Genomic DNA, 57,671 nt, shown 5'->3' on the forward strand with positions numbered 1-57,671 from the left:
GGGTGCTGAGGCGGCGGGCGGGTTGTTCTTGACGGCGGCGGCCGCGGCGGCCTGGGCCTTGGCCAGCGCGGCGGCGGATGCGGCGGCATCCAGCCCGGTCTGGTACTCGCGCTCCACGTCGGCGGTGGTGTCCTTCAGCAGGGCCAGCTGTTCGTAGAGCTCCGACGACTTCTTCAGCTCCACGTCGAGTGCGGCCTGGGCGCCCAGTGCGGCGTCGCTGGCCGAGTCGTACTTCTCCTTGGACTCGGTGCTCAGGCGCTTGCGTTCCGCGGTGGCGGCGGCGGCCTGGGCGATGAGCGATTCGGCGGTGTTCTTGTCCTGCACGGCCTGCCGGTAGATGGTCTCGGACTGTTCGCTGAGCTTGCTGGCCGTGCCGAGCTGGCTGAGTAGGTCGTCGGCGGTGTTGCCGTTGAGGAACAGGTTGAGGGAGAGGTCCTGGGCTCCGGTCTTGGCCAGGTGTGCGGCGATCAGGCCGGCGCGCATCTTGGAGGTGTCCGCGGCCTTCTGGGCCACCGCGGACTGCTTGTCCAGGCTCTCCTCCCTGGCCGTGGCCGCATCGAGGTCGTCCTGAGTGACCCGATAGGCCTCCGCGGCCATCTGGGAGTCCTGCGACGCGGCCGCTGACGACTCCTGCAGGCCGTTGAGCAGGCCGGTGAGGTTCTCGATCTCCTTCGCCTTGGTGGCCTCGCTCTGCTTGGCCTTGGCGACCTCGTCCCAGCTGGGGTAGTCCTCATCGGCGAAGGCCGGCACGGCCACGCCGGCCGCGGCGGTGACCGAGCCGATCAGTGCGGCCGACAGCAGTGCGGCCGAGGTGCGCCGCGAGCGGTGGGTGGATGTGTGATCAGCCAAGTGGCGCTCCCCTGTCGGACATGAACGGAACGGCGTTGATGCGGTTGCCGCCGCTGAACACCTCGAAGTGCAGGTGGCAGCCGGTGGAGGCTCCGGTGGTGCCGGAGCTGGCGATGTTCTGGCCCACCGAGACCTGCTGGCCGACTGAGACGAAGATGCCGCCGTCGCGGATGTGGGCGTAGCCCGTTTCGACGCCGTTGCCGTGGCTGATCTTTACGAAGTTGCCGTAGGTGCCGAGGCGGCCCGCGTAGACGACGGTGCCGGATGCGGCGGCGTAGATCGGGGCGCTGCAGCCGGTGCCGATGTCGGTGCCGTAGTGGAAACCGCCGCTGCAGCCGCCGCTGCCGCAGAGCTGGGCGCGGGCGCCGTAGCCGTCGGTGATGCGTCCGCCGGCGGGAACGCCCCAGCCCTGGCTGCCGACCTGGCCGCCGCTGAGGCCTGCTCCGGCTGAACCGGTCGAGCCGCCGGACGAGCTGGGCGGCCTGGCGGCCGCGGCGCGTGCGGCATCCGCCGCGACCTGGGCGAGGCGCGCCTTTTCGGCTTCCGCGGCGATCCGGGCCCGTTCGGCGACGCCGGCCTCATAGCCGGCGGTCGTCGTGGCCTGGGCGTCCTGCATGAACTGAAGCTGCTGCTCGAGGATCACGCTCTGCGCTTCGGAGGCGGCGAGGGCTCCCGCCGCCGCATCCGCCGCATCCTGGGCCGCGGCCATGGCGGCTTCGGCCGCGATGCGCAGTGTCTCGCGTTCGGCCCTGGCGACGGTGGCCTGGTCGCCGAGTGACTGGGCGGTGTTGTTGGCGGTCTGGGCTTGTTCGTACACGTCGGTGCTGCGTTCGACGAGCTTGCTCATGCTGCCGAGCTTGGAGAGCAGTTCGTCGGCGCCTTCGCCGCTCTGCTGTCCGTCGATGAAGAGGTTGACGCTGAGGTCGGTGCCGCCGGTGCGGTACAGCTGGGCGGCGAGCTGGCCGGCCTGGGTGGTGGCAGTGTCGGCCTCGGTCTTGCTGGTGTCGGCCTGGGCCTGTAGGTCGCTGGCGCGACGGCTGGCGTCGTCGAACTTGGACTGGGCGACCTCGAGTTCGGCTCCGCGGGCCTCGGCTTCCGCCTGGGTGCGTTCCACCTCGGTCTGCAGGCCGGCGATGAGATTCTGAATCTCGGTGACCTGGGCGGAGGCAGCGTTGGTGTTGGACTTGGCGGCAAGCACGTCGTCCCAGCTTGGATAGTCCACGGCCATGGCCGGGCTGGCCGGGCTGGCCAGGGTCACCGCGAGGGTCAGGGCGGCGGCGAAGCCGGTCACGCCCAACGTCGCCTGACGGGCGTCGATGCGCCTGACTCGGGTGGGCTGCTGCCGGTTCGGCCGCAGCCGGTTCAGGCTGGCGCGAACTCCGCGGCTGATCACGGTTGCCGTGCGCTTCATAACTCCCCGATCGGGCTTGTGCTTGTCACATTCGTCACTGTGGTAACTCTCGTCACAATAACAAACCCCGCTGGGTGGCCGGGGGTCGAATAAAACCTAACCCTCGAGCACCCCGATTCCCCGCCCATTCGCGGGCGCGGTGAAAACGCGACACGCCGAGGGGCGGATCGGGCCCGATTCCGGTTCTGGCCCGGAATCCCGCGGCGAACGGACCCTCGGGTCAGCCCCGCGGGCACCGGCCGTTGTGGCCGATTTGAACTATCGCTCTGCCAACACTTATGATTATGCGTCGGAAGTCATCAGCTTCCGGGAGTTCGGCCCCATCGTTTAGCGGCCTAGGACGGCGCCCTTTCACGGCGTTAACACGGGTTCGAATCCCGTTGGGGCTACGCATACTGTAGGTTGTACTCGGCACAAAAAGTTAGACAGCATCACAGCAGCATCGCAAGAAAAGCATCATAGTTTGGCCCTGTAGCGCAGTTGGTTAGCGCGCCGCCCTGTCACGGCGGAGGTCGCCGGTTCAAGTCCGGTCAGGGTCGCCAAGGCGACAAGCCCTTTCGAAAGAAGGGGCTTTTCGTCCTTTCGAAGGCGTCTCTCGAGCCGCGTTCGAGGCCCTGTAGCTCAGTTGGTAGAGCGTTCGACTGAAAATCGAAAGGTCACCGGATCGACGCCGGTCGGGGCCACTTGGCCATCTGCGGGCTTCTACCGCGGGTGGCCATTTTTTTATGCCCGAAAACAGGCGAACTTCGGGTCGAGTGTCGTCGCGGCCGAGCCGGGCTCCCGCCAGAACGCGCGAACTGTGAGTTAAGCACCTAAAATCCGTCGGGTTAGGTGCTTTTCTCACGGTTCGCGGATGTATGCCACGATGTGGGCATGAAACGCTCCGCCTCCGCGCATCTCGAACTCGTTGCACACGGGCCCGCCGAGCTGGTCCTGTCCGTCGCCGTCGCCGCGGACGCGAACGCCACGGAGCAACTCACCATCCTGCAGAACAACACCGCGCTGGCCTACCGGGACGTCCTCGACGCGCACGGCACCCGGCTCCAGCTCGTCGCGGTACAGGCCGGGCGGATCGACATCGACTACACGGTCGAGGTATCGGGCCAATCCGAGCCCGCGGAGGTGTCCGACATCGACATCGTGCGCTACCTCCGGCCCAGCCGCTATGTCGAATCCGACCACCTCTGGCCAACCGCGCAGGCCGAGTTCCGTGGGCTCACCGGCACCGCACTGCTCGACGCGATCACCTCCTGGGTGGGCACGCACCTGAGTTACGTGCCCGGCGCCAGCCTGCCCACGGATGGTGCGGTGCGCACCCTGCTGGCCCGGCAGGGCGTCTGCCGCGACTACGCTCACCTCGTCATAGCCTTCCTGCGCGCGCACGACGTGCCGGCCCGCCTGGTGTCGGCCTACGCTCCCGGCCTGTCCCCGATGGACTTCCACGCCGTGGCCGAGGCATATCTCGACGGCGCCTGGCAGGTCGTCGACGCCACCGGGCTCGCTCCGCGCCAGTCCCTTCTGCGCATCGCCACGGGCCGGGACGCCGCAGACACCGCCTTCCTCTCCTCGGCGGGCGCCGCAATTGGGCTGAATGCACTCACCGTCACCGCCGTCGCCGACGTGCTGCCGCGGGACGACGTCACCGGGCTGGCCCGGCTGGCCTAGACGCCACCCCTGGAGTGGTTACAGCGGGGCCGGAAGGCACGCGCTATGTTCCCTGCAGCGCACACCAGAACTGAGCAAAACTCACCCGTGCCTGTCGCCCCGGGTCAGGCCGATGACAGCACGAGCCCCGCGCCATCCGGCTCCCAACTTGCAAGGGATACTCGTGACGACAGACGCCGGCGCCGTGAGGGCGATATGGATAGCACCGTCCGCCGACGTCGACCCCCGCGCGGTGCTCGGCGACGGCAGTACGGTGGCGGACCGCGCACAGGTACGCGAATTCGCCCGTCTCGGCCCCGGCTGCGCCATCGGGCGCGCCGTGTACCTGGGGCCGGGAGTGATCCTCGGACGCCAGTGCACCGTGCAGGACTTCGCCCTGCTCTACGAACCGACCCTGCTGGAGGAACGGGTGCACGTCGGGCCTGGGGCCGTGTTCACCAACGACAGATATCCCCGGGCCGTGTCGCCGGCTGGGCGCCGCAAGACCACAGCCGACTGGGACCTCGTCGGCGTCACCGTGCGCACCGGGGCGTCCGTCGGCGCCAACGCCGTCTGCGTCGCACCGCTCACCATCGGGCGCTGGGCCGTCGTGGCCGACGGCTCCGTGGTGACCGCCGACGTCCCCGAGTACGCCCTGATGGACGGGATTCCGGCCAGGAGGGTGCACTGGGTGGGGCAGAGCGGCGCCCGTCTGAACCACGTGGGCCCCGGCCTCTTCAGATGCCCGGTGACCGGCGCACACTACGGCGAACACAACGGCACCCTCCACCCTCTCGGATTTGCCCCCCGATAAGGTCACAGCGACTCCTTCCCGGCCCGGCTATGGTCGCGTCGTGAGCACCTGAGTTTGCGTCAGGTCTCGTCACGGGTCCGTTCCGGGGGTGTACAACTGCCGGCGTCGGGCTCTGTCCGAGCTGTACCTGTACACCCGAATTGCAGGGATGGAACGTGAACAGAACCATTAATCGTCGACCCCTCCGCGCGGCCTGCTGCCCCGCAGCCTCCCGACGCCGCCTCTCTGGGCGATGCTCATGATGCCCACGCCGGGAACGGCCGGGCACGCACTCATCGAGCCGACTGCCGACGTGGACGCGACCGCGGAGGTCGGCGCCGATACCCGCGTGTGGCACCTCGCCCAGGTGCGCGAGCACGCAACCATCGGCAGCGGCTGCATCCTGGGGCGGGGCTCGTACATCGGGCCTGGCGTGATCCTCGGGAGCAACTGCAAGGTCCAGAACTACGCCCTGATCTACGAACCGGCGGTCCTGGAAGACGGCGTCTTCGTCGGTCCCGCCGTGGTGTTCACCAACGACGTGTTTCCGCGGGCCGTCAACCCCGATACGAGCATCAAAGACGCCGACGACTGGCACTCAGTCGGTGTGCACGTCGGCACGGGCGCGTCCATCGGCGCCAGGGCCGTCTGCATCGCACCGGTCAGCATCGGCCGTTGGGCGCTTGTCGCGGCCGGCGCCGTGGTGACGAAGAATGTCCCGGACTACGCCGTCGTCGCCGGCGTCCCGGCCCGACGCATCGGCTGGGTCGGCCGGGCGGGGATCCCGCTGCGCGCTGAGGACGACGGCCGGCTGACCTGCCCGGCCACCGGCGAACACTTCCACGAGCGCGACGGAGTCCTCATGGCCGAAGGAGATCCGCGATGAACAAGCGTCAGCTCGGCCTCACCGCGCTCGGCCTCACCGTGGCCGTGGCGACGGCCGGCCTCATCGTCGCCCAGCTGCTGCCGGCTACCGACCAAAGCCGCGTGGTGGCGGAGTCCACACCATCGGCCTCGGCGCTGCCGACACCCGACGCCGGCGGCACCCCGATGCCGTCCGAGCCCACCCCGGCCGACGACACGGCATCACCGGCTCCGGAAGGACCGCAGGCCGACCCCATCCCCGACACCGACACCGAGGTGGGCCCCCGCACGTCAACTGAAGTGCTCCCGCCCGGTCAGGTCAACGTCACCCTGCCGCCGTCGAAGCCCCGGTCCGCCCTCGTGTCACTGCCGCTCCCTCCGGCCGCGAATTCCCTCGGCGAGGTTGTGGACGGGTTCCCCACCGATGTCCTGCCGGGAATCCCGGACTCACTCGTCGACAACAGTTCGGTGGCGACGCAGGGCGACCGCCTGCAGGCCAGCCTCGAGGCGAAGACCACACTCGGCACCGACGATGTCCTGGCGTTCTACCGGCAGCACTTCGCCCCCCTGGGACTCCTCGAAAGCCCGACAACCAGCACCAAACGCGCGTCGACGCTCAGCTTTGCCCGCGACGACGATTCGGTCACCCTCTCGGTCACCGCCGTCGCCGGCGGATCCAGCTACGTGCTCTTCGGCGTCTTCACGGCGCAGGGTTGACGGCGGGCCGGCCTGTGTACATTTCCTTATCCAACCGGGGAGCAGCCGACCGGGGAACAACACCAGGCACAGCCTTGTCCCCCGGGCGCCCCGCCGCGACACGGGTGTCTTCGGTCGTCATCGCCCTCGGCATCGTCAGCCTGGTCACCGACGTCTCCTCGGAGTCGGTGTCGGCGATCCTTCCGCTCTACATCACGGGAGTGCTGGGCCTGTCGACGGTCGCCTACGGGTTTCTCGACGGGATCTACCAGGGCGTCAGCGCCATCGTGCGGATCGCCGGCGGCTGGGCAGCGGACCGTGGGGACCAGCCCAAGTGGATCGCGTTCTTCGGGTACGGACTGTCAGCCCTGGCCCGCACCGGGCTTCTCTTCGCAACCGGATTCACCTCCCTCGTGGCCGTCATCGCGGTCGATCGTCTCGGCAAGGGCGTTCGGACCGCCCCGCGCGACGCGCTGATCACAGCGTCGTCGCTCCCGGAGAACCTCGGCCGGTCCTTCGGCGTGCACCGCATGCTCGACACCGTCGGCGCCGCGGTCGGGCCACTGCTGGCCTTCGCGATCCTGTTCGCCATCCCCGACGGCTACGACACCGTCTTCGTCGTGTCACTCGCCTTCGCGATCGTGGGCGTGTTCGTGCTCGGCCTCATCGTGCCGAACACCCGTCCGTCGGCGGCGCTGGCCGCACCCGGCACCTCCCGGGCGTCGTTCAGGTGGGCGCAGCTGAGGGATCCCCGGCTGCGCCGCCTGCTCCTGACCGCGGGCCTGCTGGGCATCGTGACCATCGGTGACGGGTTCATCTACCTGGTCCTGCAGAGCCGGGATGCCTTCGCGGCGGCCTGGTTCCCCCTTCTCTATGTGGGCACCAACGTCGCCTTCCTCCTCCTGGCCATCCCCCTGGGCAGGTTCGCCGACAGGTTCGGCCGTGCCCGGGTCTTCGTCTGCGGCCACCTCGCGCTCCTCACGGCCTACGTCTGCGCCGCGGTCCCCGTTGCCGGGCTTCCGACGACGATTCTCTGCCTGATCGCGCTCGGTGTGTTCTATGCGTCCACCGACGGCATCCTCGCGGCGCTCGCGTCCCAGTCGACGCCTGAGGCCAGCCGCGCCACAGCCATCGCGTCCGCCCAGACCGTCGTGGCCGTCACCCGGCTGATCGCGTCCACCGGATTCGGCCTGCTCTGGTTCGCGGTGGGCCGCGGCAACGCGATGATGATCATCGCCGGCGCACTCGCCCTGCTGATCCCGCTAGCCGCTCTCGTCCTGCGCGGCGCTTTCGCCCGGGTGCAGACGACATGACCGCCCGCAGACGCTCGATCGCCGCCGTGCTGGTGAGCGCGGTGCTCCTCGGCGGAGCCGGCGGCTACGGCATCGTTGCCTGGGCCGCTTCCCAGGAACGACGGACCGGCGCGAGCACGGTGCAGGCCGTCAGCACCGACATTGTGGCGACAGGCGACAGGATCGTGTTCCGCAACACGGCATCCGGCGACGGGTACGGCTTGGTCGCCTCCGTCCCGCTCGCCGATCCCGCCGGCGAGCGCTCCGTGACGACGGTGGCGTGCGACAGGGTGTACGCAACCACGGCCGCGCAGATGTGCCTCCACATCGACCGCGGGATCGTCACGACCTTCGCGGCCACCCTGCGCGGTGCGGACGCCGCCGAGCTGCGCTCGTGGCCGCTGCCCGGCATCCCCAGCCGCACCCGGATATCCGCGAACTCCCACCTCGTCGCCATGACAGCTTTCGTGACCGGGGAATCGTATGGGACGGTCGCGTTCTCGACCCAGACGACCATCTCCACAGCCGACGGCACCGACTTCGGCAATCTCGAAGACTTCGCGCTCATGGTGGACGGTGACCGCATCACAGCGGCCGACCGCAACATCTGGGGCGTGACCTTCGCCAGCGACGACTCCACGTTCTACGCCACGGCGGCCTCGGCCGGACGCACCTGGCTGGTGCAGGGTGACCTGGCCGCCCGCACCCTGACGGCCATCCGGGAGTCCGCCGAGTGCCCGTCGCTCTCCCCCGACGGCCGTCATGTCGCCTATAAGAAGGTCGTGGCCGGCACGCAGCCGCCGATCTGGTCGATCGCGGTGCTCGATCTCGGCACGGGGGTGGAGACTCTTCTACCCGCCCCCGGCAACGTCGACGACCAGGTGGAATGGCTGGACGATTCGACGCTGCTCTACGGGCTGGCCCGCACCGATGTCGTCGGCGACAGCGATGTCTGGTCCATCTCCATCGACGGGGTCAGCGAACCTCGCCTCTTCATCCCCCATGCCTGGTCTCCCTCGGTGGTGCGCACATGACTCTCAACGAAGCCAGAATCGTCCTGGGCGGGTCGGCCTGCGACCTCCTGCGATTCGACGACTCCATCGATCGCATCGCGGGGCACCTCGCCGCGCGCGACGTTCCGCCCCTGGCCGTCACGTCGATCAATCTTGACCACGTGCACCACTTCGGGGCGGGCTCCGAGTGGACAGGTACCCTTGCGGCGGAAGGCCCGCTGCCCGGCGCCGGTCAGGGTGACCTCGCCTGGCTCAACCTCATCGACGGCGCCCCCCTCGCCGCGCAGGCCAGGCGCCTCACCGGCCGGGACTGGCCGCGTCTGGCGGGCAGCGATCTGATCGGCCCGATCCTTCAGATGTGCGAAAGCCGCGGCACCCGCATCGGCTTCCTGGGCGGCGCGGCCAGCACCCATGGACGTGTCCTCAGCGAGCTCGCCGTCAGTCACCCCGGCCTGCGCATCTCCGGGTGCTGGGCACCCACCAGGGACGAGCTGCGGGATCCGGTGCGATCGGATGCGATCGCCCGCGAGATCCGCGACGCTGACACCGAGCTGCTGATCGTCGGACTCGGCAAACCCCGGCAGGAACTCTGGATCGCCGAGCACGGTGTGGCCACGGGTTCCCGGGTGCTGCTGGCCTTCGGCGCCGTCGTCGATTTCCTCGCCGGACGGGTGAGCAGGGCTCCGCAGTGGATGTCCCGGCACGGCCTGGAGTGGGCGTGGCGGCTGGGCCTCGAACCCCGGCGCCTGTTCACCCGGTATCTGGTGCAGGGGCCGCCTGCCTATCTGGCGGTCCGGCGGACGAGAAGCACGACCGACGACCCGGCAGCGATACCGTCCCCGGTCATCGTCGGTGCCCACGCGAGCGGGCAGCCGCCAGAGTCGCGGTTCGCCGGCCCTGACGAACACGCTGACGTCGCCGTCATCGTGGTCGCCGACGCCGCCGTCAGTCTCACTCCGCTGCTCGAGGCACTCCGCTCCGAATGCCAGGACCTCAGGCTGCGGTGCATCGTGGCGGCCGCCGACCACGATCGAATCCCCCCGCTCGACCTGCTCCTCGAGCGCGACGTGATCCTGGTCCCGGGGGCGCCGAACCGCGGCCACGCCGGTTCGATCAACGCCGCGCGAGCACACATCGGGAACGCCGACGCTGTGCTGGTGCTCGACGGCACCGGAGTGGTGGAACGTGGCGCGTTGCGGGCCATGGTCGACCGGATGAACCGGGTCGGCGCCGGTGCCGTCATGCCTCGGCTGCTCTCGGCCGACGGCAGCACCCGGCGGCATCTGCGGAAGGAGCCCACCGTGGGCCGGGCACTTCTCAGCACTGACACCGACGCCATCGACATCAACCCTGAGAGCTATGAACACGCTCACCAGGTGCGCTGGGGCTACGACACCTGCCTCCTCGTGCGCCGGGACGTTGCCGACCGGGTCGGCGACCGGGACGAGCGTTTCAGCACCCCCGCCGAAGAGCCGGACTACTTCCGCCGAGTGCGGGAGAGCGGGGCAGCCATCTGGTACGAGCCCGCCGCGAGGATCCGGTACGAGCCCCGCCCGGAGGAATGCACCCCGGCGCTCACGGCGCTTCTCACGGCGAGCCGGGTGCGCTTCACCCGCCGTTACCACTCGCTCGGCTACGCGCTCGCGTTCCAGGCGGCCCTGGCCGTGACCGCCGCGCGCCACTTGACCGACCCTGCCCAGCGCCGGATCATTCGCACTCTGCTGGCGGGAAGCGCCTGGAGCTCGTCCCCGCCCGAGACCCGCGTGCCGGCCGAGGACTCGCCGTCCAGGCCCGCACCGGGGGCCAGGTCGAGCACACCGGCCGGGACCATCATCATCCCCGCCCACAACGAGCACGCCACGATCGGCCGCACGCTCTCCCTGATCGCGCCGATGGCGTTCCTGAACCAGGCTGAGATCATCGTCGTCTGCAACGGCTGTTCCGACAACACGGCGTCGATCGCCCGGGGGTTTCCCGGCGTCAAGGTCTACGAAATCGAGACGGCGTCCAAGACCGCAGCCCTCAACGTCGGCGACGCCGCGGCCGGTTGCTGGCCGCGGCTCTACCTCGATGCCGATGTCGGGATCGAGCCGGTCACCGTCCGCGCGATCTTCGACTCGCTGTCACCGGGGCGTGTCCTCGCCGCCCGGCCGGCGTCCGCGTACGACACCACCGGGGCATCCGCGCTGGTCAAGAGCTACTACCGGGCTCGCGGGAGGATCCCGACCAATCGCGCCGCACTCTGGGGCGCCGGCGCGTACGCCGTGAGTGCGGCCGGGCATGACAGGTTCGCCAGGTTCCCCTCGGTCACGGCCGACGATTCCTACGTGGACAGTCTCTTCGATCCCGCCGAAAAGGTGGTCGTCCCGACCAGCGCGCCCGTGCGGGTGTACACCCCCAGGACCGTCTCCGGCCTCATCGCCGTGCTCGCCCGGCAATATCGGGGCGTTGCGGAGCTGGGCGCCGTATCGACGACTCTCTGCAGCGTCAGGGCTCTCATCGGCTCTGTGCGGGGTCCGGCGAGCGCGACCGATGCCCTCTGCTACGGCGCACTCACCGCTGTCGGTCGGCTGAAGACCCACCGGGCATTCAGCCGCGGCACCGTGGGGTGGGAACGCGACATGTCAAGCCGGGTGGCGCCCGACGACCTGGCGGCGTGACACCCCACGATGCCTGTGCTAATCACCCCATTTCGGGGGACCGCCGCTTTCTCGACACCGGGATACTGTCTGCTCCACCGGTACTCGAGATTGGCTCGGATGTGCCGTGGACCTGGCGTCACCGTCGTTGGGGTCCCACAGAACTCAGGGGGGTGAACGAGTGCGATCGCCCTCCGATGGTCCCGGCAGCTTTATTCGAGGACACCAACCCGCAGACGTCGCCGTCGTCATCGTCACCTATAACAGCGCTGCAGACATCGGGTCCCTGCTGGCCAGCCTGCGGGTTTCCGCCACAGCCGTCGGGATGCGTGTCATCGTCGTCGACAATGACTCCACCGATGACACCCTCGGCGTGCTTTCCGCCCACGGTGACGTCACCGTGGTCTCCGCCGGCGGCAACCGCGGCTACGCGGGTGGCATCAACGTCGCCCTGCGTCATCTCGGACCGGCTCGCAGCATCCTGGTGCTCAATCCCGACCTCGTCGTGTGGCCGGGCAGCGTCGAGGGCATGCTCGCCAGCCAGGCATCGACCGGAGCCGGCATCGTGGTCCCCCGCCTGGTCGATTCCCGAGGCAACCCGCAGGCGTCGCTTCGCCGCGAACCGAGCGTGCTTCGATCCTTCGGTGAGGCCCTGTTCGGCGATCACGCCACCTGGAGGCCCGCCTGGCTCGCCGAGACCGTGTACGACCCAGACAGCTACAGCTCCGCCCACCCCATCGAATGGGCCACCGGCGCCGCACTGCTGATCCACCGCGGCCTGGCCGACAGGCTCGGCGACTGGGATGAACGATACTTCCTCTACTCCGAGGAAACCGACTATTTTCGCCGTGCACGCGAGGCCGGCGCGACGGCCCGGTTCACTCCCGTCGCCACCGTCGAGCACCGTCAGGGCGGATCCGGCATGTCACCCGGGCAGGCCGCGCTCCTGTCGGTGAACCGGGTTCGTTACGCCCAACGGCACGGGAGCCGGGCGGCGGCGGCCTGGGTGCACCTCGCGGTCACCCTCCACGCGGCGCTGCGGGCTCGCCGGAAAGCCGACCGCCACACCCTGGGGATCCTGCTGGATCGCCGGCGGTGGGCGTCACTGCCGCACGCCACGGTATCGGGCGTTGTGACCGCTGGGCCGAGCGAATGACCGCCCCGGCCCTCATCAGGGTTCTCATCCGGCGCTGGTACATCGTCCTAGCCGTCCTCGCCGTCGTCGGCGTCGGTTTCGCCACGCTGAGCCGGACCGGGGGCGCCTACGTCGCCGAGTCGACCGTGGTCTTCGTGATCCCCGGCAGCGCAGCGGTCGGGATCTTCGACGATCGCAAGCGAGACACCCTGGTGGAATTCGTCGGCGCCGTCGAACTCGAGGTCAACAAGGGCGAACCCCCGGATCGGCTCCCCAAGTCTGCCCCGCTCGTCGGCGCCGGAGTATCCCAGGGTTACCAGGTCGTGATGCCCAATACCGGCGGGCAGTGGCAGTTCAGCTTCCCCGATCCGGTGTTGTCGGTACGGGTCACCGGACCGAGCCCCGAATGGGTGCGAGCGACCCTCGACACGCTGCTGGACCGGATCGACACCGTCACGGAGAACAGGCAGGGCGCCGTGAGCGCGCAGGTCGCCATCAGCACGGATTGGGTGCCGGCCGAGGCGACGATCAACTACGTCGGACCGACCCGCCAGACCCAGGCGCGGGCCCTGCTGGTGCTGGGCCTGGTCGGCACCGGCCTCGCCGCGGCCGCCGCGGTACTCGTCGACCGGCTCGCCGGTCGGCTCTCCCAACGTCGTCGGCAGGCCGGGCCGCCCGGCCCGGTGCTGCCGTCGATTTCTTCCCACGGTGTGGACGCCAACAGACGGAGCGTGTGACATGACATTGACGAATTTTCTGCGGGGCCTCGGGCGACGCTGGTACGTGGTTCTGATCGGGCTGATAATCACCGGTTTTGCGTGCGCGTTCGTCTCCTCCACGGTGCTCCCCACTTACCAACGCGCGGCGAGCCTGCTCCTCATGCCGGCATCCTCGAGCGTTCCCGACGGAGGAAACCCGTACCTCTACCTGGGCGGCCTCGGCCAGGCCAGCGAGGTACTCGTGAACACGATGGCGTCACAGACCGTCCGCGAGCCGCTCCTGGACGGCCATGCGACGGCCGACGTCTCTGTGGCGCAAAACGTCACCAGCGGCGGCCCGCTGCTGACCGTCACCGTGACCGGCGCGAGCGACGTAGAGGTCGCCGAGGTCCTCGACCGCGCACTCTCGGCAGTGGAGTCCACCCTGAGCACACTGCAGACCAAAGCCGGCGTGCCCGGTGAGGACCGGATCACCGCGTTGTCGCTCACCACCGACGACACCAGCACGGTGATCCAGCAGAGCCGGCTGCAGGCTGTCGCCGTGACCGCCGCTGCCGGAGTCGCCCTCACCCTCCTTCTGACCGGTTTCATCGACGGTCTGCTCCTGTCCCGCGCCAGGAGGCGCCGGCTGCGGGCGAGCGAACGGGAGTCCGACCCGGATGCGGGCGATGAACTGGACGCGCCCGTCGAGCCCCCCGAAGTCAGGTCCTCCGCCGGACTGAAGCGGCGCCCGGCGTTCGCGGGCCACCGGGACGCCGGCGCAGGCGTTACCGCCGACGATCTGCGGGATCTCGACGGTTTCGACGCGAGAGTGACCTCCCCGAAGCTGGAGGCACGCGCCACCGAGCACGTCGAATGAGCAAGCCGGCGCCCGCGGCACCCCGCATCGTCCCCGTCGACCACATCGGTCCGCGCCGCGGTATCGACGGGCTGACGGTTCTCACGGTGTACCTGGTGCTGCTGTGCGCCGTCCCGTCCGGGCTGACGATCACGGCCATGGGGTCGGCCGGCCGGCCGGCGACGGTCTGGGCCCTCGCCGCTTCGCTCTGGTGGTGCTGGCATCAGGTGCAACGCCAGGCCCCGTTGGCGCCCGGGCGACGAATCGTGCCCCTGGCCCTCTTCGCCCTCCTCACCGTGGCGGGGTTCAGCTACGCCGTCGCGATGCTCCGTGGCCTGCCCACCGACGAGGTCAGTCCAGCCGACACCGGGATTCTCCGGCTGGTGGCGTGGGCCGGGATCCTGCTCGTCGCCCACGACGGCCTGTCGAATGCCGGCGAACTGCGGGTCCTGCTGCGTCGGGTCGCCTGGGTTGGCGGCGCGTTGGCGACGTTGGGCATTTTCCAGTTCCTGACCGGCGAACTGCTCCTGGATCTCTGGCGAATGGTGCCGTTCACCACCTGGGACGCGCCCAACGCCGCGGGCCTGGACCAACGAGCCGGCTTCATCCGGGCTTCCGGAACCGCAATCCATCCGCTCGAGTACGGGGTGATGTTAAGCGTGGCCTTCCCCCTCGCCGTCGTGCTCGCAACCGAAAACCGCTCGGCGCACCGCCTGCTCCCGTGGCTGCCGTTCGCCGCCATCGCCGTCGCATCCCTGACCTCCCTCTCCCGATCCACCCTGATCGGCCTCGCCATCGGCCTGATCGTGATGCTCCCGACCCTCACCAGACGCGCCCGGGTCCTGATGCTCAGTCTCGGCGGCGTCATGGCCGTCGCTCTGGCCGTTGTGGTTCCCGGAATGCTCGGAACCATCCGTGGCCTGTTCACGGGCCTCGCGACTGACCCGAGCGCGTCGTCACGAACGAGCAGCTACGACGCCGCCATCGAATTCGTGAGCCGGTTCCCCCTGGTCGGCAAGGGATTCGGCACCTTCATCGCCCGGTACCACATCTTCGACAACCAGTACCTTCTCCTGGCGATCGAACTCGGGATCCTGGGCTTCATCGCATTCCTGCTCCTGATCGCGGCCGGCATCGTCAGCGCGGCGAAGGCACGGAAAACGGCGGTCGAGAGGGAGGACCGGCAGTTCGCCCAGGCCCTGATCGCGGCGCTTGTCGCCGCCAGCCTCATGATGTCCTTTTTCGACGGCCTGTCCTTTGCGATGTCCGGCGGGATGCTCTTCCTTCTCCTCGGTCTGGCCGGCGGGGCGCGGCACCTGCTCGCCCCGCCCGGCCCCGTGCCGGCTCAGTCGATGGCGATCCGGTAGACGTGGTAGCTGTACTCCTCGTCGAATGAGTCCGTGAACCGGCCCGACCCATCGACGTCCAGGGTCCGGTCCTCCTCGAGAACCTCGACGTCCCGTCCCGCGACGCTCTCCGGCAGTTGGAACGTTCGGCTCCCCGGCGTCGATGAGCCGTCGACCATGGCGAAGATGTACGCGAAGTCGCCGGATGATTTCAGCATGGTGTCGAGACCGGCACCGAAGGAGTAGTCGTAGGACTGCGTGTTGATCACCCGGGCGAGCGAGTGAACCGTCGCGTTGACCTCCTTCACCGCCGCAACCTGCTCGGCACCGCAGAAGCCCTCGTTCTGGGAGTCACGAAAGACGTTCGAGCTGCGGCACGGCCCGCTGAAACTCTGGTTGAAGTACGCGATTCCCCGGGCTTCGTTGATGATGGAGTTCATCACCGCGCCCTTGAGCTGACCGGCGGCGATGTACGCGGACGGCGCCCCGTCGCCGGGCCCGCCGTTCAGGTTCTCCACCCACTGCCAGAGCGGCTGGAGCGTCCCGTCGGCCGCGTCGCGCAGCCGGAGCGAGTCCATCACCTTGCCGTAGCTGGACGATGTGCGGCAGTTGGCCTGGTCAATCGGCACCAGGTACACGTCCCGGTACGGGGTCCAGTCGCAATACGGCACCGTGTACCAGTACATATCCACCGAAACCGCATCGGTGTAGCCGTTGACGTACTGTTCGGCCGCCGCCTTGTCCATGTCGGTCTCGACGACCATTTTTGTGAAGTTGGCGTAGCGAAACCAGCCGTTGCCTGCGGCGTCGTCCGAGAAACCCTGCAGGCGGGCCTGACCCTCCGGCACCGTGAACCGCCCGTCGACCTCGTCGTCAAGCAGGTAGCCGACCCAGTTGGGGCTGTCGGGGATGAAGGTGTCGTTCAACGCGGTGCCCACCCAGAAGACGTCGTTCTCCTCGAAGAGGCTGTACGGGGTTTCCGGCCACATCTCGCTGTAGGTGTTGATCCCCAGTGACTTGTCATAGGCGACCTCCGCGTCGGACGCGACGTTGCCCCACCACGACAGCATCGGAAAGAAGTCCGGGTCATCCCAGCCGGCGGCATCCGCCTTGCTGAACTGTTTCCAATAGGCCGGTCCGCCCTCCCAGGGGATCATCGGCAGGTTGAGTGCGCCGGCGGGCTCGGCGGTCACCACCTGGTCGGCGCGGAAGAGCACGTCGACGTAGTAGTTGGTCTGGTCATGGGTCTGGGTGGGAAAGCCCCCGGAGCCGTATTCGAACAGGCCCCCGTCGACCGGGACTCTCAGGTGTGCGCTGACCGTCTCTTCGGTGAAGGCGCCGGGATCCGAAGCATAGTGCCCCTCCGGCGCCAGATACGAGGCCACGTAGGTGGTGCCGGGGCTGATGGTGACGGGGTCGGCGAAGGATGCCGTCTGCCAGCCGGAGGCGCTTTCCGCCTCGAACGTCACGGAGGCCAGGCGCTCCCCCTCGACGGTCCAGAGGGAACCGCTGTGAGTGCCCGTGTTGAGGGTGCTCTTGAAGAACCGGATGCCGGTGACCGATCCTCCGACCGCGCTGGTGAAACGCACACCCAGTTCGACCGACCTGGCATCCTCGCTGTCCGCCGTCGCCGGTTCCTGGCTGCCGAAGATCGTCGACTCGGGTTCGGACACAGGCCCGGCAGCACCGGCAGCACCGGCACCGGTGCCTTCCGCATCTCCCTCGCCGGCGGCGGTCACCGTGACCAGGAAGAGCGCGATGGCGACGCCGATGAGACCGATGACCGCAACCACGACCAGGCCCCGCTGCCGCCGGCTGGTGCGCCGGGGGGTGGATTCAACCGTCATGGGGTCTCCTTGGTCGGGCTGACGGTTTCCTCCAGGTTGGCGAGGGCGCGCGCACGGCTGAGCCACCACCTCGACATCGGCAGCACGTAGAACAGCAATCCGACGGCCGCGGCGGCCAGCAGGGCCGGCACCGCTGCGGGGATGAGGGTGGGCAGCAGCCAGAGCATCCCGATCAGCGGGATGGCGGCGACGGTCGGTACGGCCCAGGCGGCGATGAAACGCAGCGGCGGCACGTGGGCGCCCTTCAGGCAGAGCAGATACGCCGGCAGCACCACGGCGCCCGCCACGGTGACGTGCGCCCAGCCGGCACCGGCCATTCCGGCCTGCGCGATGCCGATGATCATGGCGGGGACCAGGGTCACGACCCAGATCACCTGGACGATCAGGACCCGCCGGGTCATCCCGCAGGCGATCAGGTAGGTGGCCATGAGGTCGAACATCACCCGGAAAGCCCCGAAGGCGGCGAGCGGTACCACCGCGGCGGCGGCGGCACTCCACCGTTCCCCGTACAGGGTGACGACGAGTTGGGGGGCCAGGAAGATCAGCCCGATTGCCATCACTGCGCTGACCGCCCAGATCGGTCCGCTGAGCGCTGTCATCGCACGTCCCCGGCGGGCGGGATCCGCTATCCGCGAGAACGCCGGCAGAGCGATCACCCGCACCGACTGTCCTGCGACGGACATCGGCCAGGACGCCACGCTGAACGCGAGAACGTACAGGCCCAGCTCGGCGACACCGGTCATCCGCGCGACAACGAGGTTGTCGATGGTGATGATCGACCACGAGACCACATTGGCCAGCGCCAGCGGCAGGCCGAAGGAGACCGTCTCGCGTGCGATGGTGCGGTCCCAGCCGAAGACCGGCCACCGGCGTACCGCCAGGTACTGCATGAGCACCGTGGCCACCTGCCCGGCGATACGCCCGAACGCCAGCGACGCCGCGCCCGCACCCAGGAGGGCGAGCACCACCATGACTCCGGTGGAGATGACAAGCGCCGATCCGTCAACCGCGAACACGGTGCCTTGGCGGAAGTTGCGCTGCAGGAGGGCGGCGGGTACCACTGAGAGGCCGACCAGGAGCAGGGGAACTGACATGAGCTGCACAACGTTCGTCGCCTCTGGGCTCCCGAACGCGGCAGCAATGGCCGGAGAACCCAGGAACATCGCGGCAGCGAGCAGGGCACTCAGGACCGCTCCCATGGTGGCGACCGTGGGAACGTGACGTTCGAAGTCGGCCCGGCGCACCAAGTCGGCACCCAGACCGAATTCCGCCAGGGCGCTCAGGATCGACCACACCGTCAGCGCCACGGCGAACACGCCGAACGCCTCGGGGGCGATCACGCGGGCCATGATGATGCCGACCACGAGGTTGCTCACCCTGAGCACCATGTTGCTGGCGGTGCTCCACACCAGACCTCGCCGGATCACCCCCGGCTGCGTCGACGCCGTCGGGCTGTCAACGACCATACTGCTCGCTCCTCACCGCGAGCGGAGGCTCCCGCTGGGCATCTTCCGGCACCGGGTCGCCGAGAGGACCGGTGTAGATCTCGGCCAGGATGAGCGCTGCGACGTTTTGCGCGGTTGCGTCCCAGCCGGCTCTGGCGCCGGCCGCGGCACGTTTCGCACGTTCGCGCTGACCCGGCGCGCTGACCGTCGCGGCGAGCGCCTCGGCGATCCCGCTGGGAGTCGGGAGCGCCCACACGGCTTCGGAATGCGCCAGGTCCGCGCGAGCTGTCGCGGCATCGTTGATGATCGGGATGGTTCCTGCGGCCAGCATTTCCTCGGCAACCAGCGAAATGTTGGTGAAGGACATCGCGATTCCCGCCACGGTCTGGTTGTACAACCGGTTGAGCTCCGCCGGCGTCAGGCGCCCGTGCCGGATGACGGGGATGGTCCAGTGCGACCCGGCACCACCGTAGAGGTGGATGGGCTGGTCAGGATGGGTGCGGTGGAATTCTTCCAGGGCGAGCCGGCCCAGGACGAACCCGCGGCGGTCGTTTCCGGGTTTCTCGTAAAAGACGACTCCGGCCCGGTCACCGGCGTTGGTCAGCGAATACACCGAGGTATCGCAGCCGAATTCGACAACGTCGGGTTCGACGCCGACCTCGGAGCGCAACAGCTCCGCGACCATGTGGCCCAGGGCGAGCGGCCGGAAACCGAAGCGGTAGCTGTCTTCGGCCAGCGCGTACAGGGAACCGCGCGGGTAGAAGTACGGCTCATAGTCCTGGATGAAGTACAACCGGCGCATCGCTGCGCCGCCGCTGTGGCTGGCCAGCGCGTGCGCGGTCTGCCAGCCGCTGGCTACACATGCATCAACGCCGCGGATCCCGGCCGACGCGTTCTGCACCGTCGCGCGAAGCTCCGGCCAGTGCTCACGGATGGTGCGCTCCTGCCGGCGGATGTCCCCGCCGTGCCTGTCATAGAGGAAGAGCACGCACTCGTGGCCCTGGCGTTCCACCTCGATGATCATCCGGATGAGAGTGGTGTGCCCGCCGCTGCCCGCCGCCGGCGGTGTGCACACCCAGCCCACTCTGGCGGGCCGGTCCGTCGGGGGTGTTGCGTCGGGCACCGGCAGCTGCAGGCGCCGCGAATCCATGACGTCGCCGGGCAGGAGCGGGAACTCGAGTTGCCCGACATCCATCGCCCTGTAGAGGCGGTTGACGCCGCGCTGGCCCAGCTCACGAATGCCCTGCCGCCGGGCTCTCGCCACGAGGGCAGCCAGGTCTTCGACCCGATGTGTGCGCCGCCCGGTCATGACACACCCGTCAGTGCCCAGATACGCCAGCGCACCCTGTCTGCGAACACGCGCACGGTCTCGAGCGCCTTCTGGGTGCCGTTCGGTGCGGTTCCCTGCCACGCGCGGTGAAGCCGTCTGTCGAGCCGACGCAGCCGCCAGCCGCCCCGATGCCCCGGCCGTACGTCGAGGGCCGCGGCGCGAAGCTCGGTTGCCGTGACCAGGCTGCCCCCGGCGTCCAGCTCACGCATGCTCAGCAGAACCGCTTCGCGGGCAAGGGCGGTGCGTGCCCGGCGAACCAGCCGCGCCCCGTTGCCGGCGGTTGACGCGTAGTCGGCGCCGACGAGATAGTCGAAGGCCAGGGCGCGGTGCCGGATGTCCGCGGCCATCGACGGAAGCGCGACGGCGTGCATATTGGCTTCGTGCTGGCGGTAGTACGCCTGCACCCGCCCGTTGACGCGTCCGACATCCCAGCGAGCCGCGGTGCGCAACCAGTATTCGAGGTCGCCCGATTTGGGGAGGTCCCGGTTGTATCCGCCGATCTGGCGTACGACGGCCGTGCGCATCACGACCTCCGGCGACAGGATGAAGCACCGGCCGCGCAGACAGGCCAGGGCCAGCCATTCGTCGCCCGTCCAGCGCGTCCACGTGTGGGGCGCGAGGCCCGCCCGCCGGGTCGTCGGCGGTTCACCGCTGAACTCCACCGGACGCCCGTAGACCATGCCGACCCGGGGATGCGCCGTCATGAGCGCTGTCGCGCGGCCGAGCGCACCCTCGGCGACGAGGTCGTCCGCTGACAGCAGGGTCACGTAGTCCGTTTCCACGGCATCGAGTCCGTCGTTGTAGGTTCTGATGTGCCCCTGGTTCACGGCGTGGGCGATCACGGTGATCCGCGCGTCGGCTCCGGCCAGTCGCCGGGCGACCGCGAGGGAATCGTCGGTGGAGGCGTCGTCGACGATGATCACGCGCGCACGCACGTCGGCTTGGCCGAGCACGCTCCACACGGCGTGCTCGAGGTAGTGGCCGTAGTTGAAGCACGGGATGACCGCGGTCACCTCCGCCACGGTCCGGGGCGGCCCCGCCGCTGAGATCCTCATCGCACGGCCTCCGCCAGGGCTGAGGCGACGGTCTCCTGCTGGTCGGGGCTCAGGTGCGGGAACATCGGCAGCGACAGGATCTGGGCGGCCGCCTGTTCGGCGACCGGGAACGACCCCGCCGGGATGCCCAGCGAGGCGTACGCCTCGGTGAGGTGCAGGGGCGTCGGATAGTGGATCGCCGCGCCGACCCCGGCTGCCGACAGCCGGGCGAGTACCCGTTCCCGTTCGGCGACCCGCACAACGTACAGGTGCCAGATGTCGGTGTTGCCGGGCGCCGTGACGGGTATCCGCACGCCGGGGATCGCGCCCAGCAGGTCGGCGTACACGTCCGCGGCGTCCGCGCGCCGGGTGTTCCACCCGGCCAGCTTCCGGAGCTTGGCCCGCAGCACGATCGCCTGGATGGCATCCAACCTGGAGTTGAAGCCGACCCGCTCGTGCACGTACCGGTGCTCGCTGCCGTGAGCCGCGAGCACTCGAACCGTTCGGGCGATGCCGGCATCGTCGGTGGTCACGGCGCCCGCGTCACCGGCCGCGCCCAGGTTCTTGCCCGGATAGAAACTCGTCGACGCCACGGTGCCGAGCGAACCGGCCATTCCCTCCGCGCAGGAAGCACCCTGCGCTTGGGCGCTGTCTTCGACGAGCGGGATGCCCGTCGACGCCGTGATGTCACGCAGCGCCTTCATCGGTGCGACCTGACCGAACAGGTGAACGGGGATGATCGCCTGGGTGCGACCGGTGATGGCGGCCGACACCGCGTCAGGGTCGATCAGGAGGTGCACGGGATCGACGTCCACGAAGACGGGAACGGCGCCCAGCCTGGACACCGCCTCGGCCGTGGCGATGAAGGTGTTGACCGGCAGGATCACTTCGCCACCCGGTTCCACGCCCACCGCCCGGAGCGCCAGCTCGAGGGCGTCTGTGCCGTTGCCGACGCCCACGCAGTATCGCGACCCGAGGTGCTGCGCGTACTCCTCCTCGAACGCCGCGACGGCCGGGCCGCCGATGAACGTTGCGTCGGCCAGGGTTCGACCCAGCTCGAGGGTGACCTCATCGAGGATTTCGGCCTGCTGCGCCTTCAGGTCGACGAAAGGGACGTTCATGCCCGCACCAGCCTTGCCCCGGCCGGAACGCCCGCCCAGGTTTGTCCGGCGGGGACGTCCTCCAGCACGACGGCTCCCATCCCGACGGTGGCGCGGGCCCCGACGGTCACCTGCTGCCGGACTGACGCGTTCATGCCCAGGTAGGCGCCCTCCCCCACGGTGACCGCGCCGCCGAGGGAGACCCCCGCGGCGATTGTCACGAAGTCGTGCAGAGTGTCGTCGTGGGTGAGAGTGACGTTGGGCATCACGACGCAGTGCCGGCCGATCCGCACCGCCGTGGTCAGCACGACCCCGGCCAGCAGGATGCTGCCGGCCCGCACGGTGCTGCCCGGCGGGATGCGCACCGACCCGTCGACGAAGGTCGCGAAACGCTCGTCTCCGACTCCGCGGGCGGCAAGCCGGTCGGCGATGGCCTGGCGACCGGTGCCGGCGCCGACGCAGAGCAGCAGGGGAATCGACCCGTGCACGGCGTCCATCACCGTGCCGCACACGTCGATCCCGTCGATCCGGCTGCCCTGCAGCTCGGGGTTGTCGTCGAGGATCCCGACCACCCGGATCCTGCCGTCGGCCGCGGCCACGACTTCGCGGGCGAGGCCACTCGCCCCGAGGAGGAGAACGTCGTTCATGCTGCGCCCTCCGTCTGCAGTTCGGCCGCGGACAACAGTGCCGCGATCACCCGGTCCTGGTCGGACTCGGCCAGGTCGTGGTACAGCGGCAGGATCAAGGTGTGATCGGTGAGGTGGTCCGTGACGGGCAGCGGCGGGTTCGCGTCCTTCCGGTAGGCCGGTTGCCTGTGCGCGGCCATGATGCCGCGGCGGGCGGAGATGTCGGCCCGGGCCAACGCTTTCATGGCGCCGTCCCGGTCCGTGCCGAACTCCGGGCCGACCTCGACCCAGTAGGACTGGAAGTTACTGGTTCCCCACTCCGGATCGGTGACCGGCCGCAAGCCGGGAACCTCGGACAGCGCTCGGGTGTACCGCAGTGCGAGGGCCCTGCGCCGCTCGATGATCGAGGCCAGGCGACCGAGTTGGACGATTCCGATCGCGGCCTGAAGATCGGTCATCCGGTAGTTGAACCCGATCTCGCCGTAGACCTCGGGTGGCGCGAGAACACTGGCCTGCCGGTCGTTCGCCGAGACGCTCATCGAATGCTCCCGCAGGCGGCGGGCTCGCGCGGCCCAGTCCGCACGGGACGTCGTCAGCATCCCGCCTTCACCGGTGGTCAGCAGCTTTCGTGGATGGAATGACCAGGCCGCGATGTCGGCTCCGGCTCCGACGGGTCGCCCCCGGTAGGTGGAGCCGGCGCCGCACGCGGCGTCCTCGATGACCGGGATGTGCAGGGGGTCGCACAACGACCTGATCGAGTCGAGGTCGACGGGAACCCCACCCTGGTCCACCACGATCACCGCCCGCGTCCGTGAGGTTATCGCTGCGGCGACAGTGGCGGCGGTCAGGTTGCCGGTCGTCCGGTCGACGTCGGCGAACACCGGCCTGGCCCCGACATAGGTGGGGGCGTTCGCCGTGGCAATGAAGGAGAACGAGGGCACGATGACCTCATCACCCCTCTCCACGCCGACGACGACGAGTGCCAGGTGCAACGCCGTCGTGCAGTTGGACGTTGCGACGGCGTGGCCGGCCTGCATGGCTTCGGCGAACACGGCCTCGAAGCGTGCCACCCTGGGCCCCTGAGCGACCCACCCGGACTCGATGACCTCGGTCAGGGCCTGCACCTCGGCGGCACCGAGCCACGGCTTCATCACGTTGATCCTGGTCATGAGGTCACCAACGATCTGCCGGCGGCGATTTCGGCGCGCAGTGGCGCCCACCAGGCGACCAGCTCGCGCAGGCCCTGGGTCAACCCGGTCTCCGCCGTGAAACCGAGATCGGCCCTGGCGGCAGCCACGTCGGCCAGCCGCCGCGCGACCCCGTTGACGGCCCGGTCCGGTCCGTGCGTCACGGGAAGATCCGATCCCATCGCCTGCAGCAGGGCCTCGGCCAGCCCCAGCAGGCTCGTCTCCGTGCCGCTGGCGATGTTGTACACGCCCTCCCGCACGGTGCTGACCGCCGCGAGAAGGTTTGCCCTGGCGATGTCGCCGGTGAACACGAAGTCCATGGTCTGCAGGCCGTCACCGAAAATCAGCGGTGGTTCGCCGTCGGCGATGCGCTCCATCCACCGTACGAGCACTTCGGTGTACAGGCCGTGCACGTCCATCCGGGGACCGTAGACGTTGAAGTACCGCAGCGCCACGTAGTCGAGGCCGGACATGGCCCGGAAGCTGCGCAGCATGCCCTCGTTGAACGACTTGGCGGCGCCGTAGAAGGTGTCGTTGTTGTGGTGGTGATGACGCTCAGACGTCGGGAACTGTTCGGCGAGGCCGTAGACGGAGGCGCTGGACGCGGCGATCACCTTGTCGACGCCCCGGTCGGCGGCTGCTTCGAGCACGTTGAAGGTGCCGTCGACCAGAACCTCGAGGGCCAGGCGCGGTTCTTCGGCGCACTGGGTGATCCGGATGGCGGCCTGGTGGAAGACCAGGTCCTTGCCGGCGACCACGTCGTGGACCAGGTCACGGTCGCGCAGATCGCCCTCGACCAGTGTCACCCGGCCGGTCGCCAGAGCACCGGCGAGGTTGTCACGGCGGCCCCTGACCAGGTTGTCCAGCACATCGACGTGCGCCACCCCGGCGTCCAGGAGCTGGTCGACGATCGCCGATCCGATGGTGCCCGCACCTCCGGTGACGAGGACGGTGGCCCCGCTCAGCTCGGTCATGACACCTCTCCGATCAGACGCATGTCATCGACCGCGATGGCGCGGATGTCCGCAACCGGCGCGAGCTCGGCAGCGGCCAGGCTCCTGGTCGCCGCTTCCAGCACGGCCAGCACCCGCAGACCGGACTCTCCATCGGTTCTGGAGTGCCGCTTCTCGCGGATGCTGCGGGCGAACTCCGTGGCCATCGCACCGAGCGCCTCATGTTCGGGGAGCGCGGGCGACCAGGTATCGCCCAGCCGGTAGGAGATCGTCGACGCACGGCGTTCGTCTCCGTCGGGCGTCTGCAGGGACAGGTCGACACCGCGGTCGTAGATGCTGACCCTCTGCTGCGGATTCAGGTCATCCCAGACCAGGGTCCGTTTCGTGCCGCCGATGATCATCTGGCGGATCTTGGTGGGGCTGAGCCAGTTCACGTGCACGTGGGCCATCGCCCCGTTGGCCAGCGGCAGCGCGAGGTAGCCCACGCAGGCCTTGCCCGCTCCGAGCGGATCGGCACCGTGGGCCGATACCGAGAGCGGTCGCAGTCCTCCGGGCAGGACGAAGTCGATGATGGACAGGTCGTGCGGGGCAAGGTCCCAGAAGACGTCCACATCCGGCTGGATCAGGCCGAGGTTGACGCGCACGGAGTCGATGAAGAGGATATCGCCGAGCGCTCCCTCCGCGACCAATTCGCGGATCTTCAGGACTGCGGGTGTGTAGCAGTAGGTGTGGTCGGTCATGAGGACGAGGCCGGCGGCGGCGGCGGCTCGAACCATGTCCCTGCCCTTGACCCCGGTGTCGGCGAGCGGCTTCTCGACCATGACGTGTTTGCCGGCGCTGAGGGCGGCCTTGGCGATGCCGTGGTGGGTGGCCGCCGGGGTGGCGATGGCCACGGCGTCGATGTCGTCGGCGGCCAGCAGCTCGCTCAGCGATGTGACCACGCGGGCCCCGCCGACCAGGTCGGCGACGTGCTGGGCCCGCTCCCTGTCGAGGTCGCAGATGGCGACCAGGTCCCAATCCGGGCTGGCGCGGAAGTTGCGAGCCAGGTTCGGCCCCCAGTATCCGGCGCCGATGACGGCGATTCGAAGCTGTGTGTTCACTGATGCCCCCAGGGTGTTGTGGGTGTACAGGACCGCTCGGGTAACGGTCCTGGTGTTCGGGGTCTTCGCCTCGGGTAGTCGGCGAAGCCCGAGTCTCAGCCGGATGGTGTGAAGACCACATCCACGAAGTAGCTGGCTGCCTGCCAGGTGTTGGTCGGGAATCCGCCGGCGGTGGCGTACAGGTAGCGGCCGTTCGTGGCCGTGCCCGCGGTCAGTGGACCGACGGTGCGTGGCGTGGAGAAGAAGTCGGCGGTCTTGGAGTACCGGCCCGCGGGTGCGAAGTAGGACACGACGTAGGTCTGGCCCACCGTCAGGGCGACGGGCGTCGCCAGCTGCGCCGTCTGCCAGCCTGATGCGGTCTCGCCGGTGAAGGTCACCGTCGCCAGCCGTTGGCCGGTGGACGACCACAGCGACCCCGTGTGGGTGCCGGTGTTCGTCGCGCCCTTGAAGAACCGGATCGCCGTCACGGAACCTGCCGCGGAGGTGCTGAACGACATGCCCAGCTCCACCCTGGAGGTGTCCGAGTCCGACACCACCGACGGTGTCAGGCCATCAAGCAGGCTGACTGTGCCGCCTGTCGGAGGAGCCGCTGCCGTGGTGAACGACCATGCCCCACCGGACACCGCCGCACCGGCCAGGGTCACCGCCGCCGAATACACCGTCGATGCCGCCAGGGCCGCAGCCGGAGTGAACGTCACCACCCGGGTCGTCGCGTTATACGCCGACGTCCCCGCCACCGCACCTGCAGAACTGGACAGAGCCAACGTGGGCGTGCCAGACGCCGGAGCCGCCGACAACGTCGCCGACACCGCACCAGACACCGCAACCCCGGTCGCACCGGTCGCCGGCGACCTCGTCGTCACCGTCACCGCCGCGGGAGCCGCCGCCGTGGTGAACGACCACGCCCCACCGGACACCGCAGCACCGGCCAGAGTCACCGCCGCCGAATACACCGTCGACGCCGCCAAAGCCGCAGCCGGAGTGAACGTCACCACCCGGGTCGTCGCGTTATACGCCGACGTCCCCGCCACCGCACCAGCAGAACTGGACAGAGCCAACGTGGGCGTGCCAGACGCCGGAGCCGCCGACAACGTCGCCGACACCGCACCAGACACCGCAACCCCGGTCGCACCGGTCGCCGGTGACCTCGTCGTCACCGTCACCGCGGCGGGAGCCGCCGCCGTGGTGAAGGACCACGCCCCACCGGACACCGCAGCACCGGCCAGAGTCACCGCCGCCGAATACACCGTCGATGCCGCCAGGGCCGCAGCCGGAGTGAACGTCACCACCCGGGTCGTCGCGTTATACGCCGACGTCCCCGCCACCGCACCAGCAGCACTGGACAGCGCCAGAGTGGGCGTGCCAGACGCCGGAGCCGCCGACAACGTCGCCGACACCGCACCAGAGACCGCAACCCCCGTCGCATCCGTGGCCGGCGTCCGGGTCGTCACCGTCACCGCGGCAGGAGGCGTCGTCGTGGATGTCGTGAAGACCACATCGACGAAGTAGTTGGCGCTCTGCCAGGTATTGGTGGGGAATCCTCCGGCGGAGCCATACAGGTATCGGCCGTTGGTCGTCGTGCCCGCTGTCAGCGGACCGACGGTACGGGCCGTGGAGAAGAAGTCGGACGTGGAGGCGTAGCGGCCGATGGGAGCGAAGTAGGACACCACGTAGGTGACGCCGACCGTCAAGGCGACGGGCGTCGCCAGCTGCGCCGTCTGCCAGCCTGAGGCGGTCTCGCCGGTGAAGGTCACCGTCGCCAGCCGTTGGCCGGTGGACGACCACAGCGACCCCGTGTGGGTGCCGGTGTTCGTCGCGCCCTTGAAGAACCGGATCGCGGTCACCGACCCGGATTCGGTGGAGCTGAAGGACATTCCGAGTTCTACCGGGGATGTGTCGTCGGTGGACGCCGCCACGGTCGGGGTGAGGTTGCCGAGCAGGCTGTGCGTGGTGCCCGTTCCGGTTGCCGCGGCCGTCGTGAACGACCACGACCCGCCGGTCAGCGCCGTTCCACCGAGGGAGACGACCGCTGAGTGCACAGTGGCCGCCGCCAGCGCCGACACCGGCGTGAACGTGAGGACCCGGGTGGTGGCGTTGTAGGCGGATGAACCGGCAACCGCACCCGCAGGGCTTGTGAGGGCGAGGGCCGGAGTGCCGGACGCGGGCGCGGCGGACAGGGTTGCGGTCACGGTCGCTGATGCCGCAACGCCGGTCGCGCCGGACGGCGGGGTCGTCGAGGTCACTGTCACCGCGGGGGCACTGCTGCCGGCGAACACCACGTCCACGAGGTAGTCAGTCGTTGTCTGGCTGGACGGGAATCCGGTCGAGTAGCTGAAGACGCCCGCGTTGACGCCGGCGGTGAGTGGCCCGCGCGTGTACGCCGCGGAATATCCGCCCGGCGTGGCAGAGTACTGGCCCACCGTGGTGCGGTATCCGGCGACGTACTCCGTGCCCGCCTGGATAGTCACCGGCTGGGTGAAGACCAGTGTTTGCCAGCCGGATGCGGTCTCGGCGGTGAAGGTGCCTGAAGCTAGCTCGGTTCCGTCTGCCGTCCACAGCGTGCCGGTGTGGCTGCCGGTGTTGGCCGGCCCCTTGTAGAACTTGACGCCGGTGATCCGGCCGGCGGTCTGGGCAGAGAAACGCACGCCGAGGGTGACCGCCTGGTTGTCTGCGACGGTCGCGACGGCGGGCGTGGTGCTGTCGTCGTAGAGGCTGCACGGGCAGTCGCCGGTGGACGCCGGCTGCACCGTGGTGAACGACCAGGTGCCGCCGGAGCTCAGTGTGGCGCCCGCGGCGTCCCTGGCCGCCAGGGTCACGGTGTAGGTGGTCGCGGCAGTGAGCGGGCTGCTCGGGGTGAAGGTGGCGACGCGGGTGGCGGCCACGTAGCTCGAGGTCCCCGCGACGGCGGTGCCCTGCGCGTTGCGCACCGTGAAGGCGACGGACGACGCGACGACATCCGTGGAGATCGTGGCGCTGATCGGAGTGTTCAAGGCGACGCTGGAGGAGCCCGGTCCCGGCGACTGGGCGGTTGCGGTGGGCGCGGTGTTGCCCGAACGGGTGAACACGGCGTCAACGTAGTAGTTACTCTGGCCGTAGATATCGGTGGGGAAATCACCGTTGGTGTTGTACACGCTGGCCGGCTGGGCCCCGAAACCGCCCGCAACGGCGAGGGGCGCACGGGTGATTCCGCGATAGGCCCAGGCATCACCGTCGGCCGCATACCGTCCCCGGGGCGCCCAGTAGGACGCGACGTAGGTCGTTCCCGCTGTGACGGCGACGGGAGTGGCGAAGGTGGCGGTCTGCCACCCAGAGGCCGTCTCGTTCGTGAAGGTCGCTGTGGCCAGGCGGTCTCCGGTGGAGCTCCACAGCGATCCCGTGTGGGTGCCGGTGTTGGCTGCGCTCTTGAAGAAGCGGATGCCGTCGATCGTTCCGTTCTGCGTCGGTGTCACACGGAGGCCCAGCTCGACCGCGCTGGGGTCCTGCGAGTCGGGCGTGGCCGGAGCCTGCACGCCGAAGACAGTGTGCGGCCCGGTGACGGTCAAGGCGAGAGTGGTGGGCGTCGTCGGGTAGTTCGCGCTGTCGTCGATCGCCCGGATGCGGATGCTCTGGGCGGCGACGCCGTGCTGAACGTAGGTGTACGACCAGTTCGAGGTGCCTGTCGCCGCGCTCCAGGTCGTTCCACCGTCGGTGGAGACCTCGACGCCGGCCACGACACCGCCCGAGTCGGTCGCCGTTCCACTGATCGTGGTGCTGGCGCCGTTGGGCACGGAGGTTCCTGCTGCGGGCGACGTGACGGTCACCGAGGGCGCGGTGACATCGGTGCTGGCGGTTGTGGCCACCAGGCCGGCCGTCAGCGTGCTGGGGGTGGCTCCCATATCGGCTAGCAGGTTCACCTGAGCCTGCTGCATCCGCACGTCGGCGGGTGCACCGGGGCCGTCGTGCTCCTGGTCCAGCCCCCACGTCCACTGCACGCTGCCGGCCGAGAACACGAGTGCCCCGCTGGGCGCCTTGTAGAGGGTGACATTGTGCGTCGTGGTGCCTTGCCTGACGGTGTTGCCGAAGTCAGTGAGGTATTCGGGCACCGATCCCTTGGTCGTCGACAGCCTGATCAGACCGGCCGGCCGGAACCCGTTGTCGATGTCTTCATTTGATTCGTAGCCGACGGTATGCGGCGCCAAAGCGGCGGAGGCTCCCGCCGCGAGGCTGGACAAACCGGTGTTCCGCCACAGCCGTGTCTTACCCTCTGCGGCAGAGACCGTGACGGGCAGGTCGGAGAAGTTGGACTGGTATTGCGTACCGGTCAGCCCGTTTTCGGGGAGGCCCCCACCGTTGGCCGATGACGCATACCGGGGGTCACGCCAGGTGCCGGTCCACTCGGCGGAGGGGTCGATCTTCTGTTGGCTCCAGGTCTCCTTGTAGGACACGAGGGTGCGATACGGGGTCGCGCTGCTGTCGGCCGAAGGCTCGTACCGGGTGCGCCAGTACACCTCGTTGCCGGACAGGAACTGCAGGTTCACACCGGAGTCCCGCGCAGCCTCCACGTTTTTGCGCTGGGCGCCAGACCAATACTCGTCGTGGCCGACGGAGAGGAAGACCTTGTGGTTTTTCAGGCTGGCCCCGAAACGATCGGTATCGACGCCGCTGAAGTAGGAGACGTCGTAACCGTTCTTCTCCAGGAACCGGACCGCCGGATACTCATTGCTGAAATAGAAGTCGCGTCCGTTGATTCCTCCGCGGGTCGCGACGGGCCGGTTGTAGCTCACCTTGTACGCACGACCGTTGGCCGCTCCCTGGTAGAAGTCGGACCCGCCGTAAGTGTTGTAGGCCTGCCAGGTGGGGTCGGAGGTCTGGAACAAGACCTGGGAGGTGCCGGCCTGGTTTCTCACGACGAAGGTGATGTGGCTTTGGCCGCCGGTGTCAGAGCGGGTGAGGAGCGCGATGTACACGCCGGAGACCGCGTCGGCGGGAACCGGCCACGATGCCGACAACGCCCAGTTGCCGCAGTCGTAGAACTCGGTCGCCGCCTGGGTGATGCACTGAGGTTGGTTCTGCGGGAGCGCCGCCGCCGGTGTGACGTCGGCGATCTTCCGGGCGCCGTTGCCCTGGTACCAACCGGTGCGGTAGATGGCTATCGTGTACGCCCGGGCGTCGGTGTCGATCTTGAACCCGACGGTGCCGCCGACGTTGGTGCTGATGTCGGTGGAGAATCCCTGGATGCTCGAATCGCCCGCCCCGGTGATGTCCCACGCCGACGGGGCGGCCCCCGGAAGGGCGTTCTCGCACACGATGGGGTTGGGCGCGGTTCCGCATCCCGCCGCGTTGGCCGGCACCGCCCCGAGCGGGATCAACACTCCGCTCACGACGACGACGGCTGTCGCCAGAGCCCTGGCTGCCAGGGAGCCGATCCTCGGGAAGAACGTGGATCGGGCGCGTCCGTCGACGGCGGGCAAACGGTCAGACACGGTGCTCCTCTGCTTGCCTGTGCGAAAGAACGGGGAACGGGGCGCCCAGCGTCGCAGCTGAGTATCGCTCACACCGCACAGAGTGCCACGGGGACCAGGGGCCCGCTTGCCCCCGAAGGGGGGTGTTCGATTCCTCTCGCCGGGGATGCGCACCGGCGTGTTCGGTGCAACGATCTCCCCCGCCTGAGAGCATCGCTCACTCGTCTGCGCCCGCCCCCGGGCGCTGTCGCCACGGCCGACCCCCGTCTGAGGGCCTCGCCACGACCGCCCCCGAAGGCTGGCATCGATGTCGATCACCACAGAACCGCCCACCCCCACCGAGATCTATGACTGCTGCGTCGTCGGAGCCGGACCCGTCGGGCTCTCCCTCGCCCTCGAAGCCGCGAACGCCGGCCTCCGGGTGCTCGTCCTGGACGCCGGGACCGAAGCCGCCAGGGAAGATGCCGCGGCACGGGCGGCTCGACCTCCGGTGCGTGTGCTCGATCCCGCCACGCACGCGCCCATCGACCAGGCGACCAGACGCGGCATCGGCGGATCGTCCTGGTTGTGGGGCGGCCGGTGCGTGCGGTTCGAAGCGATCGACTTCGAAACCCGCGACTACGTCGCCGAAAGCGGCTGGCCCCTGAGCCAGGCTGACGTGTTGCCCTGGGAGGCGACCGCCGCCGCCTACCTGGATTGCGGAGCGCCGACGTTCCGCAGCAGCGCCCAGGACTGGGCAGGTCTGGGCGAGGTCAGCCTGTCACAGCTGGAACGCTGGGCACGCCAACCGAAGCTGGCTGCCCGGCTCGGCTCCAGGGTTGCCGCGCATCCCGGCGTCACGGTGCTGTGCGAGGCGACGGTCACCGATATCGCCACCGACCCTGACGGCACCGGCGTCACCCACCTTCGAGTGATCCACAAGAGCCAGCCCTTCTCGATCCGGGCCTTGAGTTACGTGCTGGCCTGCGGAGGACTGGAGACCACCCGACTGCTTTTGAGCCTGCAGCGCCGGCTGCCCGACCATTTCGGCGGCTCCGACGGCCCGCTGGGCCGCTACTACATGGGTCATCTCACGGGAAGCATCGCGAACATCCAGCTCACCGACGCGGCGGACATCCGCGACCTCGATTTCAGCCTCGACGACCACAACGCCTACGTCCGTCGGCGCTTCACCTTCTCCGAACGCACCCAACGCGAGAGACACCTGCTGAACACCAGCTTCTACGCCGACAACCCGCCGTTCTACGAGGAAGGGCACCGCAACGCCACGCTCTCACTGGTCTTCCTGGCACTCTCCCTGGCCCCGCTGGGCAGGCGGATCCTGGCCGAGGGCATCCGCCTGCGCCACATCGGGCCCCGCCCAAGACGGTACACAGCCCATCTTCTGAATGTCGCCAAGCGGCCGTTTCGCGCCGCGGCGGATGTGACCACAATCCTCCGCAAGCGATACCTCTCGTCGGTTCGAAAGCCGGGCTTCCTGCTGCGGAACGCCGGGGGCAGCTACGCGCTGCACTTCCACGCCGAGCAGACGCCCAATCCGGACTCCAGGATCCGGCTCAACGGGACGACCGGCGCCGACGGCCAGCCGGGCCTGGACATCGACTTCAGGTACGCGGTGCAGGACCTGGACTCGGTGCTCGCGTCGCACCAGTACCTGGACGAGCAGCTGCGGGCGTCCGGACGCGGTCGGGTGGTCTACCTCGACGCCGAGGACCAGAGGGCATCCTCGGTGCTCGCGCAGGCGACGGACGGGTTTCATCACATCGGCACGACCCGCATGAGCGCCGACCCAGACGATGGTGTGGTCGACAGCGATTGCAAGGTGCACGGCATGGACGATCTCTTCATCGCCTCCAGCAGCGTCTTCAGGACCGCCGGAGAGGCCAACCCGACTTTCCTTGCGGTGTGCCTGGCCGTGCGGCTGGCGCGGCACCTGTCCGAGGCGCTGTCCACGCCGGATGCCGACGCCACGTACCGGCCGGCCGACGCCGCGTAACCGTCGCAGACTGTCCCCCTTTCAGGTCACAGCGCCGAAATCTGATTGCAGGGTATGGTCACCTCGTGAGTTGCTGAGGATCTATCAGATCACTCACGCGACCCGCATCCTCAACACCCGTCACCACGTCACACCTGTGCCACCCGACATTTCCCTTACCCGACCCACCAGCACCCGTTTCACTTCCCGTACGAACCTGTAAACCCGAACTGCAGGGGACCCTCCGTGAATACGTCCTTGACGTGTCGACCCATCCGTCGACCCCAAAAATCTCAACCTCCGAACCCGGCCCGGTGTGCCCGCTCCGGGCGCTCGTTGTTGCCGGCCGCAAGCTTCGGTCGCCGATGAGCACGCCCAAGCCCCGAGCTCCGCTGTCCGCAGCGATTCCCGGCGGCTACCGAGCCCCGTTGCGCCTGGTCACGCCCACGACGGTGCCGGCCCCCGACGTTCAGGCCACGGCCGCCGCCGCCAGCGGCCTGTCCGGTGCGGCGTGGGCACGGCAGTACCGCACGAAGCTCCAACTCACGGATGCCGGCGTGATCGTCGCCGCCGTCGCCGTCGCCTTCCTGGCGCGGTTCGCCCTGGGGACCCCGATCGCGGACACGACCCCGATCCCGCTTTCAGCCTGGGCTGTCATCGGGCTCGTGGTCGGCACCTGGATCGTCACCCTGTCCACCTTCCGCACCAGGGCCCCGCGAGTCGTCGCGGTGGGCGCCACCGAGTACAAGCTCGTCATCAACGCCAGCGCGCTGGCCTTCGGCCTGCTTGCCATCGCATTCCTGCTGTTGCAGGTCGACACCGCCCGCGCCTACTTCGTTTTCGCCCTGCCGCTCGGGGTCGCGGCCCTGGTCCTGGAGCGGTGGCTCTGGCGCAAGTGGCTCATCCGCCAGCGCAAGTTCGGTCACTACCTGGCCCGGGCCATCGTCGTCGGCGGCCGGGACGACATCGAGTACGTCGTGAGGCAGATCAACGACAAGTCGGGTGCCGCGTATCACGTGGTGGGGGCCGCGCTGGAGGATGAGAACACGACCAGCGTCACGTCGGCCGGGCACCGGGTTCCCGTGGTGTCCGACTTCGCCCACGTCGCCGCCGCGGCGCAGTCGCTGGGGGTCGATGCCGTGATCGTGGCCGGGCATCCGAGCCTGGGCAACACCTTCATCCGCAACCTGGGCTGGGACCTCGAGAAGACCTCGGCCGAGCTCGTGCTGTCGAGCCGGCTGACCGACATCGCCGGTCCCCGCATCCACTTCCGGCCGGTCGAGGGCCTTCCCCTCATCCACGTGGAAATCCCCCAGTACGACGGCGCCAAGCACGTGCTCAAGCGCGCTCTCGACATCACCCTCGGCGCCACCGCGCTCCTGGTGATCAGCCCGCTGCTTCTCGTGATCGGCGTCCTGGTCAAGCTGGACAGCCCCGGACCCGTGTTGTTCCGGCAGGAGCGAGTCGGGCGCAACGGCCGCACTTTCCACATGATCAAGGTCCGCTCAATGGTGCGAACCGCCGAAGACGATCTGGCCGGATTGCTCGACCAGAACGAAGGCGCCGGGGTGCTCTTCAAGATCCGTAGCGACCCGCGGATCACCCGGGTCGGCCGTGTCCTGCGCAAGTACTCCCTCGACGAATTGCCGCAGCTGTGGAACATCGTGGTCGGCCAGATGAGCCTCGTCGGGCCACGCCCGCCGTTGCCCGCCGAGGTCGAGAACTACGAGTCACACATGCACCGCCGTTTGTATATCAAGCCCGGTCTCACCGGCATGTGGCAGGTCAACGGGCGCTCGAACCTCAGTTGGGAGGAAAGCGTGCGACTCGACCTCTACTACGTCGAGAACTGGTCGCTGGCCGGTGACCTGATGATCATCTGGCGAACCGTGAAGATCGTCATCCGCCCCTTGGGGGCCTACTGATATGGCGGAATCCGGCCGCACCGATCCGGTGACGCCCTCCAGCGTGGGGGCGCTCCGGATCGCGATGATCGGCACCCGGGGGGTCCCGGCCGCGTTCGGCGGATTCGAAACGGCGGTGGAGGAGGTCGGCCGCCGACTGGTCGATCGTGGGCACGCCGTGACCGTCTACTGCCGCTCCCGCAACTCGGCGCCCGGCCACGTCCCCCCGGCCAGCGTCTACCTGGGAATGCGGCTCGTGCAGCTGCCGGCGCTGCGGCTGGGCGCATTCGAAGCGCTGAGTCACACCGCGTTCTCGGTGGTGCACGCCGCCACCGGAGCGCGCCCGGACGTCGCGTTCGTGTTCAACTCGGCGAACGCACCGTTCGTGCCATTCCTGCGCAAGCGCGGCATCCCGACCACCGTGCACGTCGACGGCCTCGAGTGGCAGCGCGAGAAGTGGGGCGGCACGGCACGCCGCTACTACCGCTGGGCCGAGCAACAGGCGGTGCGTTGGGCCGACGCCCTCATCGCCGACGCGCCGGGCATCGTCGACTACTACCACGCGGAGTTCGCCATCCCCACAGAGCTGATCGGCTACGGGACCCATCTCCTGCACGATTCCCCGTCGACGCGGCTGGCCGAACTGGGCCTTCGACCCCATGGGTATCACCTCGTCGTTTCCCGCTTCGAACCTGAGAACCACGTTGACGTGATCATCGACGGCTACCTGCAGAGCAGCGCCACTCTCCCCCTGGTGGTTGTGGGCTCCGCACCGCGTCCAGGCGCACACGCCCGCAAAATCGACGCCCTCGCCCACGACCCGCGGGTGCGCTTGCTGGGCAGGCTGTGGGACCAGGACCAACTCGACCAGCTGTATGCCCACTCGGTCAGCTACCTGCACGGCCACTCGGTCGGGGGAACGAACCCGTCGCTCCTGCGCGCGATGGGAGCCAGGACCGCCGCAATCGCCTGGGATGTGAGGTTCAACCGTGACGTACTCGGCGTCTACGGAGCGTATTTCCGGGACGCCCAGACGCTCGCGGTCCTCATCGAGGACGCCGAGCTGAATCCCCACCACACCAAGGAGGTCAGTGAGGCTCTGCAACGTCGCGCCGCCGCCCTGTACAACTGGGGCCACGTCACGGACAGCTACGAAGATCTCGCCCGTCGCCTCGTCTCCGGGTACAGCACCCAAGGCAAGAGCCCTGGACGCACCGGTCGCTCCCACCGGAGAGGACGCACCGGTGCGCGGCCGCCGTCCACCGCGGCGCGAGGCGCTCTGTGACCATTCCGGCGGAACGGAGTTCCGGTGCAGCTGCCCGCTGAGCTGGGGATCGTTGTCGTCAACCGCGGCGTCCCCGATCTTCTCGAACTCAATCTGGTGGGAATCGGGCGGCGTGCGCGCGCCGGACGGGTCGTCGTCGTCGATAATTTCTCCGGGCTCGCCAACCGGGAAGCCACGACCGCATTGTGCGCTCGCGAAGGCTGGACGCTTCTCGCACCAGGGCTCGACCTCGGCTTCGGAGCCGCGGTCAACGCCGGGGTGCGGCTGCTCCGATCGCACGGCTGTGATCGTCTGTTGATACTCAGCCCCGACGTGCGCATCGACGAGCCGGGCGTGCTCGCACTGGCCCAGGGCTGCTCAGCAGACCCCCAGCGCATCCTGAGCCCTCGAATCGTCGACCCGGACGGGTCCGTGTGGTTCGGCGGCGGCGCTGTGGACCTCCGTCGCGGCCGCGCGCGAATGGACGCCGATGCGGACAGTTCCGCTCCAGGGGGCTGGCTCAGCGGGGCGTGCCTGATGGTCCACGCCTCCCTCTGGGATTGGCTGGACGGATGCGACGAGGGCCACTTCCGCTCGTGGGCGGACGTCGATCTGTCCTGGCGTTGCGTGGCCGCCGGCGGCTCCCTCACCGTGGTCGGCGACGTCACCGCTGTGCGCAGCGCCGGGTCGTTCCCGGCGGCCGGGGAGGTGTCGCCGCTGGACGTGTACTCCGCCTGCCGGAGCCGGCTGAGCTTCGCCGCGCGGCATCTCGGCCGTCGCCAGATCGTGAACTGGCTCCTATCCAGCCCGGGGTACGCCGTCAGCATGCTGGGCGGCGGGAGGCACCGCCTCCGGGCAGGTCAGCCGGGCGCGCTTCTGGTCGCCGCCGTGCGTGGCACCACCGCCGGTGCCCGGTTGGCGCTCCGCACGATCGGCGCCGACGTGGACGGCGCCGGCCGTGGCCGTGTGCACGCAGAACAGTCGGCTGCCGGGTGACGCCGGTCCTCCGGCCGGGCTAGTTCGCGAAGCGGTCGGTGGCGTCGAGCAGCGCGGCGCGGATGCCGGGCTCCTCGAAGGAATGGCCGGCATCCGGGATCATCTGGAAGTCGGCCTCGGGCCAGGCCTGGTGCAGCGCCCAGGCGGTGAACGCCGGCGTGCACATGTCGTAGCGGCCCTGCACGATGACTCCGGGGATGTCCTTGAGCTTGGCGGCGTCGCGGAGCAGCTGCTCGGGTTCGAACCAGCCCTTGTTCATGAAGTAGTGGTTCTCGATGCGGGCGAACGCCACGGCGAAGGCCGGCTCGGTGAACCGTTCGATGGTCTCCGGCTGCTGCAGCAGGGTGATGGTGGAGGACTCCCAGGTGGACCAGGCCACGCCGGCGCGTTCACGCGTCGACTGGTCGGGGTCGTGCAGCAGGCGGCTGTAGGCCTCGATGAGCCGGCCACGTTCGTCGACGGGCACCGGCGCGATGAAACCCTCCCACAGGTCGGGGTAGATGGCCGCGGCTCCCCCCTCGTAGAACCAGTCCAGCTCGATCGGGCGCAGGGTGAAGATGCCGCGCAGCACGAGTTCGGTGACCTTCTCGGGGTGCGTTTCGGCGTAGGCGAGGCCGAGGGAGCTGCCCCAGGAACCGCCGCAGACCAGCCACCGGTCGATGCCGAGGTGCTCGCGGAGACGCTCGATGTCGGCGACCAGGTGCCAGGTGGTGTTGGCCGTCAGGTCGGCATCCGGTGCGCTGGCGTGCGGGGTGCTCTTGCCGCAGCCGCGCTGGTCGAAGAGCACGATGCGGTACTTCTCGGGGTCGAACACCCGCCGTTGGGTGGCGCTGGAGGCGCCGCCCGGTCCGCCGTGCAGGTATACGGCCGGCTTGCCGTTCGGGTTGCCGGACACCTCGTAGTAGAGGGTGTGGCCGTCGCCGACCTCGAGCATGCCGGTGTCGTACGGTTCGATCTCGGGGTAGAACTCTCTCATACCTCGAGCCTACGGCCCGGGCCGCAGGCTCGCGGCGCACCCCTCGCCGGGGTGCGCCGCAGGAAGCCGTCGTGCCTCAGGCGTCCCGGCGCTTGAGCAGCACCGCGGCGCCGGCCAGCGAGACGGCCACCCAGCCCAGCACGATGAGGATGTTCTGCCAGGTCTCAAAAGAGGCGCTGGTGAAGCCGTTGAGCCCGAAGAAGGCCAGGCCGGCGTTGGAGATCAGGTACGGGAGCAGGTCGGCCAGCCACTGGGCCGGGATCATCGACAGCACGATCGGCAGCAGCAACAGGATGCCGAGGGAAGCGGCGATGCCGCCGGCGCTGCTGCGGAGCATGGCGCCGACGCCCAGGGCGAAGACGGCGACCAAGGCGAGGTATAACGCCCCGCCGAGCAACGGGAGCAGCAGGTCGGGGTTGGCCAGGCTGGCCGTGATGCCCTTGCCGGCGAGGAAGGGCACGGCCATGAGGTAGGACCCGACGGTGCTGATCAGGCCGACCACGAAGGTGCAGAGGAAGAGCACCACGGCCTTGGCCGCCAACATCGGCAGGCGCCGGGGAACGGCGGTGATGCTGGACCGGATCATGCCGGTGCTGTATTCGCCGCTGACCGCGAGCACGCCGAGGACCGCGACGACGAGCTGGCCGAAGAAGACGCCGAAGATCGCGGGCTGGGAGAGGAACGTGGCCTGTTCGGCGGCGCTGATCTCCCGGCCGCCGAGGTCGAGGGCAGCCGACATGAGAGCCGACATGCCGAGTGAGATCACGATGACGGTGGCGTACGACCAGATGGTGGAGCGCACCGTGCGGAGCTTGATCCACTCCGAGCGCAGTTCACCACCGAAACTGAGGCCGGAGCCTGAGGGGACGAAGGCGCGGACGGGGGCCGGGGCAATCGTGGTCATCGGACACTCTCCTGCAGGTCGGCGGCCGAGTGCTCGGCGGCGGGGTCATCGGGTGTGCCGCCGGTGCGGTACTCGACATCGTTCTGGGTGAGGGCCATGTACGCCTCTTCGAGGGATGCGCTGACCGGCGTCAGTTCGTGCAGGGCGATGCCGGCACGGGCGGCCTGGTTGCCGATGTCGGCGGCGGTGACGCCGACGATCTCGAGCAGGTCGGCCTCGGTGCGGGTGACGGTGATGTCGGCGCTCTGGAACAGGGCGGCGAGTTCCGGGGCGTACGGGGTGCGCACCCGCACTGTCTTGCGGGTGGCGGCGCCGATCAACTCGGCCACCGGGGCGTCAGCGATGACCCGGCCGCGACCGAGCACGATGAGGTGGTCCGCGGTGACGGCCATCTCGCTCATCAGGTGGGAGGAAAGCAGGATGGTGCGGCCCTCCGCGGCGAGGTGGCGCACCAGGTGGCGCACCCATTGCACGCCCTCGGGGTCGAGCCCGTTGACCGGTTCGTCGAGGATCAGCGTGGCCGGGTCGCCGAGCAGGGCCGCGGCGATGCCGAGCCGTTGGCCCATGCCGAGCGAGAAACCGCCGACGCGTTTGCGGGCGACCGAGTCGAGTCCGGTGAGTTCGATGACCTCCTTGACCCGGCTGGCCGGGATGGAGTGGGTCGCAGCCATGGCGAGCAGGTGATTGTAAGCGCTGCGTCCGGTGTGGATGGCCTTGGCGTCGAGCAGCACACCCACTTCACGCAGGGGCGCCTTGTGCTCGCGGTACTGCTTGCCGTTGACGGTGACCGAGCCGTGGGTGGGCCGGTCCAGGCCCACGATCATGCGCATGGTGGTGGACTTGCCGGCCCCGTTCGGGCCCAGGAACCCGGTCACCCGGCCGGGCTGCACTGTGAAGTCGACGGCGTCGACCGCGGTCTTGCTTCCGTAGCGTTTGGTCAGGGACTGTGCCTGAATCATCCGGTTCCTCTTCCGTCGGCGGCGGGGACGGAACGCATGCCGCGTCGACCCCACAGACGAGAGTATGGCTCCGGACCGGGCGCCCGCATCCGTCGAGCGGATGGTTAGCGGCGGCCGTCCCTCATCCTGCCGTCTGACCCTCCCCCGGTCCGGGTGCGGTGAGCATAACTCCTGCGATTTTCCAGCAGGAGTCATGCACCCCGCACTCGAGGTGGGGTAGCGGCCGGTGGACCGGGTCAGGGGCGGGAGGGGCGGGGACGGCGGCGGTCAGGAGCGGCGGACTGGCTTTTCGGGGACGGGGGCGGTGCCGGCGGCGCGCTGCGCGCGGTAGTACGCGCGCGCCTCAACCTGACGCTCGCGTTCGGCCCCGCTGGCGATCGGTGCCCGCAGGTGTTCGGGGGCATAGCCGAACGCGTCGACGAGGTCGAGTGCGTGCGGGCGCAGCCGGGCGATGATGCGGTCGATGTACGCGGTGACCGCCTGCGCCCGTTTGCCGGACAGTCGCCCGTTGATGAGGTACCAGGCCGCGTGCTCCTCGATGAGGCGCAACCCGAACAGGTCGCGCAGCCAGGTGAGCACCTGCCGGGTGCCCGCGTGGGTGGTGGTTTCGACCGCGCGGGTGAACGCCTCCCACTGGAGCAGCTCCGCATGGGCGCGGGCCGCCTCGATCAGTTCGTTCTGGTGGGAATTGAAGAGGTCTGCCGCCTCCTTCTTGGGCAGCTTGCTGGCGTTGCGCAATGACTGGGCGATGCCGGCGATCATGGTCTCGACCCTGTCGGTGAGCAGGGCCCGCTGGGTGCCGGTCTCCCGCAGCTGGCCGACGCTTCGCGCCGTGGATCCGAAGTCGGCGACGGACTGGCCCAGCGTGCGCAGGCCCGTTCCGTGGTACGCGCGTCCCGCGGTCTGTTGCACCACGTAGCGGGCCATCGCACCGGCATCCGCACCGGCGAACTTGCGGTTGTAGTCGGTGAGCAGACGCTTGGCCACCAGCTGCAGCAACACGTTGTTGTCACCCTCGAAGGTGGCGTACACGTCGAGGTCGGCGCGCAACCCGACGAAGCGGTTCTCGGCGAGGAACCCGGCGCCGCCGCAGGCCTCCCTGGCCTCCTGGAGGGTGTCCAGGGCGTTCCAAGTGGACAGTGGCTTGAGGGCAGCGGCGAGGGTTTCCAGGTCTTGCCTGTCAACATCTGTGGCCGCGGCGCCGCTGAAGACCTGGTCGAACTTGACCAGGAACTCGTCGTGCGCGAAGGTCTGCGCGTAGACAGTGGCCAGGCGCGGGATGAGGCGACGTTGGTGCCGCTGGTAGTCGAGGATGACCTCTTCGTCGGTGTCGCTGCCGGCGGTGAACTGGCGGCGCTCGCTGCCGTAACGGATGGCGATGGTCAGCGCCAGCGCGGACGCCTGGGTGGCGGCGCCGTCGAGGGAGACCCGGCCCTGCACGAGGGTGCCGAGCATGGTGAAGAACCGCCGGCCGGGGCTGCCGATCGGGCTGCTGTAGCTGCCGTCGGCGGCGACGTCGCCGTACCGGTTGAGCAGGTTGGTGCGCGGGATGCGCACCTGGTCGAAGTGCAGCCGGCCGTTGTCGATGCCGTTCAGGCCGCCCTTGAGGCCGTCGTCCTCACCGCCGATGCCGGGCAGGAACGCGCCCGTGTCATCGCGGAGCGGCACGTAGAAGGCGTGCACGCCGTGGTTGACGCCGAGGCTGATCAGCTGCGCGAAGACCACGGCGGCGGTGCCGTCGATGGCGGCGTTGCCGAGGTAGTCCTTCCAGGCGGCGCGGAACGGGGTGTGCACGACGAACTCGCCGGTGGCCACGTCGAAGGTGGCGGTGGTGCCGATGGCGGCGACATCCGACCCGTGGCCGGTCTCGGTCATCGCGAAGACGCCGGGCACGGCGAGGGTCATGATGTCGGGCAGCCAGGTTTCGTGGTGCACGGTGGTGCCCAGGTGCAGCACCGCGGCGCCGAACAGCCCCCACTGCACGCCGGCCTTGATCTGCAGGCTCGGGTCGGCGGTGACGAGTTCCTCGAACCCGGCGATGTTGCCGCCGTGGTCATCGGAACCGCCGATCGAGCTGGGGAAGGCCCGGTGCACGTGGCCGTTGTCGGCGAGGATCTTGAGCTGGCCGAGCACGCGGAGGCGGTGGTCCGCCATGGACTGCCCCTCGATGCGCTGCAGGTCCGGGCGGGCGGTGAGTTCCCGGGCCTTCACCCGCACATCGGCCCAGGTACCGAGCAGGGTGCGCGACAGGGCAGGCAGGTCGATGCGCGGGGCCAGCGGGTCGCCGGCGACCCTGACTGGCCCGGTGTCGGTGCCGACCGCGTCGGGCCGGGCGGGAGTGGGGCGCTGGGCAGTGTCAACCATCATTGGTCCTAACGTCGGCGCGAGTGTCGAGTGTTCGACCACGTTAGATCGGGGGCGCCGAGCGGGGAAATAGTGCGTGACGGGGCTACAAAGAAGTGCGCTGGCCCCCGCGCTCGGACTGTAGCTCTTCTACAACAAGGGGCCGCCGCAACCTACCAAGGCCGACAAAAGGGGGCGCCGGATACGCTCCGCCGCCTCGTCTTGCCGGAGCGGGTCAGGCGTTCGCGGCGACGACCTCGAGCAGGGCCTCGCCGTAGGATTCGAGCTTCTTGGCGCCGACGCCGGTGATGCCGTCCAGGTCGGCCAGCGTGCGCGGCTTCGCCGCCGCGACGGCCACCAGGGTGGCATCGCCGAAGACCACGTAGGCGGGAACGCCCTGCTCCCTGGAGGTGGTGCTGCGCCAGGCGCGCAGGGCTTGGAACAGCGCCTCCTGCTCGGTGCTGAGCTCGGCGAGGCCGGCCTTGGCGGTGGCCGCGCGGGCGGCGGGGGTGCGCTTCACGGGCTTGTCGGGTTCGCTGCGCAGCTGCACGGTGCGGTTGCCGGCGAGCACCTCGGCGGCGGCCTCGGTGAGGATCAGGGTGCCGTATTCGCCGGAGGTGGCGATGAAGCCCTGGGCGAGCAGCTGCCGCACGACGCCGCGCCACTGCTGGTCGGTGAGGTCGGCGCCGATGCCCCAGGTGGCCAGCTGGTCGTGGCTGTGCTGGGTGGTGCGCGGGGTGGTCTTGCCGCGCAGGATGTCGACGAGCTGGCCGGCGCCGAACCGCTGGTTGCGCTCGCGCAGCAGGCGCACGATCGTGGAGAGCAGCTTCTGGGCCGGCACGGTGCCGTCCCAGGCCTCCGGCGGCGTGAGACAGGTGTCGCAGTTGCCGCAGGGTTCGCTGGCCTGGCCGAAGTATCGCAGCAGGTTGACCCGTCGGCAGTGCACGGTCTCGCAGAGTGCGAGCATGGCGTCCAGGTGCGCACTCATCTTGCGGCGGTGGGCGAGGTCCCCTGGCGACTCGTCGATCATGCGGCGCTGCTGCACCACGTCCTGCAGGCCGTAGGCGAGCCAGCCCGTGGATGGCAGGCCGTCGCGGCCGGCCCGGCCGGTTTCCTGGTAGTACCCCTCGACGGACTTGGGCAGGTCGATGTGCGCGACGAAGCGCACATCCGGCTTGTCGATGCCCATGCCGAACGCGATCGTGGCCACGATGATGACGCCCTCTTCGCGGAGGAACCTGGACTGGGTGCGGGCGCGCAGGCCCTGGTCGAGGCCGGCGTGGTACGGGTAGGCGTTGAGGCCGTTGGCGCGCAGGAACTCGGCGGTCTGCTCGACCGTCTTGCGGCTGAGGGCGTAGACGATGCCCGCGTCGGTGGGGTGCTCGGTCTTGATGAAGCTGAGCAGCTGCTTGCGCGGCTCGTTCTTACCCACGATGCGGTACTGGATGTTGGGCCGGTCGAAGCTGGCGACGAAGTGCTGCGCCTGACCCATCTGCAGGCGCTCGGTGAGCTCCTTGTGAGTGGCGTCGGTGGCCGTGGCGGTGAGCGCGATGCGCGGCACGTCGGGCCAGCGGTCCGCGAGCTCGGACAGCGCGAGGTAGTCCGGGCGGAAGTCGTGCCCCCACTGGGACACACAGTGCGCCTCGTCGATGGCGAACAGCGCGATGGTGCCGCGGTCGAGGAACCGTTTGGTGGCCTCGTTGCTCAAACGCTCGGGGGCGACGTAGAGCAGGTCGAGGTTGCCGGCGAGGTAGTCGCGTTCGACCTGGCTGCGGGCGGCGGAGTCCTGGCTGGAGTTGAGGAACGCGGCGCGCACGCCGACGAGGGTGAGCGCATCCACCTGGTCTTGCATGAGCGCGATCAGCGGCGAGATGACGATGCCGGTGCCCTCACGCACGAGCGACGGGATCTGGTAGCAGAGGCTCTTGCCGCCACCGGTGGGCATCAGCACGACGGCGTCGCCACCCCCGATGAGCTGGTCGATGATCTGGGCCTGCTCGCCGCGGAAGGAGTCGTAGCCGAAGACCGTGTGCAGCGCTTCGGCGGCGGTCGCGAACTTGGCGGTGGCACGCTTGGGCGGCGGCGGGGCGAGCAGCGTCGCGCCGCCCGCTGGGGCGCCGAAATCGACGGGGCCGGAGCCGGCGGGGCCCGGTGCGGGCATGGCAAAGCCACCCTGACCGTGGTGGTCTGGGGGCGGTGGGGCATCGAAGTCGTCCGGTGGCTCGAACTCGTCAGGATCCCACGGTATCTCGGCGTTCCAACTCACCCGCCAACTCTACCCGCGCCCACCGACGCCACCGGCCGGCGTGTGCGGAACCGCTGACCCGGCTCGCGAGAGCGGTGCTGTGGTTGCTTCGCGGGACCTGAGGCAACCGTTACACCGCTCTCGCGGTCGTGATCGGCGGTACTAGGGGGTGGGGCGCCGGCGCAGGACGAGGAGGGTCACGCCGATCGCGGCGAGGATCGCCACGAGGGCTCCGCCGATCCAGAGCAGGTCGGTAGCCCGCACGCCGGAGCCGGACTCCGCCGCGTCGGTGCCGGCCGCGTCGGTGTCGACGGGTGCCGAGCCTCCGGTGGCGCACTCGGGAGCGGCCGCGGAACCCTCGGCGAGCACCTGGGTCGCGTCAGGTTGCCAGGTGAACGTGAAGGAGTCCGAGATCGGATGCCCGTCGGTCGACACGACCTGCCACACCACCGTGTACTCCCCCGGCTGGCCGAGCTGCACCGCGGCCTCGAGCGTGGGTCCGGCGATCGTCGAACAGCCGTCACCGTAGAATCGCGGCGCGTCAGCCGGGCCGGTGACCTGGATGGCGCTGCCCTCGCCCTGGCCCGAGAGGTCGAGCAGGTTGTCGTTGGTGGTGATCGACACGCTCCCCGGCTGCTCGGTGACGACCGAACCCGCCGACGGCGTCGAGCCGACCAGGTAGTTGTGCGCAAACGCCGGGGCGGCCGTGGCGCCGAGTGTGGCGACGGCCAGCACGACCCCGGCCAGCGCCGCCCGCTTCAGCATGCGGGCGTGGCGGCGGCTCTCTCGGAGGGGGGCCATGGGGTGCTCTACGCCGCGTTCTTGCGTCGGGCGGCGACGGCGACCACGAGGCCGACGGCGCCGACGATGAGGCCGCCGATGCCGAGCAACCGGGCCAGCACATCGTCGGTGGCTGCCGGCTCGGTCGCGGCGGCGTCATCCGCTGCGGCAGCGTCGTCGGTCACGCCGTGGCCGTGGCCGGACTCCGCGCTGGCCGCGGTGACGGTGAGCGACGGGGCCGGGTGGGCCGGTTCGGCCTCGCCCTCGACGATGGTGTCCGACCAGTTCGTCTCGCCGGCCTCGCAGGACTGCAGCACGGGGAAGGCCAGAGTGTCGCCGACGGCGGCGTCTTCGGGGATCTGCAGGCTGAGCACGAAGGTGGTGCGCAGGCCGTCGGCGAGCGGGGTGAGGGCCGTGTAGGTGACCTGGCCGTCGGTGAGCGGGGTGACGTCCCAGCCCGGGTTGACGGTGGGTGTGACGCTGGTGATGGACTCGGGGACGTCGATGGTGATGCCGGTGGTGGCCGACCCGTCGCAGCCGTGGCCGAGCGAGAAGGTGAGCAGGCTGTAGGAGCCGGCGGCGGTCGACGACGGTTCGACCTCGACGTGGGCGCTTGCGGCCAGCGGAGCGGACAGGGCGAGCAGGCCGGCACCGAGAAGGGCGGTGGCGGCGAAGACGGGCGTGGAGAGCTTCATGAGGGGTCCTTGAAATTGTGGCCGGTCGACACGCGACAGGTCGAATCGTGGCCGCGGTACGCCGCAGTCAGGAACGGCGGGGTTCGGCACGGATTCGACGGTGGCGGCCGACTGATGGGTCGGCAGAGTTAAGAGGTGCGGAGACTGCGGGTGGCCGAGCGCGAAGCTCAGGCGAACAGGTGCACCGGCGGCCCGCGATGCCGCATCGGGCTCAGCAGGACGAGGAGGTCGCGGGGTGGCCGAGCGGCCGAGGACGCCGAGATGGCGTGGGGGATGTTCGGGATCGGGGTGAGCACCAGGACCCGCACGAGCGCCTTCAGGGCCACCGTCGCGGTGCTGAACAGGCCCCAGAACGCCCGCTCGCCGAAGCGTAGCGCCACGACGGTCACGACGGCGGCGAGGACGTGGGCGAAGGGCATCATCAGCCCGTGGTCCGTGCCGGACATGGTTCCGGCCGGCATAGCCGACACGGAGATGCCGCCCGCGTGGTTCGCGTGGGCGGTTGCCGCATCCGTGGTCACCAGGGCGCCGCCCGCGCTGCCGAAGGAGAACAGCCCGTGGAAGATCAGCTGACTCACCAGCACCGCCGCGCTCAGGCGCCAGGTGGACAGGGTGCGACCGGACAGGGCGATGGAGACGATTCCCGCGAAGGCCAGGGACACGACCACGGCCAACAGGCCGGGCACGGCGCCGCCTCCCACGGTGTGCGACAGTGCGGCGACAAACGTGGAGACGGCCGCGACGATCCACCCACGGGCGAAGCGCGCCCAGCGTGTGGTCATGATTCTCCCTCTGTCACGGTGTCTCGAATCTATCAGGACGGCGCCGTTCAGGAGCCTCTCGGAGAACAGGCAGCGCCGGTCGGGCAGAATGGGAACCGTGATGGCAACAAACAGGCACCCGGTTATGACCCTTGGCACGTCAGTCGCGGTCGCCGCCCTGCTCCTATCGGGGTGCGCCGCCAACGAGTCCGGCGACGAGACGAGCTCCCTGGCCGGCACGCTGGACGGCGCCGGGTCGAGCGCGCAGGCCTCGGCCGAGGACGTCTGGGTGTCGCAGTTCCAACGGGCGAACGCCAGCGTGACGATCAATTACGACCCGACGGGCTCGGGAGCGGGCCGGGAGCAGTTCATCGGCGGCGGCGTCGACTTCGCCGGCTCCGACTCCGCCCTCAGCGATGAGGAGCTGGCCGGCGAGTTCGCGGCCTGCGCGCCGGGGTCCGCCGCGATCGACCTGCCCGTCTACGTGTCGCCGTTGGTTCTGGTCTACAACGTCGACGGCGTGGACGACCTGCGCCTGGATCCGGCCGCGATCGCGAACATCTTCTCTGGTGAGATCACGCGGTGGAACGACCCCGCCCTCGTCGCCCTGAACCCCGACGCCAGCCTGCCGGACGAACAGATCTCCGCCGTGCACCGCTCGGACGATTCGGGCACGACGAAGAACTTCGCCGACTACCTGTACCAGAACGTGCCCGAGATCTGGACGACCGAGCCCGCCGACGCGTTCCCGTATCCCGGTGAGGGCGCCCAGGGCAACTCCGGCGTCGTGAGCGCCGTCGCCAACGGCAACAACACCATCGGCTACGCGGATGCGTCGCGGGTCGGCGACCTATCCGTGGCGGCGTTGCAGGTGGGCGACGAGTTCGTCGACTACTCCACCGAGGCTGCTGCGGCCATCATCGACGCGTCACCGTTGGTGCCCAGGGACAACCCCAATGACCTGGTGGTGGATGTCGACCGCACCTCCACGGCCTCCGGCGTGTACCCGCTGGTGCTCGTGAGCTATCTGATCGCGTGCGAGGAATACCCCGACGCCGACCAGGCCGAGCTCGTCGCGGCGTACCTGGCCTACGTGGCCAGCCCGGAAGGCCAGTCCGCCGCCGCCGAGAGCGCCGGGTCGGCTCCGCTGTCGGCTGACTTCTCCGACCGGGTGCTCGAGGCCGTCGACAGCATCCGCTGAGCCGCGCACCCGCGCCTGAACGGCCGGGCGGATATCTGTGGAGCACCGCGCGGATGCCCCACAGACATCCTGTGCTCGCGCGCGCTGTCACAAACCCGAATTGTGAGGGAGCACGCGAACGAGAAAACCGTACCGCATCGCGGTCGGTGCTCGGCGGATTCTCCGGCCGGTTAACCGCCGGCAGGGCACCCGCCGAAGCGGATGCCCTGCCGGTTGTGCGCTGGTGTTACAGGTTCGCCAGAGCGGTGATCGACGCGTCACCCGGCGTGGCCGTGGTGAAGCTGGAGTCGATCTCGGCCCGGTCGAGGAGGTCTTCCATACGACGACGACGCTGCTTGGGGATCAGCGTGACGACGGTGCCGGACTTGCCTGCGCGGCCGGTGCGGCCGGCGCGGTGCAGGTAGGTCTTGTACTCGTCGGGCATGTCGGCCTGGATGACCAGGTCGATGTCGTCGACGTGGATGCCGCGGGCGGCGACATCCGTGGCGACGAGAACGTTGACACGACCGCTGGTGAGCATCTGCAGGTTGCGGGTACGGCGGGCCTGGTTGAGGTCGCCGTGCAGGCTGGTGGCCTTGACGCCGGCGTCTTCGAGAGCGTCGGAGAGCTGCTCGGCGTAGGCGCGGGTGCGGCTGAAGATGAGCGTCTTGCCCTGGCGGTCGACGAGCTGGCCGATGATGGCAGCCTTGTCGCGGTGCTCGATGAGGAGGACCTTGTGGTCGATCGTGCTGGAGGCCTGGTCTTCACCGGCGACCTCGTGCACGGCCGGGTTGGTCAGGAATTCCTTGACCAGCGAGGCAACACCCTTGTCGAGGGTGGCCGAGAACAGCAGACGCTGGCCGCCCTTCTTGGTGCCGCGCAGGATGCGCTGAACCGGCTCGAGGAAGCCCAGGTCGCACATGTAGTCGGCCTCGTCGAGGACCGTGATGACAACCTCGGACAGGTCGAGACGACCCTGCTCGATAAGGTCTTCGATGCGGCCGGCGGTGCCGATGATGATGTCCACGCCGCGCTGGAGGGCGCTGACCTGGCGGTACTGCGGGACGCCGCCGTAGATCTGGGTGGTGAAGAGGCCGACGCTGCGGGCGATGGGCTGCACGGTGCGGTCGATCTGCAGGGCCAGCTCACGGGTGGGGGCCAGGATCAGCGCGCGGGGCTTGCGGGCCATCTTGCGGTCCTTGGCGCCGTTGTTCTCCATGAGCTTCTCGATCATGGGAGCGGCGAAGGCGATGGTCTTGCCCGAACCGGTCTTGCCGCGGCCGAGCACGTCGCGGCCGGCGAGGACATCGGGGATGGTCGCAGCCTGGATCGGGAACGGGGACGGCGCGCCGAGCAGGGCGAGCTCGCGCACGATGTTGCCACCGAGGCCGAGGTCACCGAAGGTCACACCGACAACGTCTTCTGCGGTCGTGGCGATGGCCTCGAGGCGCTCGAGCACCACGTCGTCGCCGGCGGCGAACTTGGGCTTGGAGTCGCGGTCGGGGTAGAAGTTGCTGGAGTGGCCGCCGTCGTTGGAACGGTCGTTGCGGGCCGCGCGGTCGTTGCTGTACGCGGGACGCTCGCCACGGGCCGGGCGGTCGTTGTTGTACGACGGACGCTCGGTGCGGGCGGGACGGTCGCTGTTGTACGACGGACGCTCGGTGCGAGCCGGACGGTCGCTGCCCCGGTCGTTGTAGGCGGGACGATCGGTGCGCGGGGCACGGTCGCCGTACGACGGACGCTCGGTGCGAGCCGGACGGTCGTTGTTGTGGGACGGACGGTCGGTGCGCGGGGCACGGTCACCATACGACGGACGCTCGGTGCGAGCCGGACGGTCGTTGTTGTACGACGGACGATCGGTGCGCGGGGCACGGTCGCCGTAGGACGGACGGTCGTTGTTGTACGACGGGCGATCGGTGCGCGGGGCACGGTCACCGTAGGACGGACGGTCGCCGCGAGCGGGACGGTCGTTGTTGTACGAGGGACGGTCGCCGCGAGCGGGACGGTCGTTGTTGTAGGAGGGACGGTCGGTGCGCGGGGCACGGTCGTTGGAGGCCGGACGCTCGGTGCGGGCACCGTAGGCGGGACGGTCACCGTAGGCGGGACGGTCGGAGGAGGAGCGCTCACCCGAGCGCGCTGCGCGCTCGTCGGCGTTCCAGCGCTGCTTCTTGGGAGCGCCCTCGTCTGCGCGGTAGCCGCGGTGTCCGGGGCTCTTGCTGCCACCCTTGGGTGCGCCCTTGGGGCCGCCCTTGGAGTGGCTGGGGTCGAAGTTCTTGGCTGCGCGGCCGACGGCCGGCTTCTTGCTAGAAGGCATAGAAGTATTTCTGGGTTGTGTTGAGTACATGGCAGTAGTGCGTCGCACGGCGACGCAACCTGAGAACCCGGGCAGTCTATGGCCGGGGCCGTTCACATACAGTGATTTTTCACCAGCGGATTACTGGGAAACCGGCCCATCCTGACTTACAAACCCATCCGCGCACACAATAAACCAGCGCGGTGTCAAGAGCCGACTTGTCTACGTTACCTTATCGAGTCCCAAATGTCACGGATGGCTTTGACCGACGCGCATTCAGCCGGCCGGAGTTCCGTGAGCGATGCCGTCGAGCCACTGAGTGAATGGCTGGATGCCGCGCTCGGCATTGCGGGCCGGCAACAGGGTGCCGTCACGCATCGCCGTGCCCATCCGGCCCGGCAGCTTGAATTGCACGATGCGGGTACGGGTGCGCGTGGCCCTGGCGTAGGCGCGCACCATGTCGACGAGGCGTTCCTCTCGCGGGCCGCCGAGGTCGGGAACGTGCCCACGCGGTGTGCCCACCGCAAGCTCCACGAGCCTCTGGGCAACCTCCCGGGCAGCAACGGGCTGGGTTCGCATGACGGGCACCATGGTGACTACACCCCGCGTGCTTCGCCCGAGGGTCTGGGCCGCGAACTCGTGGAACTGCGTGGCCCTGAGTATGGTCCACGGCACCGCGCCGCGTTTCACCGCCTCCTCCTGACCGTCTTTGCCCGCGTAGTACCCGGCGGAGACGGCATGGGCGTTCACGATCGACAGGGCGACGTGGTGCCGCACCCCGGCGGCGGCCTCGGCCTTAAGCAGGGCGGCCGTGGTGGTACCGAAGAATCGGGTGGACGCCTTAGCGGACAGCGTGGAGGTATTGAGGACGTCGATGAGTCCGTCGACGCCCTCAAGTGCCGACGAGAGGCCCGCTCCGGTGAGCACGTCGAAGCCGGTCGACCTGGCGATGACCACTGGTTCGTGACCGTGTCCGGTGAGCAACTCGGTGATGTGACGCCCGACGGTGCCGGTTCCACCCGCTATGGCAATTTTCACGACGCCTCCTTTTCTGGGCTCTCCCGGTGGGCCAAGCCCAGATGATGCCGTGATTCTATGCCGATGGCGCCGAAACCTCCGGGCACGAGGGGCCCCGGCGGATTGGGCAGGAGGCCGGGGATCGTGGAGAATCGTTCGATGCGCACCCCCGATCTCTCCCCGCGTGCCACCGGCGGTCTGGTGAAGAGCGCTATCGCCCACCCCCGCCTCCTGCAGGCGGCGAAGACGGCCGTGGCGGTCGCGATCGCCTGGAAACTCGCCCCACTGATGCCCGGTGTCGCCAACGACTACCCCTATTACGCGCCGCTCGGGGTGATCGTTGCCAGTTTTCCGACCCTGATGGGGTCGATCAAGAACGCCCTGCAGACCCTCGCCGGGCTGGTGATCGGCATAGCCCTGGCTGCCGCGGTGATCATCTTCAGTGAGCCCAGCGTGCTGACGGTGTCGCTCGTCGTGGGGATCGGAATGCTGTTCGGCGGCATCCGCCAGCTGGGCGCCGGACGGGACTACGTGCCGATCGCTGGCCTGTTCGTGCTGATCGTGGGCGGGCCGAACGCCGACGGCTATTCCATCGGTTACGTCTCGCAGATGAGCCTGGGCATCGTGGTGGGGCTCGCGGTCAACCTCCTAGTCGCACCGCCGCTGCGGGTGAGCGCCGCGGTGAAGGAGCTGTCCAGGTTGCGGGCTGCGCTCGGGGTGCACCTGAGTTCGGTTGCCGACGCGCTCGACGCGAGCTGGCCGCCCGAAGAGGCCGAATGGTCACAGCAGGGCGCCACGTTGGCGAGCACCAGCACCGCCGTGCGTCGCGCGTTGGCGGAGGCCGACGAGAGCCGCCGGATCAACCCGCGGGCCCGCATGCAACCGCATGATCTCAGCACCGACTACGACGACCTGGCGGCGCTGGAGAACGCGACGTTCTATGTGCGCGACCTCACCGACGTGCTCGCCGGGGCGGCCTGGGGTACGCCGGTGCCCGTCGAGCTGCCGGCCGTGCTGCGACCGACGCTGAGCGCTGCGGTGCGGGCGACGGCCGACCTGGTCAAGGAATGGGACACCGGGGAACCGAGCCTCGCCTCCCTGCAGGCGGCCGAGGACGCCGCCGCCGCCATGACCCAGGCGATCCATGAGCACCGTGAGCTGGGCGCCGACGCCATCGTCGCGGCCAGCGCGGCAACCCTCGACGTCACCCGGATGCTCGCCGCCCTCAGCCCGGGGATCACCCGCGACGTTCCGGCCAAGGCCTGACGCCGCGCTGACGCTGCCGACGGAGCCGGGCCGCTGTACACGACGCGCCCGGCCTGCCTTCGGGCACCCGCCGATTGGCCGGCGGGGCCCGACCGTTCTATTCTCGAAAGCACCCGTACCCAGCACATTCAGGAGCATCCGTGAGCACCGGTCGCCGCATCATCGGACTAGGCTCCCGACGCTTTCTCGTTCTCTTCGTGGCGTATGCCAGCGGCATGGCCGTAGTGGCCACCGCTGTGCTCGGCGGCCTGCATTGGAACCTGCGCCCGGTGGCGCCCGCCCAGGCCGGCGGAACCGCGAGCGAGGTCGACACCACGGCAATTGTGGGCATCCGCACCTTCACGGCGCCCGGGGACGCGGTGATCGACGAAGACGTCGTCTACGCCACGCAACCGGACGGCACCCAGCTCACCCTCGACGTCTGCTCGCCGCCGGAGGAGGCCGGGTCCACAGCCGACGCCGACGGCGCATCCGCGGATCCGGCCACCACTGACGCCACGGATGCAGGCTCGGCCAGCCCGACCCCCGCAGAAGCCACCCCGCGCCCGGCCGTGCTGTCCATCCACGGCGGCAGCTGGGCCCGTGGCGACAAGGGCAACAGCGACTGGCGGAACGTCTGCGAATGGCTCGCCTCCGAGGGATTTGTGGCGTACTCGGTGAACTACCGGCTTGTGCCGGCGGTGAGTTTTCCGGCTGCCATCGAAGACCTGGGCCGCGCCGTCGAATGGATGCGCGCCAATGCCGGGCACTACGGCATCGACCCCGACCGGATCGGAGCCTTCGGCGGCTCTGCGGGCGGAAACCTGGCCAGCCTGCTCGGTGCCCGCGGCAGCGGATCCCTCACCGACGGCAGCCGGGTCGCGGCGGTTGCCGAACTCTCCGGTCCCGTCGACCTGAGCTACGACGGCATCGTCGTGGCCGGCGGGTCATCCGGGCTCGAGCGCATCGTGCTCGACTACCTGGACTGCGAATCGTTGCTGGACTGCCGGGCGGCCCGGGAGGCGTCAGCCGTCAGGTCGCTGGATCGCACCGATCCGCCCGTTTTCGTCGGTTCGTCCACCGAGGAGTTCATTCCGCTGAGCCAGTCCACCGGCTTCGCCGCGGACCTCGACGACCTCGGCATCGTCAACCAGCTCGTCACCGTGCCGGGCAGCCTGCACTCCATCGGCATCCTCGATGAGGCGATGCGCGGTCATGTGTCGGCCTTCCTGCACGAGCACCTCGACGCGGACTGACGTTCCTATGGCTGGCTCCCCGCCCCCGAGTTCCTGATGATCTCCTCGCTCAGCACGGGCAGCGCCAGGACGAGTTCGAGGACGGTTCGGGCGGTGCGCTGGACCTCACCGAGTGTGATGCCGTCTGGGCGGGCGAGGGAATCCAGCAGAGACGATGCCGCAGAGGTGTCGAAGTCGCCGGTGACGTGGTCGAACCATCCGCCGGGCATAAAGACGTCTACCTGCGCGCGGATCCGGTAAGCGTCGTCAGCCAAAGCCGGGAAATCCGGGTCGACGGCGCGCTGCATCCACCAGTCGGTGATCACCGTTCCCTCAAATCCCCACTCCTCCCGAAGGATCGTCGTGCACAACTCGTCGTTGTAGTGCGACCATGCGCCGTTGATTTTGTTGTACGACGTCATGAGGGTGTGCGGGCGCGCCTGGGCGAGGCAGATCTGAAACCCGCGCAGGTAGATCTCCCGCAGTGCCCGTTCCGAGACCCTTGAGTCGTTGAGGTTCCGGTTGGTTTCCTGGTTGTTGCACGCAAAGTGTTTGGGGCAGGCCGCTACGCCCGCTTCCTGGATGCCGGCCACGACTGCGGCCGCGAAAAGGCCGGTGACCAGCGGATCCTCGGAGAAGTACTCGAAGTTGCGCCCGCACAGGGGGTCACGGTGAATGTTCATTCCCGGGCTGAGTAGCACGTGCGTGCCCTTGCGGACCATCTCCGCGCCGTGGCTCGCCGCGAGTCGACGCACGAGCGGGGTGTTCCAGGTTGAGGCGAGTGCCGCTCCGCAGGGCAGGAGCGCAGCGTAGGCCGACAGCCGAATGCCGGAGGGGCCGTCCGTCGTCGTAATGGGAGGCACGCCCTTGGCGCGCAGCGACGCGGTGATGCCGCCGAACACGCCAGCGTTCCCGGGCGTCCCGAGCGGGCTGTCCATGACTACGTCACCTCGGGTGAGCGCTTCCAGGTCCTCGTGGGATAGCTGGGCCACAAACTCGTCGAGGGTCGCTGCCCCTTCAGCGACATCGGCGAGGGTGATGTCCTGGCTTCCGGTCTGCTCCAGCATCGGAACCGTGCGTGCCAGGAGCCGTTCGCGGCGCGAGACCTCACGCGTGGGGACATCCTGCCACCCGACGACGGCGCGACCGGCGTCGTCGCGGTCGAGAATCATCCGTTGGAAGGGGTGGGCGGCGGCGGGTGCGCACGCCTCGGTCAGCTGTTCGACGACGCGCAGCTCGCTGAGCGTGAACGAGGCGATCGGGGTCGCCGCGCGCACGTCGGTGCCGGCGAATACCGTGTATGTACCGGCCTCGAGGACGTAGGCGGACCTATGGCCGGTCACCCCGGAATCGTCGTAAGAGGCCAGAGAGGCGATCGGGAAAGCCAGGTGCAACGACTCGCTCTCGCCCGGGGCCAGCCGTCGCGACTTCGCGAAGGACGCCAGCGTCCGGGCAGGCTTGCCGAGCTCGCCGTCCGGCGCTTGGACGTACACCTGGACGACCTCAGCGCCCGGATGCTCCGTCCCGGCGTTGCTCACGAGCGCGGTGACGGTGACCTCCTCGTCGTTGACCTGGGCCGTGGCCACCACATCGAGTCTCGAGTACCCGAGGCCGAACCCGAAGGGAAAGAGGACGGCGTCGGGCGCGAAGGTTTCGAAGTACCGGTAGCCGACGTAAATGTCCTCCGCGTAGTCGTTGTGCTCGAGCCCGCCGAAGTTCGGTGCGCTCGGGTAGTCGGCGTAGTGACGTGCGATGGTGTCGGTGAGTCGCCCTCCGGGCACCTGCACCCCGGTCAGGACGTCCGCGATAGCCCGCGCGCCCTCCATGCCGCCCTGCCAGGCGTAGAGCACCGAGGAGATCGCCTCGCCGTACTGGTCCAGCCACGCGAGATCGATGACGTTCCCGCAATCGAGCACGACGACCGTGTTTGTGAAGGCTGAGGTGACCGCGTCCAGCAGGCTCTTCTCCGCGTCCGTGAGGTAATAGCTGCCCTGGGTCAGGGTGTTCTCTCGCGCCTCCCCCGCGGCACGTCCCAAGACGATGACGGCGACGTCCGCCCGGGTTGCGGCGGCTCGAACGGCCTCGTCTTCGAGGGGCATCTCCTCGAAGTAGCGCGGCCAATTCCCCCAGGTGCCATCGTCGGGTGGGTTCTCCTCACACCAGCGTGTGTAGGTCGCGGCGAGCTCTGCGTCGACGATGACCTGACCGCCGTCGCGCAGGGCGTCCAGAAGGTTCCAGGAGTACGGCGTGTTGACGTCGCCGCCCGACCCGTACCCGACCGAGAAGTAGTCGATCTGGACCCGCCCGAAGAGCGCAATGCGCGACCCCCCGCGCAGAGGGAGGGTCCCGTCGTTGCGGAGCAGGACCGTCCCATCAGCTGCGGACTCCCTGCACAGGGCGACGAGTTCAGGGTCGATAAAGGTGTCGGTGTCAACCAGGCCCGTGGAGGCCTGCGCCAATTCCTGTTCGCCCGCCGAGAGCGATGGGGTGGGGCGCTCCGCCGGCGATTTCATCTGATGTTCCTCCATGGTCAGGCCTCAAGGGTGCTGCGGTCGACGCCGACGTGAACGTCGAGGACCGAGGTTCCGACGAGGTCCGCGAACGAGACGGACAGGCCACCCTGGCGGTAATGCTCAGTCGTCTTGACCCCGGTGAGGGGCGCGCCGTCGGCCATCACGTGGACGTCCCCGCTGCCGGGCTCGACGTGGAAGCGTACCGTGCGAGGCTCGCCTGCAAGATCCATGGTGATGGTGAGGCCGTCGTCCTCGAGAGCGAGGACCGGGTCTATGACCACCGCTCCGGCTCGCTCGATGAGACCGAGCGCTCCCTGCACCAGCTGGCGAAGGTAGATACCGGGGCCGCTGGAGTAGACGCGCCATCCACCCTTGACCGCGACCGTTCCCTCTCGCAACCGGTCGAAATTCGCGGCGGCGTCATAGCGGTCGGTGAAGGCCGCGTCGGAGGAGGAGTAGTAGCAGTTTCGCTGGCGCGGCATGCTCGTGCTCAGTCGCGCGAACTGGCCGACTGGGCTGATTCTCAGCAGCTCGGTGACGAGCCGCTCACGGCCCAGCGTCGCGAGGGCCTGCGTGTAGCGGATGTGGGCGTGGGTGTACATGAGCCCGACTTCGCGGCCGAAGTTCGCCGCTTGCTCACCACGACGGAAGAAGCGCGTCTGACCTTCGTGGAAGGGCGCGGGCCGGTCCATGAGGCGGACGCCGTCGGGGAAGTGCAGGTGCTCCTCGACGAGGCTCTCGTGGCGCAAGACTTGCGCGGGGGTGAACAGCCCGGCGATGATCGACCGGGTCATCGGGATGAGCCGGTAGGAAAGCCCCGTCCGGTCGTCGTTCGGGTGCAGCACGGGCCGCGGGCCCTCGGGGGTGAAGACAACGTAGCCGGCGAGCACATCGTCGATGATGAGACGCTCAGCGAATTCAGCCGCTATCGTCGACGCCTCGGACATGAGGTCGGTGGCGAGCGAGTCGTGCGCGGTCCCCCGAAGCTGGCCGCCGAGGGTGCTGACCGCCTGAAACAGAAGGGCGACGGTCCAGGCGGAGGCCATCTCACTGCTCATTGAGGCCTGTGCGGGCTGGAGGGTGT

The 57,671-nt window shown here is 69.1% G+C and carries 41 protein-coding genes, 3 tRNA genes and 1 pseudogene (1 of these 45 running past the window's edge); 21 read left to right on the forward strand and 24 right to left on the reverse strand.

The features are described from left to right. Together CXY76_RS02550 and CXY76_RS02555 are read right to left on the reverse strand one after the other, a co-directional pair. Nucleotides 1-849, reverse strand: a pseudogene (locus CXY76_RS02550) (NlpC/P60 family protein); the annotation flags it as partial. Then, nucleotides 842-2,260 carry a peptidoglycan DD-metalloendopeptidase family protein gene (locus CXY76_RS02555; protein WP_104162703.1) on the reverse strand — a complete coding sequence of 473 codons (1,419 nt, stop codon included), beginning with the start codon at nucleotides 2,258-2,260 and terminating at the stop codon, nucleotides 842-844. The gene CXY76_RS02555 and the pseudogene CXY76_RS02550, both read right to left, overlap by 8 nt. Nucleotides 2,261-2,576: 316 nt before the next feature. Between CXY76_RS02555 and CXY76_RS02560 the strand changes: the two genes are divergently transcribed. The 14 genes from CXY76_RS02560 (at nucleotide 2,577) to CXY76_RS02625 (ending at nucleotide 15,260) form a co-directional block, all read left to right on the forward strand. Continuing rightward, nucleotides 2,577-2,649: transfer RNA gene (locus CXY76_RS02560), tRNA-Glu, on the forward strand. Nucleotides 2,650-2,725: 76 nt separating this feature from the next. Beyond that, nucleotides 2,726-2,802: transfer RNA gene (locus CXY76_RS02565), tRNA-Asp, on the forward strand. Nucleotides 2,803-2,870: 68 nt separating this feature from the next. Next, nucleotides 2,871-2,943 (forward strand) — tRNA-Phe (locus tag CXY76_RS02570). Between the two features lie 190 nt (nucleotides 2,944-3,133). Next, a complete protein-coding gene (locus CXY76_RS02575; protein ID WP_104162704.1) occupies nucleotides 3,134-3,925 on the forward strand; it encodes a transglutaminase family protein in 792 nt (263 codons plus the stop codon). Between the two features lie 163 nt (nucleotides 3,926-4,088). Then, on the forward strand, nucleotides 4,089-4,718 hold the full coding sequence (locus tag CXY76_RS02580; RefSeq protein WP_233199522.1) for an acyltransferase: 630 nt from the start codon (nucleotides 4,089-4,091) through the stop codon (nucleotides 4,716-4,718). A 238-nt stretch (nucleotides 4,719-4,956) separates the two neighbouring features. Further along, nucleotides 4,957-5,583, forward strand: a complete 627-nt coding sequence (locus CXY76_RS02585) for an acyltransferase (RefSeq protein ID WP_369826050.1) — start codon at nucleotides 4,957-4,959, stop codon at nucleotides 5,581-5,583. Next, nucleotides 5,580-6,278, forward strand: coding sequence for a hypothetical protein (locus CXY76_RS02590; protein ID WP_104162706.1), 699 nt, complete (start codon nucleotides 5,580-5,582; stop codon nucleotides 6,276-6,278). Before CXY76_RS02585 ends, CXY76_RS02590 begins: the two co-directional genes overlap by 4 nt. A gap of 14 nt (nucleotides 6,279-6,292) precedes the next feature. Next, the gene (locus CXY76_RS02595) at nucleotides 6,293-7,570 is read left to right on the forward strand and encodes an MFS transporter (protein ID WP_104162707.1); all 1,278 of its coding nucleotides are present in this window, start codon (nucleotides 6,293-6,295) and stop codon (nucleotides 7,568-7,570) included. After that, the gene (locus tag CXY76_RS02600) at nucleotides 7,567-8,583 is read left to right on the forward strand and encodes a hypothetical protein (RefSeq protein ID WP_104162708.1); all 1,017 of its coding nucleotides are present in this window, start codon (nucleotides 7,567-7,569) and stop codon (nucleotides 8,581-8,583) included. Before CXY76_RS02595 ends, CXY76_RS02600 begins: the two co-directional genes overlap by 4 nt. Further along, nucleotides 8,580-11,222: a WecB/TagA/CpsF family glycosyltransferase gene (locus tag CXY76_RS02605; protein ID WP_104162709.1), complete on the forward strand. Its 2,643-nt coding sequence runs from the start codon at nucleotides 8,580-8,582 to the stop codon at nucleotides 11,220-11,222. Before CXY76_RS02600 ends, CXY76_RS02605 begins: the two co-directional genes overlap by 4 nt. Nucleotides 11,223-11,382: 160 nt before the next feature. Then, nucleotides 11,383-12,357, forward strand: a complete 975-nt coding sequence (locus CXY76_RS02610; protein ID WP_158253821.1) for a glycosyltransferase family 2 protein — start codon at nucleotides 11,383-11,385, stop codon at nucleotides 12,355-12,357. Next, complete coding sequence (locus CXY76_RS02615) at nucleotides 12,354-13,073, forward strand: hypothetical protein (RefSeq protein ID WP_104162711.1); 720 nt, start codon at nucleotides 12,354-12,356, stop codon at nucleotides 13,071-13,073. Before CXY76_RS02610 ends, CXY76_RS02615 begins: the two co-directional genes overlap by 4 nt. Before the next feature lies 1 nt (nucleotide 13,074). Beyond that, entirely contained in the window at nucleotides 13,075-13,914 is an 840-nt protein-coding gene (locus CXY76_RS02620; RefSeq protein WP_104162712.1) for a hypothetical protein, read from the forward strand. Next, nucleotides 13,911-15,260, forward strand: coding sequence for an O-antigen ligase (locus CXY76_RS02625; RefSeq protein WP_104162713.1), 1,350 nt, complete (start codon nucleotides 13,911-13,913; stop codon nucleotides 15,258-15,260). Before CXY76_RS02620 ends, CXY76_RS02625 begins: the two co-directional genes overlap by 4 nt. Here the strand turns inward: CXY76_RS02625 and CXY76_RS02630 are convergent. From CXY76_RS02630 to CXY76_RS02675, 10 genes are all read right to left on the reverse strand, one after another. Next, nucleotides 15,239-17,086, reverse strand: coding sequence for a DUF4082 domain-containing protein (locus CXY76_RS02630; protein WP_104162714.1), 1,848 nt, complete (start codon nucleotides 17,084-17,086; stop codon nucleotides 15,239-15,241). The two genes, CXY76_RS02625 and CXY76_RS02630, sit on opposite strands and share 22 nt — an antisense overlap. Further along, on the reverse strand, nucleotides 17,083-18,552 hold the full coding sequence (locus CXY76_RS02635) for an oligosaccharide flippase family protein (RefSeq protein WP_104162715.1): 1,470 nt from the start codon (nucleotides 18,550-18,552) through the stop codon (nucleotides 17,083-17,085). Before CXY76_RS02635 ends, CXY76_RS02630 begins: the two co-directional genes overlap by 4 nt. Next, complete coding sequence (locus CXY76_RS02640) at nucleotides 18,542-19,840, reverse strand: glycosyl transferase group 1 (protein WP_104162716.1); 1,299 nt, start codon at nucleotides 19,838-19,840, stop codon at nucleotides 18,542-18,544. Before CXY76_RS02640 ends, CXY76_RS02635 begins: the two co-directional genes overlap by 11 nt. Beyond that, complete coding sequence (locus tag CXY76_RS02645) at nucleotides 19,837-20,874, reverse strand: glycosyltransferase (protein WP_158253822.1); 1,038 nt, start codon at nucleotides 20,872-20,874, stop codon at nucleotides 19,837-19,839. Before CXY76_RS02645 ends, CXY76_RS02640 begins: the two co-directional genes overlap by 4 nt. A gap of 38 nt (nucleotides 20,875-20,912) precedes the next feature. Beyond that, nucleotides 20,913-22,016 (reverse strand): DegT/DnrJ/EryC1/StrS aminotransferase family protein, encoded by a 1,104-nt coding sequence (locus CXY76_RS02650; protein WP_104162718.1) that lies wholly within the window; start codon nucleotides 22,014-22,016, stop codon nucleotides 20,913-20,915. After that, complete coding sequence (locus CXY76_RS02655) at nucleotides 22,013-22,642, reverse strand: NeuD/PglB/VioB family sugar acetyltransferase (protein ID WP_104162719.1); 630 nt, start codon at nucleotides 22,640-22,642, stop codon at nucleotides 22,013-22,015. The genes CXY76_RS02650 and CXY76_RS02655 overlap by 4 nt, the downstream gene beginning before the upstream one ends. Continuing rightward, on the reverse strand, nucleotides 22,639-23,790 hold the full coding sequence (locus CXY76_RS02660; RefSeq protein ID WP_104162720.1) for a DegT/DnrJ/EryC1/StrS aminotransferase family protein: 1,152 nt from the start codon (nucleotides 23,788-23,790) through the stop codon (nucleotides 22,639-22,641). The genes CXY76_RS02655 and CXY76_RS02660 overlap by 4 nt, the downstream gene beginning before the upstream one ends. Beyond that, nucleotides 23,787-24,782: an NAD-dependent epimerase/dehydratase family protein gene (locus CXY76_RS02665; RefSeq protein ID WP_104162721.1), complete on the reverse strand. Its 996-nt coding sequence runs from the start codon at nucleotides 24,780-24,782 to the stop codon at nucleotides 23,787-23,789. Before CXY76_RS02665 ends, CXY76_RS02660 begins: the two co-directional genes overlap by 4 nt. Continuing rightward, nucleotides 24,779-25,861 carry a Gfo/Idh/MocA family protein gene (locus tag CXY76_RS02670; protein ID WP_104162722.1) on the reverse strand — a complete coding sequence of 361 codons (1,083 nt, stop codon included), beginning with the start codon at nucleotides 25,859-25,861 and terminating at the stop codon, nucleotides 24,779-24,781. Before CXY76_RS02670 ends, CXY76_RS02665 begins: the two co-directional genes overlap by 4 nt. A 95-nt stretch (nucleotides 25,862-25,956) precedes the next feature. Continuing rightward, a complete protein-coding gene (locus tag CXY76_RS02675) occupies nucleotides 25,957-31,323 on the reverse strand; it encodes a DUF4082 domain-containing protein (RefSeq protein WP_146073343.1) in 5,367 nt (1,788 codons plus the stop codon). Nucleotides 31,324-31,609: 286 nt separating this feature from the next. Here CXY76_RS02675 and CXY76_RS02680 point away from each other — a divergent pair, with 286 nt between their 5' ends. The 4 genes from CXY76_RS02680 to CXY76_RS02695 all read left to right on the forward strand — a co-directional run bounded on the left by CXY76_RS02680 (nucleotide 31,610) and on the right by CXY76_RS02695 (nucleotide 37,441). Continuing rightward, entirely contained in the window at nucleotides 31,610-33,298 is a 1,689-nt protein-coding gene (locus tag CXY76_RS02680) for an FAD-dependent oxidoreductase (RefSeq protein WP_104162724.1), read from the forward strand. A 344-nt stretch (nucleotides 33,299-33,642) separates the two neighbouring features. Further along, entirely contained in the window at nucleotides 33,643-35,202 is a 1,560-nt protein-coding gene (locus CXY76_RS02685) for a sugar transferase (RefSeq protein WP_104162725.1), read from the forward strand. A gap of 1 nt (nucleotide 35,203) precedes the next feature. Continuing rightward, nucleotides 35,204-36,466: a DUF1972 domain-containing protein gene (locus tag CXY76_RS02690; protein ID WP_104162726.1), complete on the forward strand. Its 1,263-nt coding sequence runs from the start codon at nucleotides 35,204-35,206 to the stop codon at nucleotides 36,464-36,466. 24 nt (nucleotides 36,467-36,490) lie between these two features. Beyond that, nucleotides 36,491-37,441, forward strand: a complete 951-nt coding sequence (locus tag CXY76_RS02695; protein ID WP_104162727.1) for a glycosyltransferase family 2 protein — start codon at nucleotides 36,491-36,493, stop codon at nucleotides 37,439-37,441. A 19-nt stretch (nucleotides 37,442-37,460) separates the two neighbouring features. Here CXY76_RS02695 and pip read toward each other — a convergent pair whose 3' ends face one another. The 8 genes from pip to CXY76_RS02735 all read right to left on the reverse strand — a co-directional run bounded on the left by pip (nucleotide 37,461) and on the right by CXY76_RS02735 (nucleotide 47,125). Next, entirely contained in the window at nucleotides 37,461-38,417 is a 957-nt protein-coding gene (gene pip, locus CXY76_RS02700) for a prolyl aminopeptidase (RefSeq protein WP_104162728.1), read from the reverse strand. Nucleotides 38,418-38,493: 76 nt separating this feature from the next. Beyond that, nucleotides 38,494-39,321 (reverse strand): ABC transporter permease subunit, encoded by an 828-nt coding sequence (locus tag CXY76_RS02705; RefSeq protein WP_104162729.1) that lies wholly within the window; start codon nucleotides 39,319-39,321, stop codon nucleotides 38,494-38,496. Further along, nucleotides 39,318-40,280 (reverse strand): ABC transporter ATP-binding protein, encoded by a 963-nt coding sequence (locus CXY76_RS02710; protein WP_104162730.1) that lies wholly within the window; start codon nucleotides 40,278-40,280, stop codon nucleotides 39,318-39,320. Before CXY76_RS02710 ends, CXY76_RS02705 begins: the two co-directional genes overlap by 4 nt. A 267-nt stretch (nucleotides 40,281-40,547) precedes the next feature. Then, the gene (locus CXY76_RS02715) at nucleotides 40,548-42,644 is read right to left on the reverse strand and encodes an acyl-CoA dehydrogenase (RefSeq protein ID WP_199190183.1); all 2,097 of its coding nucleotides are present in this window, start codon (nucleotides 42,642-42,644) and stop codon (nucleotides 40,548-40,550) included. 214 nt (nucleotides 42,645-42,858) lie between these two features. Further along, nucleotides 42,859-44,784 (reverse strand): DNA helicase RecQ, encoded by a 1,926-nt coding sequence (gene recQ, locus CXY76_RS02720; RefSeq protein WP_104162732.1) that lies wholly within the window; start codon nucleotides 44,782-44,784, stop codon nucleotides 42,859-42,861. Nucleotides 44,785-45,030: 246 nt separating this feature from the next. Next, nucleotides 45,031-45,669 (reverse strand): copper resistance CopC family protein, encoded by a 639-nt coding sequence (locus CXY76_RS02725; RefSeq protein WP_104162733.1) that lies wholly within the window; start codon nucleotides 45,667-45,669, stop codon nucleotides 45,031-45,033. 8 nt (nucleotides 45,670-45,677) lie between these two features. Further along, entirely contained in the window at nucleotides 45,678-46,343 is a 666-nt protein-coding gene (locus CXY76_RS02730) for a YcnI family protein (RefSeq protein ID WP_104162734.1), read from the reverse strand. Between the two features lie 167 nt (nucleotides 46,344-46,510). Next, entirely contained in the window at nucleotides 46,511-47,125 is a 615-nt protein-coding gene (locus CXY76_RS02735; RefSeq protein WP_104162735.1) for a hypothetical protein, read from the reverse strand. Nucleotides 47,126-47,249: 124 nt separating this feature from the next. On the opposite strand from CXY76_RS02735, the gene pstS reads away from it, so the two are divergent. Continuing rightward, nucleotides 47,250-48,305 carry a phosphate ABC transporter substrate-binding protein PstS gene (gene pstS / locus CXY76_RS02740; protein WP_233199524.1) on the forward strand — a complete coding sequence of 352 codons (1,056 nt, stop codon included), beginning with the start codon at nucleotides 47,250-47,252 and terminating at the stop codon, nucleotides 48,303-48,305. A 226-nt stretch (nucleotides 48,306-48,531) separates the two neighbouring features. On the opposite strand, the gene CXY76_RS02745 is transcribed toward pstS, so the two are convergent. Both CXY76_RS02745 and CXY76_RS02750 read right to left on the reverse strand, forming a co-directional pair. Next, complete coding sequence (locus CXY76_RS02745; protein ID WP_104162736.1) at nucleotides 48,532-50,598, reverse strand: DEAD/DEAH box helicase; 2,067 nt, start codon at nucleotides 50,596-50,598, stop codon at nucleotides 48,532-48,534. A 255-nt stretch (nucleotides 50,599-50,853) separates the two neighbouring features. Next, nucleotides 50,854-51,615 carry an SDR family oxidoreductase gene (locus tag CXY76_RS02750; RefSeq protein ID WP_104162737.1) on the reverse strand — a complete coding sequence of 254 codons (762 nt, stop codon included), beginning with the start codon at nucleotides 51,613-51,615 and terminating at the stop codon, nucleotides 50,854-50,856. Nucleotides 51,616-51,753: 138 nt separating this feature from the next. Here CXY76_RS02750 and CXY76_RS02755 point away from each other — a divergent pair, with 138 nt between their 5' ends. Together CXY76_RS02755 and CXY76_RS02760 are read left to right on the forward strand one after the other, a co-directional pair. Then, nucleotides 51,754-52,860, forward strand: a complete 1,107-nt coding sequence (locus tag CXY76_RS02755; RefSeq protein ID WP_104162738.1) for an aromatic acid exporter family protein — start codon at nucleotides 51,754-51,756, stop codon at nucleotides 52,858-52,860. A 140-nt stretch (nucleotides 52,861-53,000) separates the two neighbouring features. Then, nucleotides 53,001-54,095 (forward strand): alpha/beta hydrolase, encoded by a 1,095-nt coding sequence (locus tag CXY76_RS02760; protein ID WP_104162739.1) that lies wholly within the window; start codon nucleotides 53,001-53,003, stop codon nucleotides 54,093-54,095. A gap of 5 nt (nucleotides 54,096-54,100) precedes the next feature. On the opposite strand, the gene CXY76_RS02765 is transcribed toward CXY76_RS02760, so the two are convergent. Together CXY76_RS02765 and CXY76_RS02770 are read right to left on the reverse strand one after the other, a co-directional pair. Continuing rightward, the gene (locus tag CXY76_RS02765; protein WP_233199525.1) at nucleotides 54,101-56,533 is read right to left on the reverse strand and encodes a glycoside hydrolase family 3 C-terminal domain-containing protein; all 2,433 of its coding nucleotides are present in this window, start codon (nucleotides 56,531-56,533) and stop codon (nucleotides 54,101-54,103) included. 71 nt (nucleotides 56,534-56,604) lie between these two features. Continuing rightward, nucleotides 56,605-57,671: the 3' end of a hypothetical protein gene (locus CXY76_RS02770; protein ID WP_146073344.1), read on the reverse strand. 2,473 nt of this gene lie beyond the right edge of the window; 1,067 of the gene's 3,540 nt are visible here — the last part of the coding sequence; its start codon lies off the right edge, out of view; it ends in the stop codon at nucleotides 56,605-56,607.

The organism is Cryobacterium sp. N22, assembly GCF_002929555.1.
GTDB lineage: Bacteria > Actinomycetota > Actinomycetes > Actinomycetales > Microbacteriaceae > Cryobacterium.

Bases quoted from the DNA above. Each gene is read 5' to 3' on its own strand.
- CXY76_RS02635 (WP_104162715.1), bottom strand. From the start codon at position 18,552: ATGGTCGTTGACAGCCCGACGGCGTCGACGCAGCCGGGGGTGATCCGG.
- CXY76_RS02735 (WP_104162735.1), bottom strand. From the start codon at position 47,125: ATGACCACACGCTGGGCGCGCTTCGCCCGTGGGTGGATCGTCGCGGCC.
- CXY76_RS02605 (WP_104162709.1), top strand. From the start codon at position 8,580: ATGACTCTCAACGAAGCCAGAATCGTCCTGGGCGGGTCGGCCTGCGAC.
- CXY76_RS02715 (WP_199190183.1), bottom strand. From the start codon at position 42,644: ATGGTTGACACTGCCCAGCGCCCCACTCCCGCCCGGCCCGACGCGGTC.
- CXY76_RS02555 (WP_104162703.1), bottom strand. From the start codon at position 2,260: ATGAAGCGCACGGCAACCGTGATCAGCCGCGGAGTTCGCGCCAGCCTG.
- CXY76_RS02725 (WP_104162733.1), bottom strand. From the start codon at position 45,669: ATGGCCCCCCTCCGAGAGAGCCGCCGCCACGCCCGCATGCTGAAGCGG.
- CXY76_RS02615 (WP_104162711.1), top strand. From the start codon at position 12,354: ATGACCGCCCCGGCCCTCATCAGGGTTCTCATCCGGCGCTGGTACATC.
- recQ (WP_104162732.1), bottom strand. From the start codon at position 44,784: ATGCCCGCACCGGGCCCCGCCGGCTCCGGCCCCGTCGATTTCGGCGCC.
- CXY76_RS02730 (WP_104162734.1), bottom strand. From the start codon at position 46,343: ATGAAGCTCTCCACGCCCGTCTTCGCCGCCACCGCCCTTCTCGGTGCC.
- CXY76_RS02630 (WP_104162714.1), bottom strand. From the start codon at position 17,086: ATGACGGTTGAATCCACCCCCCGGCGCACCAGCCGGCGGCAGCGGGGC.
- CXY76_RS02650 (WP_104162718.1), bottom strand. From the start codon at position 22,016: ATGAACGTCCCTTTCGTCGACCTGAAGGCGCAGCAGGCCGAAATCCTC.
- CXY76_RS02590 (WP_104162706.1), top strand. From the start codon at position 5,580: ATGAACAAGCGTCAGCTCGGCCTCACCGCGCTCGGCCTCACCGTGGCC.
- CXY76_RS02640 (WP_104162716.1), bottom strand. From the start codon at position 19,840: ATGACCGGGCGGCGCACACATCGGGTCGAAGACCTGGCTGCCCTCGTG.
- pip (WP_104162728.1), bottom strand. From the start codon at position 38,417: ATGAGAGAGTTCTACCCCGAGATCGAACCGTACGACACCGGCATGCTC.
- CXY76_RS02710 (WP_104162730.1), bottom strand. From the start codon at position 40,280: ATGATTCAGGCACAGTCCCTGACCAAACGCTACGGAAGCAAGACCGCG.
- CXY76_RS02755 (WP_104162738.1), top strand. From the start codon at position 51,754: ATGCGCACCCCCGATCTCTCCCCGCGTGCCACCGGCGGTCTGGTGAAG.
- CXY76_RS02680 (WP_104162724.1), top strand. From the start codon at position 31,610: ATGTCGATCACCACAGAACCGCCCACCCCCACCGAGATCTATGACTGC.
- CXY76_RS02685 (WP_104162725.1), top strand. From the start codon at position 33,643: ATGAGCACGCCCAAGCCCCGAGCTCCGCTGTCCGCAGCGATTCCCGGC.
- CXY76_RS02690 (WP_104162726.1), top strand. From the start codon at position 35,204: ATGGCGGAATCCGGCCGCACCGATCCGGTGACGCCCTCCAGCGTGGGG.
- CXY76_RS02625 (WP_104162713.1), top strand. From the start codon at position 13,911: ATGAGCAAGCCGGCGCCCGCGGCACCCCGCATCGTCCCCGTCGACCAC.
- CXY76_RS02655 (WP_104162719.1), bottom strand. From the start codon at position 22,642: ATGAACGACGTTCTCCTCCTCGGGGCGAGTGGCCTCGCCCGCGAAGTC.
- CXY76_RS02705 (WP_104162729.1), bottom strand. From the start codon at position 39,321: ATGACCACGATTGCCCCGGCCCCCGTCCGCGCCTTCGTCCCCTCAGGC.
- CXY76_RS02665 (WP_104162721.1), bottom strand. From the start codon at position 24,782: ATGACCGAGCTGAGCGGGGCCACCGTCCTCGTCACCGGAGGTGCGGGC.
- CXY76_RS02585 (WP_369826050.1), top strand. From the start codon at position 4,957: ATGATGCCCACGCCGGGAACGGCCGGGCACGCACTCATCGAGCCGACT.
- CXY76_RS02660 (WP_104162720.1), bottom strand. From the start codon at position 23,790: ATGACCAGGATCAACGTGATGAAGCCGTGGCTCGGTGCCGCCGAGGTG.
- CXY76_RS02600 (WP_104162708.1), top strand. From the start codon at position 7,567: ATGACCGCCCGCAGACGCTCGATCGCCGCCGTGCTGGTGAGCGCGGTG.
- CXY76_RS02575 (WP_104162704.1), top strand. From the start codon at position 3,134: ATGAAACGCTCCGCCTCCGCGCATCTCGAACTCGTTGCACACGGGCCC.
- CXY76_RS02745 (WP_104162736.1), bottom strand. From the start codon at position 50,598: ATGCCTTCTAGCAAGAAGCCGGCCGTCGGCCGCGCAGCCAAGAACTTC.
- CXY76_RS02620 (WP_104162712.1), top strand. From the start codon at position 13,075: ATGACATTGACGAATTTTCTGCGGGGCCTCGGGCGACGCTGGTACGTG.
- pstS (WP_233199524.1), top strand. From the start codon at position 47,250: ATGACCCTTGGCACGTCAGTCGCGGTCGCCGCCCTGCTCCTATCGGGG.